Consider the following 57,671-nt stretch of genomic DNA (forward strand, 5'->3'; position numbering starts at 1 on the left):
CTGGAACACTTTTTACTAAGTCCCCAATTTACAAAATCGCGATCTATGCCAGCCTTAAAAGTATCTTTGGCATTAGAAAGCATCTTGGTGCCATCATCCGGTCCGAGCTCTATGATTTCATCCTGATAAAGATCGCGGAGATAGACTTTTGGACTACTAGAGGGTTTTACTACCTCAGCCACATTATCAACTGGCACGATCTTATGTGTGCCGTTGAGAACTCCGCGAAATCCTGCGTGATTCCTATACTGACCGAACTTTGTAACCTCACTTGATGTCCAACCTTCCGCTTCCAGCTTTTCCATCAGTTGATGCGTTTGACCTTCGGAATAAGAAGACATGTCTTCCTCCTTTTGGCACATGTGCCATCGTAAATATTTTGCTGCCAACTTGGCCGATATGGTTTCGCCACAGCCAAAAATTGCCTTAGATAAGCCTTTTTTGGCTGTGGTGAATGAAAAGTTGTCAAGTTACTACGATTTTACGTTGTACGCCTAAATCGTCATTTTGTCAATATTTTTGTAAAAATCTCCCCTAGCCCCTCTTTACAAAAGAGGGGTACAAACTCTCCCTTTTTTAAAAGGGAGATGTCCGTAGGACAGAGGGATTTTTACAGATTTTTGCTAAGAAATGTTTGCAATTCTTCCACGGCGACACTTGTCTGTTCCATCGTGTCGCGATCGCGCACCGTTACTATACCCTTTTCCAGTGTGTCAAAATCGATCGTCACACAGTACGGTGTACCGATCTCATCTTGACGACGATAACGCTTGCCCACATTGCCATTGTCATCAAATTCACACATATATTGCATCTTGAGCATATCATGGATCTCACGTGCTTTTGCCACCAATTCCGGTTTGTTTTTGAGAAGCGGAAATACTGCCACCTTGATCGGCGCGAGAACCTTTGGCAATTTGAGTACTGTGCGCGTCTTACCCTCGCCCAGATCTTCCACAGTAAATGCCTTGTCCAGAAACATCAGGAATAGTCGCCCCAATCCCACAGACGTCTCCATGATATGCGGGATGAATTTTTCTTTGGTCTTTTCATCCACATAATCCAATGTCTTGCCGGAAAATTTGCTATGTTGTGAGAGATCCCAATCACCACGCGCATGAATGCCTTCCACCTCTTTGAATCCACCAAGAGATCGGAAATTATATTCAATGTCATATGCTTGGGAAGCATAGTGCGCAAGCTTCTCATGTTTGTACCAACGAATATCATCCACACCGATCCCGAGATCGAGATACCACTGCCATCGCACAGCTTTCCACATATCATATTTTTCTTCCATCATGGATGGATGGAGGAAATATTGCATTTCCATTTGTTCAAATTCTCGTGTACGGAAAACGAATTGCCGCGCCACGATCTCATTGCGAAACGCCTTACCCACCTGCGCGATACCAAACGGCAATTTGACACGCGTAGAATCCACCGTGTTTTTATATTCAAGGTAAATACCCCCGCATGTCTCCGGACGCAAATACACGACGTTTTCCTCACTGAGCACATCCGTCGGTGAGCCGAGATTGGATTTGACCATGAGTGAAAATCGCTTGGCCTGTGTGACATCCGTCGAACCGCAATTGATACACTTCAGCTTTCCCTTTTCTCGTAATTTGTCCAATTCCGCATTGATAAACTCAATTGGCATCTTGTCCGCCACAATATCAAACGCTTCCAAGACATGATCGGCACGCATACGTGCTTTGCATTTACGACAATCGATCTGCGGATCATCAAAGCTGTCCACATGTCCCGACGCAACCCATGTCGTCGGATGCATAAAGATCGCACTGTCCAGTCCCACCACATCATCACGGTATTGCACCATATGTCGCCACCATGAATCGCGAATGTTATTTTTGAGCAGTGTCCCATAATGTCCATAATCATAGATCGCACCCAATCCGCCATAGATCTCCGACGATGGAAATACAAACCCACGCCTCTTGGTCAATGACACCAACTCGTCCATGATCGTCTTTTTATTATCTGCCATAATATTTTAGTTAAAAGTTATAAAGTTTGTACTCTAAATAAAAAACTCGTCCTAATCACTCCAAAGACTTTGCTTTGAAATCATCAGGACGAGTATCTGACCACCGTCGCTCTCACGAGCTTTGGCGAGTTAAACCCGCGGTTCCACCTGCTTTTTCGGACGTTTTATGTCCAAACACCTCTTAAATTTTCACCCCTCGTGAGTGCGCCACCACCCATCAGCCACATAGCATGAAAATACCATGGACAGAATTCCTTGTCAAGACAACAGAATCATTCTTGCTTTAATATAAAAAGGGCAAGTAATAAAAAATATTGACTTGCCCTGTCGGCACTAGAAACAAATATCAGATCTCATGTGTGAAGGAAAACTTTGCTGGATCATATCATACAATTGATCAAGTCGCACGTTTTCGGAAAGATCATATGCATGTTTCTTGCCCGATGGATCATAGGCATCGACGTGATTTTCTCCATTGTAATGATACACCCATGTCTCAACCGCCATACTCATGCGCACCCCGGTAATGGGCGCAAACATATCATCGATAGGATTTGGTTGCGGCACAATGAGGGCGTAGATGCGCTCTGCACCAATTTCAATGCGTTCAAACTTAAAGAACCCTTTATCATCAGTTTTTGACACCTCTTTGCGAACAGCCTGTCTCCCTGCCACAATACCCTCAATGATCTCACTCATGCTCATTTCCTTCTCCTTTTTGATTGATTAACGGTGTATTTATCTCTCACCTTTCCTATAAAGAACACGTTGATCCTTGCATCAACGTGGTATTGTGTCATATTATTCAAATAAAGTCATTGTAACTCAACATTTCCTATTATTTTACTTTCTTTTTGTCTATTTTTTGTTTATAATAAAGGTGTTTATTATTTATTATTTTTTGTCGATTTTGTCGACATTTTAAAGATATGCTGGAAAATGACCTATTGACGTTTGGATTTGACCAAAAAGAGTCACAAATCTATCTGGCACTCCTCGAGCTTGGAGAAGCGGGTGTACTGCGCATCGCACAAAAATCAAAAGTAAAACGCACAACAGTATATCACGTCTTAGAAAATCTCAAGAAAAGAGGTTTGATCGGCACAGTTGCTGTAAAAAAGAAAAAGCTCTACTTTGCCCAAACGCCAAAAAGATTGGCAAGTGAATTGGATGAGAAAAAGGGCGCGTTGGAAAAAATCATGCCCGAACTTTTGTCAATATCCAATCTCATTGAAAAAAAACCAAAAATCCAATATTTCGACGGCATCGGTGGGATTAAAACAATTCTTGAAGACGAACTTTCCGCCGGTGCGACAAAAATGATGGGATGGTGCACAGAAAACTATTGTCATACGATTGGCGAAGAATATTTTGAAACATATTTCACGCCAAAAAGAATCGCACAAAAAATCTACTTTAATATGATCGCCCCGGAAAGCGACCATTACAAGAAACTGCAAAAGAAAAATACTAAGATGTTTTGGACGATTAAAATGATGCACGCGGAGAATATCGCGCTCGAAACTGATATCATTATTTATGGAAAATCAAAGACATCGCTTATTTCATACAATGAAAAGATCGGGCTGATCATCGACAGTCAAAGCATGCACAATACACTAAAAACAATTTTTGAATCGCAATGGCACTTGATGCCATAGATGGATCGCCTGCATTGCCAAAAGAAATATCCTGGGTGACGAACAACTACAGCACTTCTTAAAACAAAAAATGACACAGCGGGTGGGAAGTGTCAATTTTTGTTTTTATTTTTGTTTTTGTTTTTGCCTCTAAATGATGATTATTTAACAAAAAATGAGCAATGGTCGTCAAACGACACACTACTCACCCGTTGATACCATTATAGCACACTTTTATACAAAAAGCAAGTCCTCTATTTATGACTTTTTTAACAAAAATCCGTACACTATATGCGGTATTCCCTTATTCTCGCATCCCCACCACACTCAACATCGCACTGAACGAGTCACCGCCGTGCCGACGCGCGGAATACAGATTTTCATCGGAAAATGTGCATGCCGTGCATCCCTTGATCTTATGCATGTTTACACCGGCATTTTGTGCCTGATCCAGGATCATTTGTTGTAAATTCACACGCACTTTGCCGACAGTGCTCCCTGGTACGATGTATTTGTCTTGACTATAAAAGCCAAATTGTTCGATCAATTCCTTGAAATCAAAATCAAACTGATTTTGTGAAATGCCCGGACCGATCGCAAGTGCGATATCCTCATGTTTTGCACCTTGGTCTACCATTGTGCCGATCGTTGCGGGAATGATCTCCGCGATGATCCCGCGCCATCCCGCATGTGCGATACCCACCACTTGCGCAACAGGATCATAGAGAGCCACGGGGAAACAATCCGCAGTCGTAACTGACAAATAGATGTTCTTTTTATTGGTCACAAGCGCATCTGTATTCTCATAAAACTTTTTTGTTGTGTCCTCCACAACCGCAACGTTGGCGCTATGTGTAACAAACGCACTGACGAAATTTTCATACGGAATGCATAATTTTTCACAGAACGTGATTCGATTTTTGATCACATCTTCAGGCATTTCATCTTCGCGCAATTTCATATTACCATCCTGTGCTATGGACATCGCCGCGACGATATTTTGTTGTGCATTATCAAAAAAACTATACATAAAAATATTTTTTACTATTTACATTTTATTTATTGACGCAAATCTTCCATCAATCGCATAAAGAATCGCAAATTATGCAGTGCCGCCATTTGTGCACCAAGTGGCTCCTTCACACGAAAGAGGTGTTGGATATATGCGCGCGTATAATTGGTGCACGCATAACAATCGCACGTCGGATCAATCGGCGTAAAATCCTCTCTGTGCTGCACATTGCTAATGTTGATCGCCTTATAAAAGTCTTGTCCACTTTTCACTTTTGCTGTTTTGCGCACAAAAAGTCGTCCGTGCCGTCCCTCACGCGTCGGGATCACACAATCAAACAGATCCCATCCGGCATTGTGGCACCGCACGATATCTTCCGGTGTGCCGATGCCCAGCGCAAACCGTGGTGCATGTTCCGGAATGAACGATGCGGTCTTTGTCACCATCTCCTCCATAAAATTTCCTTCCATGTCCACATGTCGTCCGCCAAAGCTATATCCATCGCATCCCACAGCAACGAGCCCCTCAGCACATTCCTGTCGCAGATCAAAATACGGTCCGCCCTGCACCACGCCAAAGAGAAGCGGTCGCGTCACATCCGTCAGACCGCGCGCAACGATCTGCCGCTCAAATTCCTCTTTGCATCGCCGTGCCCATCGGACCGTACGCCCTACTGCAGAAGCAAAAACTTCTCGCGACGAATCATTGGGCCGCGGATCATCGAGAAGCACCATCATATCCACACCGAGATCAAATTGGATCTGGATTGCTTTCTCCGGTGTGAGCAAATGCTGTGAGCCATCCAATACACTTTTAAACACGGCACCCTCTTCCGTGATCTTTCCCATCTGTGCATTTTTGTGGATCAGTGAGTATACCTGATAGCCACCACTATCAGAGAGCAATGGTCCATCCCACTGCATAAATGCGTGCACACCACCTGCTTTTTGCATCAACTCCATTCCTGGCTGCAAATAGAGATGATATGTATTGACCACCATCGGAAGCACCCCGACACTTTTTAGCTGCTCCACAGTCAAACCACGCACACTTGCACGTGTGGCATCCGGCATAAAAAAAGGTGTTGCAAGATCACCTTTGCGTGTGTGAAGAACGCCCGTGCGGGACAGTTCATTTTTTCGTACGATATCAAAAACCATGCGCACTGTTATTAAAAAATATTATTGATTGATCGTTCATATCAAAAGACCAAAAGATTTGGGAAAAATGTCATGAGGATACCGATAATGATCATCAAAACTCCTCCAATAATCGTAGAGAGATGCGAGTATTTCGCACCCACCAAATGAAATCGTTGATACCCGGCAATCGCCAAACCAAAAACCAGAAAATCATCCACCATATAAAACAGGGAATAAATAAAGATATACCATTGCCGTCCCAAAAATCCCAGTGAATTGATCTCCATGATCTTTGTAAATGATTGTGCAATACCCACAGAACACGCGAATTCGATGATATTTACAGAAAATGCAATGCCAAGCACAGAAATAATCGTGATGATCGTCATTGGTTTACTCACTGTTTCTCGGATCTTTTGTGTGGTCTTTTGTTGGTGTTCTAAACTTGTCACATCACATGTCAATTTACCCTTATTTTTGTATGCTTTATGGAGAAAATACATTCCCGCACCGATCGCCAAAAGTCCCACAGCCGGCGTCACCCACTGGTCAAGACTGATAAAATCCCATGTCTGATACCACACATTCAAGATCATAAAATACATCACTGCTTCCGCGAGGATGAATATACCTGCCAAAGAGATCATCTTTTTCTTATCACCAACTTGAGAGAGAATAATAAGAAATGTGAGAAGCACCCACATCGCGCATGGGTTGAAACCGTCGATAAATCCCAGTACAGATGCCATGAGAAACAATGATGTCTCTTTGACATTTACCTCGCCAAAGTATGGCAATGTCATAATGTTTTCCTGCGTTTGTGAAGAATCGGCCGATGCATCCACAGAGCACGAAGAACTGCTATCCACCTGACAGACTGACGCTTCGCCATTGTCAGCATTTTCCGTCTTATCCAAATAGTAGGCAATGTCGTACTGCGTGTGATCGTTTTTATGCTCAAATATTTTTTTACTTGTTGTTTTTTCACTAAAACCCACCAATACATCTCCACCGATAAGTGTGATTGGTGTTACTTTTGACAGTTGATGTTTCTCCACGAGGGCTTCCCACATTTTTTTGTTTTGCGACTCACCAATATCCAGAAACGTCACAGAAAAAAGTTCTTTGATCGTCGGGTCAGAAGTCAAAAAATCCTCTTGCTTTTTGCATGCACTACACCCATCCCGCACGAAAACAATCATCATTGCCTTGTTTTGTGTTGCAACACTGCTATATATATTGATATCTGAATCAATCGTCGTTTGTCGTATAGAAGTGTCCTGCGCGAAAACAAAAAATGCTGGCAAAAAAAACACCAAACAAAATACCAATAGTCTTTTGTACATAAAGTATATTCGTTTTTTATTTAAAATTATATTCACGAAAAATTCGCAAACAGTTGGATCTTTTTATATACAACATCATAGACGCTTTTGCGCGCCTTGTCCATATACTTGTACGGCGCAACCGTACTGTCTTCTTTCAATCCCTTTTCCAGACCTTCGCGAAATGCCACTCTGATCTCTGTATTCACATGCACGATCGAAATGCCCGCATGAACACCTGCGCGAATATCCGCATCACTAATACCTGATCCACCATGTAAAACCAAATGACACGTGGTCTGTGCCGCGATATCCTGCACGCGTTTGACATCAATATGCGGATTACCGGATGTGACAATGCCATGAATGTTACCCACCGACGGCGCAAAAATATCCACATCCGTCATCTCCACAAATCGATCTGCCACATCAGGAGGTGTCATATCTGCACCAGCTCCATCCGGAATCGCATCAAGAATTGTCGATGATGTGCCAATATAACCCAGTTCCGCTTCCACTAAAATCGTACGCCCTTCTTTTTTCTGAATTTGTCGTGCATACTCTACGCACTTTTTTGTCAATGCGACATTTTCATCAAAGAGAAGCTGAGAGCCATCGATCATGACGCTATCGAAACCGATATCAATTGCTTTTTTTACCCCTTCAAAATCATGCGTGTGATCCGCATTGATGAATATCGGGTAACCGAATTCATGGCGCAGACTTTGCACCAACGACGCCGCTTGCCGTACACCGATAAAATTTCGCTCACCTTCCGACACGCCGATGACAACCGGCTGATCCAACGCACGCGCAGCGTCAAAAATCGCCCACAATGTCTCTATGTTGGAGATATTAAAATGTCCAATAGCATTTTTTGATTGGCGCGCATTATCGAGATATTCTTTGAGATTATGCATGTTTTTTTCACCATGACCGCACATGTATAGTGTGACGACAATGGTTATCTTACTATTTAATTTTTTTCAGCGATATTATTGATCAACTTTTCACTAAATTTTTCTTTAATTTCGCCATAATTTTGTTTGTTTTTTTCTCATCTTTTGTACGAACAGCGATAGATTTTTTGAAATACTGGCGGAATTTCCACTGCCGAATGAATCGCCACCAGAGATATAACATGAACGTCGCAAAAAGGATAATGCCCACAAAGATCAACCAGAGATCCGTACTGATCGAAAATCGTACCAATGCATTGATATAAATGAGGATTGCATATTGCACCAAAAGCATCACCACACCAAGATACCATGCGTAAATCTTATACATCCGCTGTGACTGATAGTGCGCAAAGATCTGAAAAATAAATAAGCTAAGCACGGCAATGCTTGTCAAGACAATGGCATAGGAATTCATCTTTGTGAATGTTTCAATATCAGAGTTGAATGCGACGATCGGAAACCATCCCCACGCTTTCTCCACATGCCACTGTTGCACAAAGATAAATGCAAAGAGAAATGTAAAAAATAGGCGAAAGATCAAAAGATACAATGACACGAAAAATGCATGATAAAACAGAATATCCCACGAAAAAAACATCGAACACGTGCGGTCGGCAAATTGTGTATTGATATTTGTTGTATGCATCGTAGGCATATGTAACAATATTACCTCCTACAACACACATTATACATTATATTCCGCTGATCTCCAATTGCAGATCACGCGTAATACGCGGACCTCCTACACCAGTAATATCCACAGTAAAAACATAATCCATCGTTTCAATGCCTCCCGATGTGCGTTCGTGTGTAAAATACATACTTACATCATTACTCGCGTCAAACGGCGAATCTGTAGCCGCCTCTACCGGCACTGAACCCGGGAACGGCGGAAATGCAAATTGCGGATTGATCGTGAGTGTCGGATTTTCAAACAAGTCCGTATCCGCCTGCGTGAATACACCGGCATTTGACGTACCATTATATGTCATAAATGCGCGCGAGTTTACAAGATTTGGATCCGATGTGATCGCTTTGACAACACGATAGCGCTCATCAGATCCACTTGTCGCTCCCGCAACATCAATTGTCGGATTATTTAGCTGATCTTCGAGAAGTGTCGGGATATAATAACCGACAGTGAGTTGATTGACCCGCGGTGCGTACGCTTGATCACCTGTGCGTAAATATGTCCGCACACGCACACAGCTGTGATCGCTGAATGCATCGGGAAGCATTATGCGCTGTGTGTTGGTCGTATATGTCACATATGGCAATGACGTATCTGTGGCTGTTGCCAGAGTAGTGACTGTGGGAGATGCATATGCACTATATGTTGCACTGTTACAATTTGGTGTCGGATCTGCATAAGCCACTTCTACATCGAGCTGATCGACGCTGTTTTCTGCACTGCGCGAATTGATGACCTCTTCCCAAATCACATCACGCCAGTACGTATGCTCACCGTACATCATTGCACTTGTATCAAAAGTATATTCTGCATATGCTTCAAAATCTGTGCCGGTGCGACCGGATGGATAATACAGTCCTTGCTCGCTCACGATATCAGGATCTTCTACAATTGGCTGAACGCTGGAACGCTTACGCACCTGTGGCCATGTGAGCCAGCTTGTTTCATCGGTGATCGTCGCGCTCAGATGATGTTCGTAATATGCATACACCGGCTGTGTACACTGCATGCGATATCCTTCGGCAAAAAGTGCACCATCTGACGTATCCGTGCCACCGATGATAATTCTGTTTGGGTATGGGTCAACGCGTGTACCACCTGTTTGCGGTGGAATGTAATTCATCGTTCCCGTACCATCAGTTGTCACTTCTACACCGGACGCATTGTACACACGACACGTCACTGACGGATCTTTGGCGACAATACTCATATATTGTGCGGGGTTTGGTAGTACATATTCTTCACTGAATTCTTTTTGCGAGATGAAAACAACCATCTCCGTCCCATCGCCATCATTATAACTTGTTGCACCGATTGGCGCATCGGAGACAATATGATATGCATATGCCGTTCCTTGCGCACCACTACCGGATTCTGTATACACAAAATTTCCCGCTGCATTCAATGTAATATTGGATGTCGTGCCGCTGCTACGATACAACGTCACATTTGCTGTACTACTCGATGCAAGACTCAATGTACCGCTTGCCACACCATACAATTCATATCGCCCGGAATCCTGCTCCAAGGCAAGCGCAGTCGGATACATGATAAATGAATTATCCGCAGACGCTTGATGAAATCCCAAGATTGGTTGATCAGAAATAATGCGAAATGCCCGCCCATTGATAATATCTTGCGTGACGGTAATCACAGAATCCGCACCCACCGATACGGTTTGTAATGTCGTCCATCCGGTTGTACTGCTTTGCTGGATCTGCACGCTCGCACCAGAAAACGGCGCGTAGAAACTAAACACATCCGTGCCCGCATCCACACGATAAACAAATTCCGTACCAGCATACGATATTGGAATTGCAGAATCTGTGGCATTGCCGGTAAATCCTATCGAAAGCGGTCCTGTCACGTCATATGAGTCATATTGATCCACGCCAATAGCATACGGCAATGTCACCATTTCTCCTTCGTCCAAGCGTCGCGTTGTCACACCATCACTGACATCATTACCATCACGAAATGAGATCACCACCATTTGTTGCACAGCACTAAGTGAATCTACGATATAATAATTTGGCTTTACGGCTTCTGTGTGGAAAATCGCATTATAATCGCCTGTCGATTCAAGCGGATCGCCCAAATATGTGACACGCACGCACTCAAGCTCCGGACTCATCAACACATCATCTGATTCAAAATCCACATGATATTGGACGTATTGATTATCCGTTTGATTACTGATCGATGAGATCGGATATGTAAGCGTGCTATTTGTTTCTTCTGCATAATACGTACCTGCGGTACCATCCGGACCGACAAATGTCTCTCCGCTACATGCACTATCATTACAACTTCGCACCGTGAACTTGAGACGATTCGCACCACGACGATATTGATCATAAACCTCTGTCGGACTCATGATATCACTCCAAAAAGCCACATCGTCAAGACGACCCCGATACCATCCGTGTGAACCGGCGGAATCATAAATACGACCGATACTATTGAAATACTGCGTTTTGATCCCTGTTTCCGATATACCGGTCCCTTCCAATACACCATCCACATATACCTCCACAGCGCCACTTACATGATTGCGCGTTAAAGCCACATGATGCCATGTGCCATCATTGATCACTGTCGTGCTCTGTGTGCCTGTCGTGTTTCCCGCTTGAATCGCGATACGACCTGTCGAAGTAATGTATCCCCAAAAAACATCGTTACCCGTACTCGCTTGCTCGGAACCCGTTATGCCTGGCGCAGTCCATGGCACATCTGCACCGGTTTGCGTTGTATTCATCCAAAAACTCACGCTTCCCGTGCCACCGATCACCGTGCTGAGATCCTGTCCAAAATCCACAAAATCATCCACGCCGTCAAAGCCAAGGGACGTATTAAATCTCCCAGATTGACTCCATAGCGCCCCATTATATGTCCCATCATTCGTTACGCCAGACGTATTGTCGATCGTGCCGCTGCTTTCATTGAGATGCACGAGAAATAGATTTGTACTCATATCCACATCTCCATCGCCATAATCCACTTCTTCCCCGAGATTGTTTGGCAATTCCTTAAATGTCGGGTAATTGGAAATCCATGTAAGATCGATCCATGAAGCAAGTAACCCCGCATCAAAAACTTCTGATTGGTATTCTCCTATACCCGCCGTAAGGCCTGCGCTTGTCAGCTCCGTCCACTCATCAGTGCCGTCCCACTGCGTTTCGTCATATGTACCTTCGTTAAATTCCGATTCGTTACATGTCTGCAGAGTCAAAACTGGCTGAGAATAAATATAAAATGTTGTTGTCGTACTGGCGGCAACCGTTGGCACCTTTGCCCAGATTGTACCCGTAGAGCTGGCCCCATTATATTCTTCCAGTGCATATGGGATACCATCACTCCCATCTCCTGCGCCACCAGCAACACGAATATCGCCACCATCAGATTGTGCAATAGCAAAAAGCGCAGATGCATCCGTTGCGACATTAACGCGCACTTGATAATCAGTGAGTGTAGCGGTAGACGTATTTGTGATCGTCACAGGAATACGTCGTGACCATTGTTGTGTAATGCCCTCCACATCCCAACTACCGGATTCCACTACACCAACGCTCTGCGACACACCGTATTGAAATTGTCTGTTTTGTTTTTCATTGAGAATATTGTGCTCATCATTTTGTGTCGCGTATTCATAATATGCCGCAATCGGATGATCAGCGACCACGCATGCACCAGCAGCAATATTTGCGCCATCAGTTGTCGACCCAAAATACACCTTGCCTGGATAATTACCCGTTGGCGTAACTGTGGATGTCGCACTTGGCACACCTACACCACACTGCGTTCCATTGTTGTAGAGATTTACTGTTGTTGAGATACCAGCACGCGTCGAAACAGCAAAATATTGCATCGCCTGTGGCACATAATAACGATATCCCATCTCGTTAACTGGGAGAAATGTCTGCATTTCCGCACCATCCGTGTCATTGTTGCCGTTTACACCGATCGGATAATTTGATACCGCGCGCATGGCGTTTTCAGAGCCCTCCGACCCTGCAACGGCAAGATATACATTTTGTCCACGATTCAAATTATATGTGGCTGAAGTATTATTGCTATAATAAACGTTGATTGTCGTACCATTTGTGATTGCTGCAAGCTCCATATTACCGGATGGGACACCATACCATTCCGTCGCCGCAGGGATCAGTGGCATACTTGCCTCACTTGCGGTTGAGTGATGTGTTCCCATGATTGGACATCCGTTTGTTACTTCCACCATCACTGCACTGTCATTTGCAATACCGGTTGCCGCATTGTTCGTTGTGGTGAGATTATAAAAACTCCCCTGCGTCACCGTAAACGATCCGCCTGTGACGATATTATTATTTTCATTGCGCACCTCCACGGTTGCATTGCACCACGGCGAAATAAATGAAAATGCATTGGTGTAGAGATCCATACGATAGACAAAACTCGTCCCCGCAAAAGACACCGGCACCAACGTATCCGTACCATTGGCATTGAATTCTCCATTGATCGGATCTGTTGCACTGATCGCCGTGGTTTGTGAAAATGTCGGTGCAGTCCCGCTACTTGGATAATGCACGCGCGCATATTGCGCAAGCGTACCATCATATGTACCGACAGATACTTGATTGTTACTCGTATAACTTGCGGCATCCGTCACAGTTCCTTCTGCTGTATTAGCTGTTACATAATAGATCCTTTCTTGAGAACTGTACGTGAATGCATCTTGACGCGATGATACACTTGTTGCTGTTGCATTCCCATAATACATACATACTTCCTCTGTTACTCCCGCATCAATATTGTCCATTTTAAGCCAAATGCGCGTTGATGCCGTGTTCATGTCATCAGCAAGATAATATGGCAAAACATTGCCGTCTGCATCCACAAAGCGAATATCATCTCCGTCAGACTGCATTTTACCCGCTGAAACAAGCGTTGCCGTATCCATGTCAAGATATACTTGATATTCTTCCTCGTCCTCTGCACCAGAAGTAGTATGATCAATATCAAAACACTTGCGATATACCCATGATTCCCCATTCCACCAATCATGCTGTGCCGTATCCGGTGAAATTGTACCAAAATGTCCCAATGTCAAATAATCATCCGCCACATCAAAAGCCTCAAGATCACTCTCGCCGGTTTCAAAATTGCCACTTGTATATGTACCACTATCAAACTCCGCCTTGGAATCAATATCTCCTTCTGACCGCGTTTCATATTTTAAAAGTTGAATTCCTGTTTGAACGATGTTCCCGCTCTCCATAAAATTCTGAACGCGAATTTCTGCCTCAATAAATTGTGGTCCATAGTACTGTGATGTGATGATCACAAGAACAAGAAAACTTACGGCAAAAACCGCAGCAATACCACGATACGCATGCATCTGCCCGATCTGTGTGATCATTTTTTGATGATCAATCTTTTTTGACCTCTCTTTTTTTTGTATTACATGGACGTAATTACTCTTCAACATTTTTTGCACACGCCATTGTGCCGTCTTTTTTGCAATAAATCGACGAGTATTTCGCTTAACCTCTCGCAAAAAACCAAAAAAGCCCCCGAACGTACGTTCGGCAGATCCTATTTTATATATGGTTGATTTTTTATCGCGGGGCATCGCTTTTTTTGTTTTTATATGTATTTTTTAAATAGGGGCCTATTTTTTAATCGACAGTCACATGATCGGACTGATCAGGGTCATCTCCTCTGTCTACATAGATTGCGTCTGTTATCACATCACCATCCTCCTCTTCCGTTTCAAGGCATTCCTTTTTATCGATTTCTCCACCTTTTTTGATCACCGTATTATTATGTGAAAGATCGATCATCACAAGATATTCTTTTGACGCCTTCCCTGTGATAACCTCCACGGAAAGGATTGATTCGCCATGCTCTCCGGTCATAAGCGCCTTATTCATTTCATAGCGATCCAGACAGTCCAATGGAGCATCGTCACAATCCTTGCAAGTATCCGGCAATACTTTGTTGAGAATTTTTTTTAATTCTTTATCAGAAGGCACTAAAGAAAGATCTCCCGTGACATCCACATGTTGACTTTCTGCAGCTACTTTTTCCTTCTCCGGTTCTGGTGAAATAAGTATTTCTCTTTTTTGTTGACCATATGTCGTATATGCCGCTATGACCATGATTGCAATGGAAACAAGCGATAACATCCGATAAAATCGCGCTTCCTGTCGTTCTTTTTTATGGGCTTTATCATGCTTTGGGTTATATGGCATACATTTTTTGGTCATTTATATAAGCAAAAACGGGTGAAAAGTTTCCTTGCGTCCTACGACGCAATGGTCTTTTCACCCGTATGTGGCTTTAAGAAGATCTTTGAGCCTAATGGCCAAAGAAGTGTGTAGTGTGAATATTAATTTGGTGAAGCAGCAACAGTCAAACGAAATGTTCCTGTTTGTGCATCTACCATATTTGATCCACAATCGACAACAAGCGCCATCTGGCGTTGTTCACCTGCAGGGATCGTAAATTCACCAGAAGAAGCGTTTGCTACTGACATTGCGCCAGCAACAACTTCCATTTGAATTACATCATTTGGAGCGGCATCATACCAGTTCGTCAATGAACCGTAATTTGCCGGGTTTGGCAACTCTGCAATCGGTGTTGTACTGTCAGCATTTGACGTAAACAACCAAATATCAGCATCACCTGCTGTAAATGTATCAGCAACTGCAGGATTACCATTGATGTCGGCTTCAACTGTCAATGTAACATCCCAATCCTCTGCTACTGTTGTGTTATCAAGTTGGATCACATCCGTATAATATGTACGGTCACCTGCAAAACAGGTAAATGAGATCTCTTCATGTGACAATAACGTGTCACCTGTACCAGGTGTACCATCGCCATTATCATCGTTGGTGATCGTGTTGCCGAGATTTACCGTAAGGTAATCACTGGCAGCATCATCAGCACCGGCCAATTTCGCAATCGGAGGGGTATCGACAACCACATCCCACTGCGTGAAGTTCTGTACCACGAGGGCACCGAGAACCGGAGCTCCAACAAATAGCATGAGTGCAAGGGCGATATACATCCCTCGTTTTTTGCTCATGCCTTTTTGTATTTGTTTTTGCATACGCTTTTTGAGCATATTATTAATTACGCGAAGAAACAAAAAAACGGATATGCTTTTTTCTTCGTCGAAAATCACCCCATATCACCCCCAAAATAGGTATGTATGAATCGATTTTCTCTGAAGAAAAAGCCACCCGCTCTTTGATCTTCTTACATCCATTATACATGAAAAAATACATTACGTCAAATATTAAAAATGAACAATAACCATCGACAAAATTATTTGCATATGTTACGATGTATAAAGGAAAAATAGCACTATTTGCTATTTATTTTTACACAATATTATTCATACAGTTTTATTAATTCACACCTTATGCACATCACATATCACGGACTTTCTTGTTTTAAGATCATTGCAAAAACTGCAGGACGTGGCAGTGAAGACGTCACCATTGTCTTCGCGCCCTATAACAAAAGCTTCGGACTCCGTCCGCCACAGGGTAATGCGGACATTATACTCATTCCCCACGACAGTCCTATGTTCAATAATGCCGATGCTCTCCGTGGCGCACCTCTTGTAATCGATCGACCCGGCGAATTTGCAGTCAAAGGCATAAACATCATCGGTAAGGATGCTCCCGCGGATCCGCGCAACGGCGAACTGCGAGGAAACACCGTTGTGTTCATGCTCGACATTGAGGACTGCACAATTGCATATCTCGGCGCACTTGGTGCAGATCTTTCTCCAACCGTTCTCAATATGATCGCAGGAGCCGACATTCTCTTTCTTCCTATCGGGGACAAGGAAGGTATCGATGGAAAAACAGCAGAAGTGCTCGCACGCAAGATCGAAGCAAAGATCATTATCCCTATGCAATACCACATCAAAGGTGTTTCGGCACCATCACTGCGCAACGAGGAAGATTTTTGCTCACAGATCGGCAATTGCCCACGCAAAAAAGAAGACAAACTCATTATAAAAAAAGCTGATTTGGAAAACAAGGCGATGGAAATCATCCTATTGCAAGCCATATAAATACATCGTATGTTTGATAAAATAGAAAAAAAAATACATGACATTCAAAATGAACCGGAACACATACGCTTGCGTTATCTGTGGGGTGCGGTACTCATCTCGATGATGCTTATTGTTTTTATCTGGGTCATGAGCCTCAAGACAACCTTCCTACAAGTGCGCAATGACAAAGACATGCAAAAATCGCTTGAAACACTGCAAGAACAACTCGATACGATCAAAGCTCCCACAGATCAACAGTCCGTTTCCATCGATGATCTCTTACAAAAACCTGCATCACAACAACCGGAAATGTAAGAATACGCATCACAACGCCATTGAAATTTGGTGTTTGATATCCCTCTTCATACACGATCATCCCCATTGAAGATGGACACCAAACACAAAAACATACAGAAAACACGCACATTTTACTGTTTTTTGTATTTTTCGTGTTTATTATTAATAAAACACCCCATCCTAAACATCTAATTTATAAACTGTTATGACACAAGAAATTCAGAAACAACCACAACATCAGGTCACCCCCCAACCGATCGTCGAAGAAATGCAAAAATCCTATCTCGAGTACGCCATGAGCGTGATCATCGCACGCGCGCTTCCCGATGTGCGTGACGGTCTCAAACCTGTACATCGCCGCATCCTTTATTCCATGTGGAAAACAGGTCTCAAGCCAAGTGCGAAGTTCCGCAAGAGCGCAACAGTGGTAGGTGAAGTGCTCGGTAAATATCACCCACATGGTGACAGTGCGGTTTATGACACGATGGTGCGTATGGCACAGGATTTTTCTCTCCGTTACCCGCTCATTTGGGGTCAAGGAAACTTTGGATCAATGGATGGGGACAGCGCAGCGGCATATCGTTATACAGAAGCGAAACTTATGCCCATCGCTGAGGAAATGCTTTTTGATATTGAAAAAAATACCGTTGATTTTCGTCCAAACTTCGATGGCGTACACAAAGAACCGACAGTTCTCCCCGCCAAACTTCCACAACTTCTCTTAAACGGCACAATGGGTATCGCCGTTGGCATGGCAACAAACATCCCACCACACAATCTCCGCGAGCTCACCGGCGCAATTGTCCACCTCATCGACCAGCCAAAAGCAGACGTTGATGATCTATTGCAGTTTGTCACAGGTCCGGATTTCCCTACCGGAGGTATGATCTATAATCAAAAAGACATCCGCGAAGCCTATGCAACCGGCCATGGCAAAATCACAATGCGTGCAAAAGCGGATATCATTGAAAGCAAGAATGGCCAATTCTCCATTATTGTCACAGAAATCACCTACCTCACAAACAAGTCCACACTGATTGAAAAAATTGCTTCTCTGGTAAAAGATAAAAAACTCATCGGCATCAAGGCGCTTCGTGATGAATCATCAAATAAAGATGGCGTGCGTATTGTCATGGACCTCAAAAAAGATGCCTATCCGCAAAAAGTGCTCAATCGCCTCTACACACTGACGGATCTCCAAAAGAACTTTAACGTCAATATGCTTGCGCTTGTCGATGGTATCGAACCGCGCATTTTGAACCTCAAGGAGATCTTGGAATATTATATCTTACATCGTCGCGAAGTGATCATCAGACGCACACAATATGATCTCGACAAAGCGCGCGAACGTGCACATATTCTCGAAGGTTTGTCCAAGGCTCTAGATCATATTGATGCCGTCATTGAAACGATCAGAAAATCACAAACACGTGAAACGGCACACGAAAACCTCCGCAAACGATTTAAATTCTCTGATGTGCAAGCAACGGCAATCCTGGAAATGCGCCTGCAGACACTTGCCGGATTGGAACGCAAAAAAATCGAGGATGAACTCAAAGAAAAGATCCGCCTTATCAAGCAATTGGAAGCGATCATCAAAAGCGATAAGCTGCAAAAAAATCTCGTCAAAGATGAACTCATTGCACTTACAGAAAAATTTGGTGATGCTCGCAAAACCAAAGTGTTCAAATCCGCCGTCGGCGAATTCAAACAAGAAGACCTCGTGCCAAATGAAGAAGCAATCATTACGATTACCACAGACGGCTATGTCAAACGCATGAATCCTTCCGTCTATCGCGTCCAAAAACGTGGTGGCAAAGGCGTGATCGGCGCAACGACGAAAGAAGATACGAGTGTGATCCACATGCTTTCTGTCATGACACATGACAATCTCTTCTTCTTTACCAATACAGGCAAAGTTTTCCAAACAAAAGCATATGAAATTCCCGAATCCGCTCGCACCGCCAAAGGCAATGCGATCGTCAATTTCCTCCAACTGTCACAAAGTGAAGAGGTGACAGAAATCATTCCATTCAACAGTGACGATCAGTACAAATTTCTCTTCATGGCGACAAGCAACGGTGTGGTCAAAAAAGTAAAAATTACAGATTTTGACAATGTGCGTCGATCAGGACTTATTGCGATCAACCTTGAAGCTGGTGATAAGCTTCACTGGGTCAAGCCAACCACCGGCACAGACAACGTCATCCTTTCCACAGCACACGGCCAAGCAGTACACTTCCGCGAAAACAACGTGCGTGCGATGGGACGTAACGCTTCCGGCGTACGTGGCATCAAACTCAAAAAGGATGACTACGTGGTCGGCATGGATGTCATGTTTGCCAAGCAAAAAGGTGACGAACTCTTCATCATCACAGCAAACGGCTTTGGCAAAAAAACCAAGATCTCTCAGTACAAACTCCAGCGTCGTGGCGGATCCGGCATCAAAACTGCCAAGATCACACCAAAGACCGGACTTATCGTCAGTGCACGCGTTGTGAGCGCAGATGACAATGACAGCGATGTGATCATCACAAGTGCAAACGGTCAGATCATCCGCACACCGCTCAAACACATCTCTACACTCTCACGCGCGACACAAGGCGTGCGCATCATGAAACCAAAGCCAGGCGACACGATCAGCGCCGCAACGATCTTGTAAGAAGAGTAGACAAGAAATCAAAAACAGCTTTTCATAAAGCTGTTTTTGATTTATATATGCCTATTTTTATATAAACAATTTTTTCATTTCATCTATAGATGGTTGCAATTCTTCATGTGATAAATTACGCTTGGTTTTGGGATCTCTGTGGAACAAATGATATTCCGGTAACCGCTCTTTATCTCCCTTCACGCGAGGCATTATATGAAAATGAAAATGCTCAACCGTTTGTCCGGCATATTTACCCTCATTGAATCCATAATTACATCCCTCCGGCTGCAAATAGTCATTGTACTTTTGCGAAACCAATTGGACGGCAGAAATTATGTCGATCAGTTCATCTTTTGTCAGTGCGCGAATATTTGTCACATGTCGCTTTGGAACAACGACACACTGACCTTTGTTTGCGGGGCGAATATTATAGATCACAAAAATATTTTTATTTTCATATAACAGCTGCTCTTCTATTGTTTTTGGATCACAAAACGGACACTGCATATTTTTTAAATTAAATCGTTAATATTATTTACATTTTTTTGAAAACTGTCCCGCAATACCATTTCACTATGCCCTAAGCATTTAGGAAGAGCATCAGAGAGTCTCAATATCATAAAAAGTTTGAAAATATATATCACCTCGTTAATTATAAAATATGGCGTGAGACTTGAACAAGTATCACGCCTTACGATCAGAGGAGCTGCTTTATATTCTTATTGAAATATTCCGTGTTAAAGAATATAAATGTTTCCGGAGCGATAAGATCGATATGACGCCGCAACAAATCCATTTTCTCAGGATCCACAACGGGTTCCAGTGTATTTTTCAAAAACACACGCAGGTCTCCATCGCTTTCAAAATTCAAGAACGTCAGACCAAATCCTTCATGCATTTCAATATCCATCTTGCCTCCTCATTTGATTGATGATCCAAATTCTGATCTTTGGATATTCATTATTTTAAGAACAAAAACGAACCGGCTCTCACAGATTTATGTCACTCTACCACCAAATTTTGTTAATGACAAGCCTGCCTTGACTTTTCGTTTTAATCATATATACTGCCATGAAGTTCTTTTACAGGATTGTTGTATACAAACATATACGATATTCTTAATTATCTTTGATAATTATTTTAACCAATCATCAGGGAGGACCCTATGAAAATGCACTTGCTTATAACAAACAGTGATGGATCAATTTTCTGGGATTTGCAGGAGGATCTCGATCTTATCAATATACCAGGAGCATGGGCTATATTACGAAAAAACCCAAGAGACGGTGAAAAAAAAGGCTATGGTGAAGATCGTGGAAAGGTTATTATTGATTGGCTGTATAAAAATCACGGACCAAAACAAATGTGCGTGGAGAGTGTGCCACGTGCCGTTGTTGAGTCATGTTTAAAATATGCTGACAATCAGGAATTAAGCAAATTGTTTGGGAGAACCCTTCTACAATTACTTCAAGAAAAGTTTGGAAAAGAATATTGATCTTTTAAAAAATTGAAATTATTATCAGATATCAAAGTCCAGCATAAATTTATGCTGGACTTCTTTTATTTTTTATTAAATAAAAACAAAAAACAATTCGTAAAGAATTGTTTTTTGTGTTTCTCACAACCCATAGTCTAGTGACTATAGGAGACCCATCAAACTGAAAAGTGTCATCGTCATTGCAGGCACAAGTGCAAGTAATACAGCAAATTCTGTATCATTTGATTTGCGGTGCAAACGGAAACTTTTGATTTCCTCTACAGGTGCTTCCGGAGTTGTCTCAGGAGCAGGAGCGGCTACTACATCTTCTTCGCTTCCGCCACATGAACAACCACATGTTGCACATTTTTTGATCTCAGCCATATTTTTGTTTTATATATTATTTATTTTTTATGATGCAATATATTGCATGTCACCTTTTATGCCGAGGATCGGTCTTTCTCAATCGACCAACAAAAAGAAAAACCGGGTGACATTTGGTCTTGATGACCACCCGGCTTTAACTCATCATGTATCCATTATAGCAGAAAAAAACATGATTGTCAATTCTGATTTTTCATTAATTTTTATTATATCCTCAAATTTTTTCACCTGATCATAAAACACGTTGATTGACAAAGCGTTCAAAGACCTGTACGCTGATAATTCAGAATCATTCTCGCATTTCCCTATCAAAAAAATATGTCACGCGACATTCATGCAACAATAGAAGACAGTGGCAAACGATTGGATAAATTTCTCGTAGAAAAAGATCCGTCTTTGACGCGCGGAGAAATCATTCGCATGATCCGGTCCGGCGCAGTGGAGATCAATGGCAAAAAAGCAAAACCCAGTTACACGATCCATGGTGATGAATATATTTTCATCGGTGCATATCGCGATAAATCCAAAGATATCGTGCCAAATCGCAATCTCGTGATCGATGTCGTGGAAGGTACGGAAAATTTTATCGTGATCAACAAGCAACGCGGTTTGCAAGTGCACCCCAGTCACAGAGAGCGCTATGAAACACTGGTCAATGCCCTCTTGGCACGATTCCCGGAAATTGTCGGCGTAGGGGAGGATGAAGAACGACCGGGTATCGTACATCGCTTGGACAAAGACACGACAGGACTCATCATTGTTGCGCGTAATCAAAAATCTTTTGCAGACTTAAAGGAACTTTTCAGCCAGAGAAAATTACAAAAGACATATTATGCCCTTGTCTTTGGTCTTTTTGCAGAAAAAAAAGGCGTGATCGATGCACCGATCGCGCGTGCAACATCGTACACCAAACAAAAGATCGCCTTCGGGAAATACAAAGGTGACGCACGCGATGCCGTGACAGAATATGAAGTGGTCAAAGAATATACATTGGCAAATGGCATGGAATTATCATTGGTCAAAGTATTGCCAAAAACCGGACGCACACATCAAATCCGCGTACACATGGCGCACAGCGGACATCCGCTTCTCGGAGATGAGAGATACTACACCAAGAATGAAAAGAGGATACAAATTACCATTCCCGAGATCTACGAACCACATACGTTTTACCTCCACGCAAAAGAAATCTCCTTTGACTTATATGACAAATCATACCACTATACTGTAGAATATCCGGATCGCTTTAGTGCATTGTTGCAATATTTGCAATCTTTTGAAGTATAAATTGAGCTAATTTAATATGAATTCTTGCAGGTGTCATTCCCGTGAAAACGGGAATCCACTGAATGCGCTAAAATATGATAACATTCCCATTGCCTAATTTCATTACAAATATATTTATATGACACAACAAATAAAGAAAAACGAAAAGAAGAAGTATCGCGTGAAACGTTCTCGTGCAGGCTTGGGGCTTTTTGCCGTTGAAAAAATCACAAAAGGTGAGTTTATCATCGAATACACCGGCGAAAAAATTTCACACGAAGAAGCAGACCGTCGCGGTGGACGATACCTTTTTATACTTACAGAAGAAATCGTTTTGGACGGAAAAGGACGAGAACACACCGCCCGCTATATCAATCATGCCTGCACACCAAACGCGGAAGCGGTAATTGAGGATGATGAACACGTAATGATCTATGCGACCAGAGACATTTTGCCACACGAAGAAATTACATATGATTACGGAACTCAATATGTGGAAGAATTGATCAAAGAAGAAGGATGCCGATGTGCTGGGTGTTGTATATAGAAAAAACATGGATCTATAAAATTATTTTGTATAACAAAAATTAAAAACGACCCATCCTATGATAAGTAATGGGTCGTTTTTTTATTGGTAGTTAAATTAGAAATTTAATTTGACAAAAAAATAGTCATCCTTTGTTTATTGGCATCTTCTCAGGTCATCAATGATACGCAACAATACTGGATTTTTTAACTTACTCTCCGCTCCCGATAAAAATACGGACAGATCTCTATTGTGTTGTTTTCCGTAAATGAACGATTGTATGCCTCTTTCTGAAAAATCCAACTCCTTTACGAACTGCGCCTCTGCAGTTTTTTGCTCTTCATACTCCTCCCAGTAAGTGATACAAAATTTCAACCACGGCGAATCTCCAAATATTTTGTAAATGGCTGCTCTTTCCCGTTTTTGCTTTTCTTCTTTTGACATTTCCCCCGGCCTCGTATCACCTGCATAAACTTCCACAACATCATGAACCAAGATCATTATAAAAACTTTAAGTAGCTCGAGATTAAGTGAATGCTTGGATATAATCAAAAGCGCCAACATACACATCCCATAAACATGGTCCGCTACCGATTCACACTTGTCCACTGGGACATCTCGTCCTTTTTGTGGCCAACCTTGACGCAGTATCTGCTTGAGATGATTGACTTGCAAATAGATAAATAATATTGGATCAATTTGATCTTCCATTCCTAAAACCAAATGGACTGGGTTAGTGTTTTTATCGTTTATCTTCATAATTTTCTCCTATGTTGAAGATATTTGTTAAACAACTATTGAATAATGAGGCTATCACATTATTTAGAAATAATCAAATTTTGTATCTGCCTGCATTCCTCAATCTCCCCAAATAATTTCTTCTGTTTCACTATTCGATCTTCTCAAAACAAAAAACAGCATTGACAGCTGTTTTTTGATCTCTTTGAGCGAGTGAGCGGAATCGAACCGCCGTTTCTACCTTGGCAAGGTGGTGTAATAACCATTATACGACACTCGCCTGCCAAAATTTTTTATTCTTATAAAAAACTTAGGCAGGCGCGCCCACATTAATTTTTTATTCTTATAAAAAACTTATGCGGACTCACTTGTGTTTTTTGATTTTTAACTTATAATTTTTGATTTTATACCGTGGGACTAGCAGGGTTCGAACCTGCGACCAAGCGGTTATGAGCCGCGCGCTCTACCGCTGAGCTATAGTCCCCCACCAATCATGCTAGTCACTCCAATATTCTATATGGTTTTTTTCATCTCGTCAATCCATCCAATCAATTCAAAAAACAACCGTACATTTGTGATCCTTACATGAATAGTGCCATGAGGTATTGTATTTTTAGCTCTTGTATTCTTACTATTATTTTTTACATGACTGACTTTCATAAAATTTTTTAGAGGTATTTTAGTTATTTTATGCCAATAATCCATAGATTTTTCTGCGTCAACATTCTTATGCGCAATGATTTGTATCTTCATGTTCTCTTTTGTAATATGAAGAAATTTTTCAAAAAAACGGATCATTATAGTAATCATTGCAGGATCTGAATTGGCAAAATCAATGCTTTTCCATTTACTGCCATAGGCACCTTTTTTATAGCCCTCTGACCAATACATTGCGACACCTGCAATAAATAAAGGGTCTTTAGTGTATTTATGGTATTGCAAAGCTGCAAAATCTCGTATCTTCTGGTGTTCCTCTTGAGATTTTTGAGTTTGTTGTCGATTCCTTTTTATGAGAGCTTTAACACTAGTATCATGTACACGCTTATGTATTTTTTCTTGCGCGAGTTGAGATAATGAAACATCTTTTAACCATGTGCTCAAAGTACTTTTTGGAATAGTCATTTTCTGAGATATTTGATTATAACTATATCCATTTCTGCGCAATTTTATAGCATCATCTTTGTCTTTTCTCATAAAATAAATAGAACCTATAATACTATCAATGTACCATAGGTTCATATTTATAACAATGATGGTGCCGAGGGAGAGAATCGGACTCTCGACACAAGGATTTTCCTTATACTGTCTTATGTTTCCATAAGGATTGGACTATATCATTCCCGCTGAGCGGGATTGGGCGCTATTTGCAGGATTATTGTTGGGACTCACCTGCTAGTCTCTACTCCTTCCTTAACACTTTATACCCATTAAGGCTTGGATCGGGATTGTCATAATTCTATAAGAACCGTAGATTTCCCCGAATTCACCCAATTTTTCTCACTCTATATTGCTATAGAGGGGACCGAAAATTCAGTCCTTTGCTCTACCACTGAGCTACCTCGGCTCACTCAAATATTCATTGTTGTGCACGCTGAGGGATTCGAACCCCCGACCCTCTCGGTGTAAACGAGATGCTCTAACCAGCTGAGCTAAGCGTGCTTTTTATTGAATAGATCCACCAACTTATTTCATATGAATGTTGTTTTTTCTTTTATATAATGAATTTTTGACAAAAAACTTCTGTCATTCTGAACTTGTTTCAGAATCTCAAAACTATGGCTTATGTAGATGCTGAAACAAGTTCAGCATGACATAGATATTAAATGAGATCAACAAATATCATTGTACAATATTTTTTTATTTCTTCCAACCTCTTCTCGTGCCCAGAGCGGGACTTGAACCCGCACACTCCAAAGGAGTCTAGGCCCTCAACCTAGTGCGTATACCAATTCCGCCATCTGGGCATGCATATCACTTTTTTGCAAAAATGATATGTTCCAACTTTAATTTGTCACTTCTTCCGCTACTTCCGCCTTTTCTGCTTCAACTACTTCTTCCACAACCTCTTCTTTTGCTACTGGATTTTCAACTTCTTTTTTCACAATGTCTTTTGCATCTGTATATTTAAAACGCAATGCCTTTGCCACTTTGTCTCGTACATAATACAATTTTGCCTTGCGTACTTTTGCACGCTTTATCAACTCGATCTTATCGATAAATGGAGAAAACATCGGCACCACGATCTCAACACCCACACCATTGGACACTTTGCGCACAGTAACAGTTGGAGAACTGCTTTGGCGTCCTTTGATCGCGATGATCATGCCCTCAAAGATCTGGACACGCTCTTTTTCACCCTCTTTGATCCTGCGATACACCTTGACGACATCTCCCGCGTAAAAATCAATCGTATCTTTGCGTTGCGTTTTATTGAACGCGATTACTTCACTTCGCATAAAAATATATAGTTAAAAATAAGATGGAAAATCGGTTGATTTTTTGTTTCAGAACACAAAAAATGCCTGCCATTACAGCCATAGCGCACCCCTTGTAAAACCTTTCACCATCATAGAGGAAAAAGCATTTTTCGTCAATAGTTCCCTGAATAAAGTAAAAACCGCCGGATCGTGATCCTAGCGGTTTAGTTCCTGGAGTGCTTGCAAGACGATTTCTCTTGCAGAGCATTTCGTCAAAAAATCAATGTGTAGCCACCATTCTCCTTGTGGAGAAAAGATGTTTTGTGAAAGAGAGATAAAAATACTCTCATCTGAAAATTTTCTTTTTTCGTGAAGAAGCGTACGCTCCATCACCTCTTCCACATTCGCATTACCCTGCGTGTACACGCGGTAGATCCTTGCGCCAATCCTTGCAAGGATATATTCCGCATTGCGTTCCGTCGTACGAATGCACACGCCCTGTGCATTAAATTCGATGATCATATGATCCTCCTGTCCAAAATTAAAGAACGTAAATTCATAACAGGATATTATAGATCATAATTCTGATTTTGTCAAGAGCTGGCTTCATGTTTCACGAAACCAGCTCTTATGCCTTTTATCAAACAAAAAGACTGGTCAGAACCGTAGTGATTACGCCTCCAACAAATAATCCGATTGTTCCGGAGATTGCAGGACAGGGATCATTGTGATGTCTACTCCATGTGAAAAACCTCCACCCACACGCAAGCGCAACGATCACCACGACACCTATCCGTATTACATCTCGATCTGCGATCCATTCCATTCTTTCCTCCTCTGTTTTCTTGACGTATGATTTCTCCTTTATATTGCCCACGGTACCATCAAAAAACAAAATAATCAAGGCTTCATCAATCATTGATGATTTCCTCCATCTTTACATTGATCACGCCCGCGCCAAGCGATGCGATCTTTTCAAATGCCACTTTATCCAAGTCGATGATACGGCCGGCAACAAAAGGCCCACGATCATTGATACGCACGATCACAGACTTTCCATTCTCTTGATTGGTCACGCGCGCATACGAGCCGATCGGCATCCATGGATTTGCCGCACTGAGCGTCCCTGTGTGAGCATACCATGAGCATGCTCCCGTATGCTTCTTACCCACCACAACCTTTGTACCCTGCACCACTATCTCGGTCACAGGCTCTTTGGTCACGGTTTCGCTTTTGACATCGCGCGCCACTTCTTCCCCATTATGATATGCCACTTCATAGATAATTTCTTTTGCACCATTTTCTCCTTTTTGCTTTGTAAAACGCTTGAGAAAATTCACCGTGTCATCTTCATTTTCTTCCGTTTTAAATGGGATCTTTTTTGTCACGGTTTCTTCTTTGATGATCACGCGGATGATCGTCGCCTCCATGTCACCATAGACCACCACATCTTTTGCCGGTTTGACGATATCATCCTTTGCGATCGTCACACCGCCACGAATTATCGCTTGTAACAAATTATCACGAAATGTGTGGATCTCCTTCTTGTTATCATCAACTTCCACCGTGACTACATGATCACGATCGATCGTGATCACATCATCATCAAACACCGCCATGTCCCGCGCAGGAAAAACACGATCACGCTCTCCGATCGACGGATCATAATATGCCAGCACATCCGCAACAGTCTTGGCGGGCACATCACGCAAATCGGTCTTGCGACCATCATCATTGATCACAATATGATGCATGTCGGACGATTGCACAAATTGATGCGCCGGACGCAGAAAAAGTGCCCCTGCAATCACGCCGACAATACCGCACAAAACAACCCCAAAAGCCACTTTTTGAATCAATTTTCTCCGCACCCGTTTATGCATACTCCCACTATTATATATGAATACAACAAAAAAATATATCCACATGCTTTAAAATTTGCAGAAAACATGGTACATTTGCACTGTATGTTAGTAGGTGTTTTGCAACACCAAAAGCTCACTTAATACGCGTATTTGAACACATTATCTACCCACAAATTTGCACAATGACCGGTTATGGCAAATGTCGCTTCGTTCATCTTTATTTATTTTATAGAGAAAAAATAAGGCGTTTTCCTCACTATGCTACGAAAGCTGTTTATATTTAATTAATACGTGAAGTATTATGAACGAGATGCAGATAAATAATACACTAAAAACTTTGGTAAAGTTGATTGTCAAGAATAAACAAAATATTATTGATAGCAACCAACAAGACACCTCTGCTTGTTCAAATATTGATGAATCAATGCTTGATAGATTAAGAATTGATGAAAATAAAATTTCAGGGATGATCGAATCTATTAATCAGACAGCAAAACTGGCAAATCCAAAAGGGAGAACTCTGTATACCTACCAACATGAAAACGGTTTAAAGATAGAGAATAAAACAGTTCCGTTTGGTAAAATTCTGATCATTTATGAGTCAAGGCCTGATGTCACAATTGAAGCCACTGCTACCGCTTTTAAAGCCGGAAATAAAGTTTTATTGAAAGGAGGCAAAGAATCCAGGAATACTAATATTTTTTTGGTAAAACTCTGGCAAGAAGCCCTATTTCTAAATGGATTGGATAAAAATCATATAATCTACCTAGACATCAACAGAAAAAAAATGCAAGATGTGATTAGGGACAACAGCTATCAAATTGATTTGATTATCCCAAGAGGAGGGGAGGGGCTTATTAACTTTGTTACCCAAAATACCAATATTCCTGTAATAATAAGTGGCAGGGGAAATAATTTTTTGTATGTAGACAAAGAATCCGATTTTGATATGGCTATCAAAATTATACTAAATGGGAAACAACGAGTGAGTGTATGCAATGCCTTGGATAAAGTTCTCATTAATCAAGATGTGCCTGATATAAAATCAAAAATATTGAGCTTGGTCAACAGCCTAAAAACTAACAATATTGAAATATTAGGATCTAAAAATATATGTGAATTGAATAATCAAATACAAGAAATTGAGGATGAATCAATGTTCGGTGAAGAATTTTTGTCTTTCAAAATATTGCTAATCTTAGTAAATAATATCGATGAAGCCATGGGCATGACAAACAAATACTCTGGTGGGCATTCAGCAAGTATAATCACTACAAACAATAAAACTGCAGAAAAATTTCAAAATGAAGTCGATTGTGCGGCTGTTTATCACAATGCTTCAACGAGATTTACCGATGGTGGTCAATTCGGATTTGGTGCTGAAATAGCAATAAGCACACAAAAATTACATTTTAGAGGTCCCATTGGAATAAATCAATTGGTCACGAACAAATGGTTTATTTATGGTAAGGGACAAATACGAAATTAATCTTTTATCTAACAGATGTTAACTTATGAAAAAGAAATTAATCCTGAAAATTGGGACATCAACCCTTACAGCTGGCACAAATAGAATTTCATACGCAAAAATTGAAGATGTCGCAAGGCAAATAATTGCGCTAAAAAATGATTATGATTTTGTTTTGGTTTCTTCCGGAGCCATTGCAACCGCAAAACAATTTGTTGAAATTAACGGATACAATAAACAAGTAGACTCAAAACAGGCAATGTCCGCGATAGGACAGCCCAAATTAATGAAAATCTATGATGAAATTTTCAGTAGCTTTGGACTAAATATTGCACAATGCCTTATGACTTATAGAGATTTTGAAGATAAAACAGCCAAAATAAACACCAAAAATACGATCAATAAACTTTTAGAGCACAACTATATCCCTATCATAAATGAAAATGATACAGTGGCGATTGAAGAAATTGTTTTGGGAGATAATGATAAATTATCAGCTCTTGTCGCAACAATTACGGATGCTGATTTATTGATCATCGCATCAGATATTGATGGATTATATGACCAAAATCCGCACCTTAACAAAGAAGCAAAGTTCATCAAAGAGGTAAGGGATTTAAAACATGTTGCCTCTTTTGCTAAAGAAAAAAAATCTGATCTCGGGACAGGAGGAATGACATCTAAAATTCAAGCTGCAGAAATTTGTAAAGAAAATAAAATCGAGATGTGGATTGTTAATGGAGGGAAAAACAATTTTTTGATTGATGCTCTTCATGATAAAATACCTTTTACAAAATTTAGGTTTTAAAATATGAAACACGGTTTTATAGGATTTGGAAACTTAGCAAAAGCAGTTCATCAAGGTTTAAAAAGCAATAAGGAACATTCTTTTGCCTATACATCCAAAAGTAATTCATTCGCGGAAATTCAATCATTTGAAAATCTATCGCAATTAACTTCTTTTGCGGATGTAATTTGGTTATGTGTCAAGCCTCAAAATCTTACAGAGGTATTGACGCAACTTAAAAACATTGACCTTAAAAATAAGATTATTATATCTCCTGTCGCAGGAAAGAGCATTGGTGTTATTGAAAATTATTTGGGTAAAAATGTAACCATAGTAAGAATTATGCCAAATCTTGCTATTGCATACAAAAAATCAGTAATAGCATATTGTGCAAATGCGAAACATCACAGGCTTTTAAAATCACTAAAAAAAGATTTATTGACATTGGGTAAAGTAGTGGAATTACAGGAAGGACATTATGATTTATTTACTGCAATTTTTGGAAGTGGTCCAGCATTTTTATTAGCAATACTACAAACACTTAAAAATAAAATAAGCGAATTGGGAATATCAGATCAAGAAGCCAATGATCTACTAATAGAATTGATAATTGGCACTACGACTTATTTTCAAAAAAATTGTACTAAAAAAAGTATTGATGACTTAATAAAAAACGTTACAAGCAAAGGAGGTACGACAGAGGCTGGATTGAACTATATCAAGAAAAATAATCTAAATAAGTTGTTTGAAAATGTTATCATTGAGGCCCAAAAAAAATCTAAAGAGATGAATACGTAAGGAATTTTTGACCTAGCAGGAGCAGGTTTGTAACCTGCTCCTCTTTTTTTAAAAAAAGAAAAGCTCTCCTGTAGATGCCAATGGAGAATTTAGATAAAAAAATACCCATAAAATATGTATACGTGCTTTAAAATTTGCAGAAAACATGCTACATTTGCACTGTGTGTTAATAGGTGTTTTGCAACACCAAAAGTTCGCGTAACATACAAATTTTGGCTTTTATACGATTGAAGTTCACTTAATAACCAGTTATGAAAAATAATTTTGGCCACAATTTTTTATTTTTTTAATTCAATACATTTATGTTAAAGATAGCTCTGTTCGGTTGTGGAGGTTTTGCTAAAAATCACATTAAGGAGCTGTCAAAGCGAGACGATGTAATTGTGCAATATTTTATAGACCCATCAGCTGAAAATAGAAATTCCTTGGGAAATATTTATAATACTGAAAAAGACATCGTTCCATCAGGATTTGATAGTTTGGATGAATTTCTTTCTTCCAACCCAGAATTTGACGCGGCTATTATCGTTTCTCCGCCAAAAACACATTTTGAAATAGCCTCAGCTATAATAAAAATGGGGAAATCAGTTTATGTTGAGAAGCCATTTACAGTCGATACAGAAGAAGCAAAAAAGCTTTGTCGGCAGGCAAAAGAAAAAAATGTTGAAATTGAGATTGGCGCTAATAGATGCGTGTTTCCAGCTTACAGAGCAGCGGCCAAAGCATTACGAGAAGGAAGAATTGGAGATTATAAGGCAGTATCTATGTATTATAGACATAACTGGGAAGGAAACACACAAAATAATTGGAGGCAAAACTCTTCTGAGCCAGCTGCCGGACTTCTCGCCGACCATAGCCCCCATTACAGTCATTTTCTATTTACTGACTTAGGATTTAGGCCTAACGAAATTAGACACATGGGAACTAGATTTAATGAGCATGGAGTCGATGTTGACATTTGTTATGGAATGATGGATGAAGCTGGAAGAGCTGCTTATGTTGTTATGGATGGATCACCTTCCGATGATCACAGAGAAGAAGTGATTAAAATTTATGGAAGTGAAGGAATTATTAAAATAAGATTTGAAGGCAAATCCAGTAGCGCCTATATCGAAAAGGATGGCAAGGAGGAAAAAATTGAGATTGATAGCGCTCTTGAAGAAATAAAATCATTGGGAATAAAGGATTTTAAAAGCCATCCTGCCTTGATACATAATTTCGTTGCCTTATTAAATGGCGAGGTGCAAAAAAATGCAAATCCAGGCAGAGAAGGAATTATGCCAATTTATTTAACAGAATTAGTTGAGAAATCAAGAGGAAAAACGAAAGAAGATTCATTATCAAAAGAAGAATTACAAGAACTTTCCGAACAAGTTAATGATAATGGCGAATTGGATATCGAAAAAATGAAAGAGTTTTTTAATAGAGGCAAAGAGATGAAAGTCGATAGCAGTATTATTGGAAATGAGTCGCAAGAAAATACAACACGAAATGAAATAAATAGAAGATTTTTAAGATAAATAGGTTATAAAAAATTGTGGCCAAAATTACATCCGATAACACCAAGTATCTGGCTCCTCTAAAAAACAATTATGAATTTTGAAATCAAAAATACGGCAGAAGTTCCAAAGGATGTTGAGACTGAAAAAAAGAAACTGTTCGCTCAGACAACGGTCTACATCAATGCTGGCGGAAGAGGAACGCGGTTAGAATCAATTTTTCCAAAAGGTCCATCAGGTGTGACCAAAGCCCTCATTGATTTTAATGGCAAGCCAATGGTCAAAAATCACACAGACCTTTTGTCTGAATTGGGTTTTAAAAATATTATTGTCGGCGCCGGTGATCATTTGGATATCAAAGAATACTATGCCGGACAAGAAAATGAAAGACTACGGGTTGCAAACACAGAAACGCAAGAAGACACTGGCGGTGATTTGATCAAGGCTATACGCGAAACGGAAAATAATGGAAAAAATGTCCTCGTCGAAAATGTTGATACCGTGTTGTATGTAAAAAATTTAGTGGATCTGTTGGCGCAACACGAAAAATCAGATGCCACTGCGACAATTGTATTAACCACAAAAAAAGGTGTCCCAAATGAAGAAGCTTTTTTTGTTGATAAAAATGGCAGGGTGATTTTTAGCAGAGAAGCAAGACAAGAGCATGCTTTGGTGGAACCAGAACAATGGACGGGCTTTAAGGCAAGCAGTACCGGCACCGTCATTTTTAAAACAGATTTTTTGCGATCATACGATTGGCAACCGGGACAAGAGCCGTTATCAGCGTACAGAGATCTGATCCCTGAATTGATCAAGCGAGGAGAATTGTTTGCTTATAATAATGAAAATAATCTTTTTACAGACACCGGCACACCAGAAAAATATCATCAAATCAAAAGACATGAAAAAAAATTATTCGGGGCATTGGAAAAAAAGTACCTAGATCAAGATAAAAAATAAAGTTATGGCAAACAAAATCAAAAAATGGGAAGAGCTTTCACGTGAAATTGTTTTTCAAAAGTATAGTCGAAAAATTGAAAAGGTTGTTTTTCGCATGCCTGATGGGAAAGAAAACGAATTTTATATCAAAAAAGAAGGACCCTCTGTAGGAATATTGGCATTAACCAAAAACAACGAGGCTATTTTAGTAAAACAATTTCGCCCAGGGCCAAATGAGATTTTAAATGAATTGCCTGGCGGTTATGTGGACAAAGACGAAACCCCGGAACAAGCTGCCGAAAGAGAATTGCTTGAAGAAACAGGCTACAGAGGCAAGGCCACATTAGTTACGGAAGCTTTTGATTGTGCATATTCAACCATGCGACGTTATTGCGTTGTCGTGACTGAATGCGAAAAAGTTACTGAACAAAAATTAGATCAGACTGAATTTATGGAAGTGATATTATCTTCATTGGAAGATTTTAAGATTATGTTGCGAACTGGAAAAAATACAGATATTGAAATTGGATTTTTAGGACTCGACTATTTGAAATTATTATAAAAATCACACTTTGTAAAAGACTTCATCAGGAGCAGGTTTGTAACCTGCTCCTTCATTTTTTATAAAAAAAGAAAAACTCTCCTGCACGTGTCAATGGAGAATTTAAATAAAAAAAGCGTCAAGGAATATTGTTTCCTTGACGCTTGATGCAGGACCGACCTTTGAATCACCGTTCAAACTCCTCAATGGCTCTTTTGACAGTGTACTGAGCGCTGAGATTATTGATTATCACAATTTTATCCAAATATGCACTTGCAAATTGAAACATGTGATGTATATCAGGAATGACCGTGTCCATCGTAACTTCTTTCTCGTCAACCCCCAGTTGTCTTGCTGTAGATTTTATCACATAATCCACCACCGTTGTATTACTCATTGACATCCTCCTTTTTGATAAAATACATTTCATTTAACAGAAATTCAGAGATCGTACATGATTTCAACACTATCATCCTGTAAAAAGAACTTCCAGATAGTATACATCGTTTCAGCAAGAGGTCAACAACACATTTCAGCGAATTCTTCTATTTCGGGCGATATTGCAATGCTTCGGCGATGTGTTTGACTGTGATATTTTCCTCTCCTTCCAAGTCCGCGATCGTGCGGGCGAGTTTGATCATGCGGTAGTATGCACGAGCGCTGAGGTCCAGTCTTTCTGCCGCGTCACGCAAAAGTTTTTTAGACGGTGCGTCTAGCACACAGTGCTTTTTAAGCATGCGTTGATCCATTTCTGCATTGATAGCACCTGTTGTCGCAAATCGCTTGTGTTGCATCAATCGTGCACGCTCCACGCGTTTTCTGATATGCGTGCTTTCTTCACTGTAGTCTTCCCCGTCCAACTTATTGACCGCGATACGTGGCACGTCCACATGCATATCGATGCGATCCAGGATCGGCCCGGAGATCTTTTGTGTATAACGGATCACTTGTGACGGCGTGCATGTACATTCTTTTTGTGGATCAGTCGCAAATCCGCACGGGCACGGATTCATCGCCGCCACGAGGATAAAATTTGCCGGAAACGTAACGGATGATTTGGCACGTGCGATCGTCACGATGCCATCTTCCAATGGCTGACGCAAATTTTCCAGTACGGCACGCGGAAATTCAGCAAACTCATCGAGAAAAAGCACCCCGCGATGCGCCAGCGTGATCTCTCCCGGCTTGGGATTTGTGCCACCACCGATGAGCGATACTGCTGACGAACTGTGATGCGGCGAACGAAACTGCCTCAATGTGATCAATTGTTGATTGCCGGAAAGCAATCCTGCTATAGAATAAATCTTTGTAATATCGAGAATTTCTTTTTTTGACAAGCGTGGCAGGATCGTGACAAATGTCTTGGCAAGCAACGTCTTGCCGGAGCCAGGTGGTCCGTGAAAGATCACATTATGTCCACCGGCGGCGGCAATTTCCAATGCGCGTTTTGCATGTTCGTGTCCTTTGATATATTTGAAATCATATGAACCGATCACTGTCTCATCATCACTGACGTCGACATCAACTCTCTGTGCCGGAGCAATGATTTCCCGTCCACTCAAATGCATCACCAACTGACGCAGATCATGCACAGGGATCACATCGATCCCGTCCACAGCTGTTGCTTCTTGTACGTTTTTTTCCGGCACATAAATCTCCGCAAAGCCTTGATCTTTGGCAAAAATCGTGATCGGCAACACACCATTGATCGCACGCACACTACCGTCCAATGCCAATTCACCGATAAACATTTTATTGTCTGTATTGCACACAAGCTGTCCTGTCGCAGACAAAAACCCGATCGCAATCGGCACATCATAGATTGGACTGGATTTTTGCAGATCGGCCGGTGCCAGATTGACCGTAATGCGACCACACTGGTGGGGTGGCTTGAAACCGCTATTTTTTACCGCACTGGATACGCGATCACGAGACTCTTTGACTGCTGTGTCTGGCAGTCCCACGAGAGTAAAGTTATGCAATCCACTGCTAAGCACGTCCACTTCGATCTCCACGATCGCTCCCGCAAGTCCGATCGTTGCTGCAGAAATAATTTTTGATGGCATGAGCAAAATGTAAACAAATTACACAAACATAGTTTTCTATCATATTGCGGAGCCCGGCAAAAGTCAATTTATGACTTTCGCATCGTCTGCCAAAGCAAGAAACCTGCGCCAACAGTTATAAGCGCATCCGCAAAGTTAAAAGAAGAAATATTCAAAAACGGCATATAATCGATCACACAACCATATCGTATGCGATCGATCACATTGCCGATTGCCCCCGCAAAAATAAGGACGAATGCTATTTGTATGATAAATCGTGCCTTCATCATTGTGCGCCAGTACATGCTCAAAGCAACAATGATGACTAGCCACAAAATAATAAAAAAGATTTGGGGGAGTTGCACACTAAAAGCTACTCCTCGATTGCACAAATACGCCACACGTCCGACAACAAACACTTTGATCACTTGATCCACAATGACCAAAAAAAACAAAACACCGATCCCGCAGAAAAAACTGCGAAATCGATGCCATTGCATTTCTCGTATCTTATGCGCGAACATTTGTGCGTGCTGCAGGATAAGCTTTCAATCGATCGAGATTGATCTCTTCTCCTGTTTCTTCATCGGTGCCGTACGTGCCTTTTTCCATTTTTTCCAACGCATCAATCACATCCTTCAATTGTGTTTCCAGAGATTGTTCCACTGCGAGATTATCTACATACTGCTCTACTTCTGTGGCATTTTCTTCATCATGCTCGCCCAAATTCTCAGAAAAAGTCGTCTCGTAGTCTCCTTTCTCATTTTGCTTTTTTCCCAGCCGTGCCAATTCACCATCCAATTGCGCTTTTTCTGCAATCAGCATTTCTTTCAATTCTTGCATCGTTTTATCATCAATTGCCATATTTCTTTAGTTTAAAGTTTAAAGTTTATAAAGTTTCAGCCAACAGCTGATTTGACTTTGACGGAAAAAGTATATCATTCCTTTCCGTTTTTAACCCCATAACACATGTAGTGTATCAAATCAAAGAAAAACTGTCTAGAAATAGATATTTTTTATGTGTGTAACATTATGCACTTTTCCATCTTTGATGATCACAGAGATCGCATCCATACGCCAATTTTTTTGCCACAGATCAAAAGATTTGACATAACATTCTGCCACACGTTGCATTTTGCGTAATTTGCTTTGCGTGATTTGCTCTTCGGGCAAAACGAAATCTTGTACATGATCCACGACACGCGTTTTTACCTCCACAAAAACGATCTCGCCATCTTTTGCCTGCGCCACAATGTCGATCTCGCCCAATCTTTTCCCTTTGAAGTTATACCAATTTTTATGCAAAATTTTGTATCCCTGTTTTTTGAGATATTTTACAGCAAGATCCTCACCCAGTGTACCCACAGATTTTTTTTCCTTTCTCCACAAAAACATCACCATTTACCTTTTAGAAAATCACCATCTCACAGTAATTCTTGCCATTCATCAGGATCTTCTCTGCGACATATATAATATTCTCGTTGCAAATATGCCAGGTCTTCTTTTGCCCCATTCAATATTTTGTCGCTCACATTCTTTTCGTCTTTTTGTGCCAAATCGATCATGATGGCCAATGTAGTAAAATAATTGTCCAATCTCACACACACATCCACATCCCGCTTTCTCCTTCTGGCAATCTCTTCGCTATCAGAGAATTCAACAGCACAATCGCGGACAAACATTTCCGCAAAGAATGACGGCACGCCTATTGCATCGCGACTGATTACACTACAATCACATATCTTATAGGGAAGAACCTGCTTTTTCATATTATTATTTATTACTATTTAATGATCTTATAAGAATCTTTTGCAATGATGATGTGATCCAATAATTCTATGCCCAAAATTTTTCCCGCCTCCACCAGCTGTTTTGTAATAGCAATATCGCTTTCTGACGGCGTTGGATCACCGGACGGATGATTGTGCGCAACAATGACTGCCGCGGCAGAATACTCGATCGCCGGCTTAAAAACCTCCCGCGGATGCACAACATTTGCTGTTAAACTACCGACAGAAATAGTTTCATCATGGATCACTTTGAAATGGCTATTGAGATAAATGCCCCGAAAGTGTTCTTTGGGCAAACGTCCGATCTCCTTCAGATATTCAAATGCTTCTTTCGCTGTGCGAATTTGCGCCAATCCATTTTCATTTTTTTGAAAAAAGCGCCTGCCCAATTCAAACGTAGCAACGATCTGACACGCTTTTGCCAATGGAATGTCTAGACCACCGTTGATCTTTTTTGGATTTTTGTTGTTGGCAAGTGTCTTTTCTCCATATTCTTTTAAGATTCTTTCCGACATTACAAAAACCTCTTCCTTTTTTGTCCCTGTCCCCAAAACAACAGCCAACAACTCCACACATGAAAGCGCCTCGACGCCATCGCTTAATAATTTTTCACGTGGCTTATCCTCCGGCAACATGTCTCTGATCTTGAGAACATATTTTTTTTCCTGAGAATCTTCCATGATCATATCCTGATCTTTTAGTGTGTATTTTTTCATCAAAAAATTTTATTTTAAAATAGGCGCATTCATTTTAACAATCAAACTATCCCCAGTCAATTATTCGTTCATATTGCGTTAATGTTTCTCGCCACATTATTTTTCAAACAAAAAAATACGTGAATTATTTCATTATCAATGGTCATCAGCGACGTGATGTACATCCTCCGCGTTGACCCACAAACCAGAAAACATGGCGGCCATTGTTTCGTGTATTTCACGCGAATGAATAAGCACTGCTGAAATATTTTTCATAGATGATATGAACGCAACTTTATCATCAAATATGATAATCACCGATTGAAATTTGCCATGCATGATCTTTGGGAGGTAGCGCGGATTCCTGTCGTGAACGTCCTCAAGTGTCAATGCCTGTGCATCTGGCGTATGTTCCCAAAGTGATCGTGCTTTGATGCGGTTTTCTTTTCGCGTTTTAATATAATAACGGGCATAATTACTATCAAATTCACTGAAAAAATTTTTCTTTGGTGCAATAATGCTCCATTCTCGACTGCGACAATACAGCGCTTCTTCTACAACCAGCTTAATACCTTCACTGCCTTCAAAATGGGATACTGTGAAATCCTCTTCCTTTTGTTTGCTACGATCCATCAAAAGCGGAATGATCGTGTCAACTTCTTTTTTCTTTTCTTGTAACAATTTGATCTCTCGATCAAGAAATTTTTTGATATTCTCAGGAGATGTCATAGTGAACAACAATTTTGCACCTGTACCGCTCTCACGTTTTGACACCAATCCTTTTTGAGTCAAGGTATCGAGCGCATGATAGATCGTCGTTCGATTGATCCGTGTTGTTTTTTCCAACTCTTTCACACTGATTGTTTCATAAGAGAGTCCAACAAGATAAATATCAATTTCTGTATCAGTAAGACCCATTTCATGAAGAATATTTTTAATTTGAGACATATTATTAAAAATTTCACTTATGCATCAATTATAGCCATATTTACATTAGTGTCAACATATCATTGTATGTCATTATCCTTTATTACTCTAGTATTTTTATATTGTCATTTTTTTGTTATAAACACTTATTGACGATTTATCCCCATCTTCTATGATGATATTGTCATTTGGTACATTAACAATTTGTATAAAAACCAACGTGTCATCAATCAAAAAAGGAGATTCTGCTATGAAAATACTCATTACTGCCGGCAATACTCTCGTACCTATTGATCGCGTGCGTGCAATAACCAACATCTTCAAAGGAAGAACGGGTGCTGCAATTGCAAATTTCTGTTCTCGTTCGGGAGCAAATGTCACACTGGTCACATCAAATCCGGACATTGTTCCTGTTGTCCCTACTGTGACGATCATTCCATACAAAACATACGCCGATCTCGCTGAGATCATGCAACAACAGATCATGCATGGGTCATACGATGCTATCATCCACTCGGCTGCGGTAAGTGATTATTCTGTAAGTGGCATATGCATAAAAGACGCAAATGGACAGCTGGTAAAAATCGATGCTACACAAAAAGTATCATCAAAACATGCTGAGCTCTATATGGAACTTTCACCCACGGAAAAACTCATTGATAAAATCAGATCTGACTGGGAATTTTCCAGGATGCTCATTAAATTCAAACTGGAAGTGGGACGATCCTATGATGAATTAATTGCTATCGCTTTGGCAAGTGTTCGATCGTCCAATGCTGATCTCATTGTTGCAAATTGTTTGGAATGGTGTGATCGATCAGCAATGATCATTTATGCGGATGGCGCATATATAGAAGTCGATCGCCATAAGCTACCGGAAGAATTGTGGAGGAGGATAAAGAGATGAAAAAAATTCTACTAGGTGTGACGGGTAGCGTTGCCGCAAAATTAACGCCAAAACTCGTGAATCTTCTTGAAACATCGCGTTATGAGGTGAGAGTTGTTGCTACTGAATGGTCCCTTTACTTTTGGGATCCAAAAACTGTAACTGTCCCTGTTTTTCGTGAAGCAGATGAATGGTCGGGTTTCAGTTATATAAAAGACCAACCCATTTTACACATTGATTTGTGCAATTGGGCTGATGTATTTTTGATTGCACCACTAACTGCTAACACGCTCGCTAAAATGGCGTGTGGCATATGTGACAATCTCATCACATCCGTGATAAGAGCATGGCCACTGGAAAAATCATTGGCGGTAGCGCCGTCCATGAACACACACATGTGGTTAAAACCCTTAACAAATCGCCACGTCGCAAATCTGGTGAATGACTACCATGCAGAAATCATCTATCCGATTGAGAAACAGTTGGCGTGTGGTGAATATGGCATAGGTGCTATGGCCGAATTATCAACGATTATGGCAACATTGGAGCAAATAATCGTCAAAACTCATGGAGGCTTATCATGAAAATAACTATTTTTGGCGGACCAATCCATCAGAGTATTGATCCTGTAATGATGCTTGTTCCTACAGGAAAAGGTCATCTGGCACAGGAAATTGCAAGAGAGATGAGACAACACGTTGATGAGGTAGAATTGATTGGCAATTTTGATGGTAAGTTCACGCATGATTTTCATGCGATCGAACAAGCAATTGAAAGTCTTGACTCACACATAGTGATCTTCATGCCGCATCTGCCAAACTTTTTTGCGCACCAACATCTTGATCATAGTACAAGCCCTGGTCAGAAAATCCGGGTGAATGATGACGGTGTGGCAACGCTTGATCTTCATAGAGCGCCAAAGCTTCTGCCTCTGGTAAAGAAGCTTCATCCGGAAGTGCTTCTCGTACCGTTCAAGATCGCGGATCCTGATATGTCGATGGTTGATATTCTTCGCTGGATGCTCAACGCACACGCCGCATTGGCTGTGTATTCTCGACTTGGTAATTCGCAACACTTTTGGATCCTTGATGTCTTGGGCAATGAGATTGCTTGCACGAGAGCCAATTTGCCACAAGTATTAGCAACAGAAATCCTGCATTTCACACGCGCAATTCGACGGCGATCAAAGCACGTGAGTGATAGCATTCCCTCTGTACCCCATGTGAAAGATTTCCTAGATTTTTCTCATGCCATGCAACCGGCATTCTCGCAGATCATCCAAAAAAATGTAGGTAGTGGACGCTGGCCGGGTAACTTTTCTTTTCGATGCACATACGGATTTCTGTCTGCACGTTTCGATCAAGGCTTTGTCATCACAAAGAGAAATGTGGCAAAATCCGGACTGACACAAAAAGATTTCGTCTATGTCGATGGGACACTTCATAATGAAGCACTTCATTATGCAGGATCGGCAGACGCAAAACCAAGCGTTGACGCACCTGTGCATCGTGTAATTTATGCGGAGTTGCCATGGGTACAGGCCATTGTACATGGACACCTCTTCTGTGAGGGATCGTACGTATATCCTGAGAAATTAACACGATGGCCATGCGGAGCAGAAAACGAAGCATATGAGGTAATCGCAAAAGCGCCCAAGGAAATGCATGATCTTTGGGTGGCAAATATTGATGGTCACGGATTCATTGCTCTCATTGGATCTGATCAAATCACGACCGGTCTCAAAAAATTACGCCTGTCGCAATATGCGATAAACCACTAATCAAATATCCCGTTACTTTTAAAAAAGTAACGGGGCTTTTTATCCCGATAACGACTTATGCACATCATATACATACCCTCATCAACAAAACAAAAAACGCTTTTTACAGCGTTTGTTGTTAAACATTTTCCGGCGAATTTTCTTTGTTTCTCATCGAGAAATGTTTAGAAAGATTCACCGGGCACCAAGTGGCCCGAATAGTAAATAAAACTTGGGCATGGTGCCCGGTATAGTTCGCATGCACGAACATGTAACCTAATGAAGTGGTCTCGCACCGGGTGAAGTATGCGATATACTTACGGAGTCTACATGTATTTTCTGTACATGCAATGTGCAACAACATTCCCTATATTCTGTTGTTGATACTTCCACCATCCTACGGATAACCCCTATTTTGTTTAAAAGAACAGATCCATTTAATTTTTTTATTTGTTTTCATGGACATTACCTCCAAATTTTTGAAGATAACTATTTTTATTTTTGTTTAAAATTATGCGAAGCGTGGGAAATTTGAACTGCTCCGCGTGCATCGATTATTTAATCAATGCAGTAGGACAGGGGAAGGATTTCCAACCACAAATAGGGGGAAATTGTGATTGGAAATTCTTCCTCCGTCAATATGCGATTTTTAAAGAAAGCGTTTTCTGTGGATATCTCTTGCCTCACACTTACAAAGTAATTATAGCACATTTTTTACCCTCGGTCAAAGCTTGGTGCCCAATTTCCTTGTAAATAAAATGCTTTTTGACATTGCAAAAACTTTTTATACAGCAATAGTTTACACATACTCTTTTAAAAAAGAAAATCTTTTTATTTTTAATGTAATTTATACACACGTTATACACATAATCACATGTTATCCACAATGAATTTCCTGATCAACCTCTCTTCTGCTGTTGCAAAAAACGCACACAAGCAAAATGGCCTCTTTACCATGTCAAGAGTTCATCATTTATCGTAAATTTTTAATATGTAAATTCTCCTGATTTTGAAGGTGCTATCGTATCATTTTTAATATCATCCAACATTGCACGCAATGTATCTTTTGATGTACCAACGATGAGCCTCTGACCATTGATCGTATAGTCAACAGAGTATGATTCGCTTTGATCAAGATTTGTATATCTGATTGGATGCGTATTGTATGTACTATCATTGAAAATAGCACTCTGTGGCACAACGATCAGGTTATCAAAAAATAATGCCAGACTTTTTGGCAGCTCAGATTCTTTTGTCTTAAGACTTTCCTGTAAAAGATTAACGTTCTTCGTATCAATTGCAAGTCCAAAACGCACACCATAGGAAGGATCCTTGTATGCGTAGATCTCAAAGTTTTCTTCAAGGGATGATATGATCTCTTGTGGTAAATTGATGCCAGAGGAGATCGCAAACACATGAAATGATACTGGGTTATTATGCGCATCCGTCACAATAAATTTTACAGGTTCTTGAATATCCGAATTTTGCATATTACCTTTGATCGTTTTAAGCCCGCTTGCAATGTCATTTTTTGCTGTTGCACTTTCCACATCAAAAGAAAAATAATTTGGCAGGTCTAAAGCATAGGCGTGAGATTCTTCCGGAGATACAACTTTATCGTCCACAACAGTTTCCTCCACGGGGAGATCGATCTCAACCGGCGCACGACGATTCATCAATAAATATCCACCAAACAACATCGCGCCAATCAAAAACAAAACAACAAAAACGATCATGACACTATGCAGGGAATTTTTTTTCTGAGGCGGTGTGGATGGTTTTTTCAATGGCAAAGGAACCCCTTCTTGCACCATATCACTTGGCACCTGGTTAATTCTTTCCTGTTGTTCCTTTTTTGGTGTGTTTGCAAAAGGATCTGTTGATGATTGTTCTTGTGCATCCAAAAATGGATTTGCTGCGAGATTTTGTTGCAATTGCTCATTTTTTCCAAAAGTTCCTTTACTTTCCATTTTTCCCTCATTTTTTTCTTGTGATGTTTTTGGCATAGTGGTAGCATCTTTTTTCATCGTATGCACTTCAAAAACATAAGCGGGATCTATTGTTGTATTATCGGATTTTTTTGTTTTATTTTCCATATATCATCTTTTTTAAACAAAAGACATTACATAAAATGTAATGTCTTCATTATACACCATATTGCACAACTCAGGAAATACTCACGGTCAATTGCTTGATGGTTTATCTTTGATCAGGTTTCGGGATCAAGACTTTCATCGAAAGATTTACACGACCTTGTGCATCGATCTCTTTCACTTTTACCGCTACCTTATCGCCAATTTTTACCACATCTTCTACTTTGTTTACTCGCTGATGTGCGAGCTCGCTGATGTGTACCAAGCCATCTTTACCAGGCAACACTTCTACAAAAGCGCCAAAATCCATAATGCGCACAACGGTTCCTTCAAATATCTCTCCAGCCACAATCTCTCTCGTGAGATCATGAATGATCGAACGTGCCATTTCTCCGCCTTTTGCATCTACCGCTGTGATAAATACACTTCCATCATCCTCGATATCGATATCAACACCTGTTCTTGCAATGATGTCATTGATCACTTTACCACCTGGTCCGATGACATCGCGAATTTTGTCCGGGTTGATCTGCATAGTGATAATACGTGGAGCAAATGGGGAAAGGTCAGCATTTGGCACTGGAATTGTTGCCAACATTTTACCCAAAATATGCATCCGTCCTTCACGTGCTTGCATAAGCGTTGCACGAAACATCTCCGTGTTGATACCTGCCATCTTCACATCCATCTGTACAGCAGTAATTCCCTTTTCCGTTCCTGCAACCTTGAGATCCATATCGCCGTAATGATCTTCTGCACCTTGAATATCCGAAAGCACCTTGTATTCTCCTGTTGTAAAATCCGTCATCATGCCCATCGCAATACCACTTACTGGCCGCACAATCGGTACGCCGGTATTCATTAATGACAATGTTGATCCACATGTTGCCGCCATTGATGACGAACCGTTTGACTCTAAAATTTCTGAGACAAGCAAAATTGTATATGGAAAAACTTCTTTTGTCGGAATAACCGGCATCAGTGCTTTTTCTGCAAGCGCCCCATGTCCAATCTCCCGTCGTCCCGGTCCGCGCATAAAGCGTACTTCCCCCACAGAAAATGGTGGGAAATTGTAGTGATGGATATAGCGTTTTTTCTCATCAACTTCCATAGTATCAATGATTTGCTGATCACCAGGCGCACCAAGTGTTGTTACAGTCAATGCCTGTGTCTCACCGCGCGTAAAAAGTCCGGAACCATGCGTGCGTGGCAGAAGCCCCACCTCACACGTGATCGGTCGAATTTCCGCTGTTGCGCGACCATCCGGTCGGCGATCATTCTTGATGATGTTGCGATGCACAATTTCATCACACACCTCATCAAACACAAGAGAAAACACATCATTAAAACCTATGAGGTCTTCTTCGGCAAGACTTTGCAATAACTCTTCTTTTGTCGATTCCTTCACTTTTGCCGTTTGTTCTGCAATTTCTGCCTTTGTGCCATAAAGCGCAGCCTCAATATTATGCTTGACCAACACCTCTTTGATACGATTCTCACATACTTGAGTACCCATGAGATATGTTGCTTCTCTCTTTTGCTTACCAGCTTCTGCCGCAATACCTTGGATGAATTGTGCAATCTGTGTAACAACAACATGTCCCGCCTCAAAAGCCCGCACAACATCCTCTTCTGGTATTTCATATGCTCCCGCTTCGATCATATTGATCTTTTCTTCTGTGCCGGAGAGTGTAAGATTCATTGTGCTTGCCACTTCTTGCTCCGTTGTCGGATTGATTACTATTTGTCCATCCACCATACCAACTTCCACAGCAGCCACAGGACCATTCCATGGAATATCCGAGATTGATAGTGCCGCTGATGCCGCAATGATCGAAATAATATCCGGATCATTTTGTCCATCAATTGACTGCACAGTGATCACCACCTGCACTTCATTGCGCATGCGCATGTCAAAAAGCGGTCGAATTGTACGATCGACTGCACGTCCAGCCAAGACTGCCTCATCACTTGGACGTCCTTCACGCTTGATAAAACGTGAGCCCTTGATCTTCCCCGCTGCATAATAACGCTCTTCATAATCCACCATGAGGGGGAAATACCCCATCACATTGCTCTTGTCCTTACTCATCACGGCAGTCGCCAATACCTGCGTATCACCATACCGCACTGTCACAGCACCACTTGCTTGTTTTGCCAACTTCCCTGTTTCAATGGTAAGTGTGCGCCCAGCCACATCCAGCGACCACATTTTCTGTTCACCCATATATATGAACGGAAGAAACTACTTGCATGAACTATAAATATACATACACACACTGCATATACATTCAATGCAATACATATAAGTATCTTCATAGACCTCAAATAATCCTCCCGTATTTTACAATTTAACTGCATCCAGTGTGTCACATTTTCCCCCAAAAGTCAAAGAAATATTTGACCTATTGCATAGTTAGTCCTTTTGTAGTATAGTGAACGATGTAATTGATTTATTTTCTCGTGTATGGTGGTGATCTGATTACGACCATATCGCAGAAGCAAAACACTATGGCTCTGACAAAACGTCAAAAAGCGAACGCCACAAAAGATGTAAAAAGGCATGATACGGATACAGGCTCTCCAGAATATCAAGTTGCCCTTTTTACCACACAGATTTCCAAATTAACAGCACATCTCAAGAAGAACAAGCAAGATTTTCACTCACGCAGAGGACTTCTAAAGATGGTAGCAAAACGCAAAAAACTCCTTGATTATCTCGCACGGACGGATGAAAAAACCTATAAAAAAGTCGTAAAAAAACTTGAACTGAGAGAGCGTAAATAATACGCTCTTTCCTTTTTATAATCTGTGCTAAAATAGCAATATATTATTTATACTACTTTTATGAAACACAAAGATCAGCGCATAGGGCTTCTTATTGACATACAAAATCTCTACTACAGCGCTCGCGTACTTTATGGACGCAAGGTAAACTTCAAAAACCTTCTCTCTTCTGCTGTGGAGGGTCGCAAACTCATTCGTGCAATCGGTTATGGCATCTCCACAGAAGAGGCTCAGGAGGAAAAATTCTTTGACGCATTGGAAAATCTCGGATTTGAGGTCAAAACGAAAGATCTACAAATTTTTGCCGGCGGGCAAAAAAAGGGAGACTGGGACGTCGGCATCGCGATTGATGCGATCAAATTATCCAAAAGTGTTGACGTTATCATTCTTGCTTCCGGCGATGGCGACTATGTCCCTCTTGTGGAATACATCCAAAATACTACCGGTTGCCGCGTAGAAGGCGTTGCCTTTGGCGAATCCACAAGCACACGACTGATTGAAACGCTTAATGATTTTCTCAATCTTTCTTCCGACAAAAAACGTTTTTTGATCTAAAAAATACCGCTCTCTTGCATTTTTACGTTTTTTGTTCTATACTGGTCAAACAATGGTAATTATTAAACAAGTGAATACTTGCCCACATATTTGTGGATAAGCGGAGAAAATGTCTTAATTTTCCCCGATACGCTTTCTTAATAATTTCCCTTTGTGGAAATTTTTTGCATCTCTCGTAAATTATTAACAATCCACTATGAGATGCGTGGATTATGGATCAACACCAATGTATGTGTTTGACCCACAAATGAACCTTTATGGCAAAGACTGATGAACTGTTAGACAAGATCGTAGAAGAAGTCAAGGCAAGTAGCAAAGCAAAAGCAGAAGCTGCTGCCCAAGTAAAAATTGAGAAATCAAACCCCCAACCAGAGCCAATTGTGGATGATATGGCTACTCTTTTGGACACCGACACAATAAAAGTGCCTCACGTGGGCGATGTAGTCGAGGCAACTGTTATTGATATTTCTGCAAGCGTGGTGTTATTGGACATTGGCCCGATTGGTACAGGCATGGTAATTGGTCGCGAAGCAAAGAGCGGTCTTTCTGCTGATGAAAAATTGCGCCCAGGAAGCACGGTACAAGCAACAGTTGTTGACTTGGACAATGATGAGGGCTATATCGAATTATCGATCCGTGAAGCTTCTTACGAACGTGCATGGGATGATCTTCGAGAAAAAATGGAAAACAAAGAAACGATCATGGTCAAGATGCTCGATGCAAACAAAGGTGGTCTCATGGTAGAGGTCAATGGTGTCGTGGGATTCCTTCCTGTATCACAATTGTCAAGCAAAAACTATCCACGCGTAGAAGATGGCGATAAAAATAAAATTCTTGATTTGCTCAAACGATTGGTAAGCCAAGAACTGCCTGTGCGCATCATCGATATCAATCAAGAAGAGGAAAAATTGATCGTTTCAGAAAAAGCCGCCCTCAGCGATCGTGAGCGCAAAGCAATCTCCGGATTACACGTAGGTGACACGATCACTGGTGAAGTGAGTGGTGTTGTCGATTTTGGTGCATTTGTCAAATTTGTTCCGGCTGGCGCTGATCTTGCAGACGAAGATGCTCGACTAGAAGGATTGATCCATATCAGCGAGCTTGCATGGCAATTGATCGACAATCCGCGTGAAGTGATCAAGGTGGGTGATCGAACAGAAGCAAAGATCATCGGCATTGATGATACACGCATTTCACTTTCAATCAAAGCACTCAAAGAAGACCCCTGGACTAAAATCACTGAAAAATACACTGTGGGACAGATCTACAAAGGAAAGGTTGACAAGATCAATCATTTCGGTGCATTTGTTTATCTCGATAACGATATTCACGGTCTTGCACATGTAAGCGAGTTTCAAGAAATGTACCCGGGCAAAAAACTCGATGAGAAGATTGCCCTAAAAGAGGAATTCATGTGGAAAATCCTATCAATTGAACCGAAAGAGCATCGCATGGGACTTGTACTCATCGATGAAAAAAAGATGAAGGAGCTGGAGTCAAAAGCTGATGCGCCAAAAGAAGAGGTTGCACCAAAAAAATAGTCTCAATGCGCCCGGAAATGTTTCCGGGCGCTTTTGTTTCATAGATAATACATTTAATTATACGAATATATGATTATCACGATCACAGGAGATCCCGGCTCCGGCAAAAGCACGATTGGCAAAAAATTAGAACGGGATCTCGGTTACAAAAGATATTATATGGGCCAAATTCGTCGCGACGCGGCAAAAAAGAAAGGGATGACATTGGAAGAATATAATGCATATGGCGAAGAGCATCCCGAGACAGACCACGACGTGGACGCCTACCAGAAAAAGCTTGGCGATACAGAAGATAATTTTATCATCGAGGGTCGCACAAGTTGGTTTTTGATCCCACAATCCGTCAAAATTTATATCAAAGTAGATCCATTGGAGGGGGCTCGACGCATTTTTTCCGATCTATCGATCAATCACGGTCGCAACGAAGGATCTAACCTCAAAAGCGTAGAGGATGTTTTGGCAAGTAATAATAAAAGAACACGAAGCGATGACGCCCGTTACAAAAAATACTATAACAAGGACTGCTTTGATCTCAAAAATTATGATTTTGTCCTCGATACAACACACTTGACGCCGGATGAAGCCTATGAAAAAATCCGTCAATATATTATCTCCCGCACATAAATTTTTCTTTATGAAGAATCTCGTCAAACACGTGCAAAACATGAATGCGCTGCATCATATGTGGGTAGATTTTGACACGATCATTTTGGGTGTATCTGGCGGTCCAGACAGTATGTGTTTATTGGATGTCATGATAAAAATTGCAAAAAAAGAACAATTGACACTAATCGTTGCACATATAAACTATGGCCTACGTGACAATGACTCACAACGAGATCAGCAATTGGTAGAATCTGTTGCGCATGAACACGGACTGCCATGTGAAACTCTGATCGTTGATCATATGACGCAAAGCAATGAGGAATTATGGCGAAATATCAGATACAACTATTTTGAAAAATTACGTATTAAATATAGCGCGCAATGCATTATGGTAGCGCATAATAAAAATGATCAGGCAGAGACATTTCTTCTCCATCTATTGCGCGGTAGTGGCTTGGGAGGGTTGGTGGGCATGAGATTTGTCTCACCAAACTATGTGATACGACCACTTCTCTCTGTATCGCGCGACATAATCATTACATATTGCAAAAAAAACAATGTGATGTACAACATAGATCATACAAACAGTAATCCCACATTTGCACGAAATCGCATTCGTACACGACTGATTCCCTATTTGCAAAAGAACTATAATCCCCAAATCGTTTCCGTGTTGGCACGTACAGCAGAAATGATCGCTGAAGATATAAAAGCATTGGATACACTCGTTACTGTTTTTTGGAAGACAAACCAAGAAAAAAACACGATTAGATTTGAAACCAAAGACTTCACCCATATTAACACAGCCTTACAAAGACATTGTTTGATGTTAATGATCAGATCATTATGTGGTACTACAAAAAATATCGAAAAAGGTTTGATCGATGAATTGCGTAAATTGATTTTGAGCACAAAAAACAAAAATCAGACCTTTTCTGGAAAAGACTTGAAAATGCATCGAAAAGGTGATACAGTGATATTTACTTGTTGTAAGTCGTGATTTTATATTCGAGACAAACACAGGATATCATCATTTAAACTAAATTCAATGGAAAAAATATTCAAAAATTCTTCTCTGATCATTATTATTTTACTCATAATACTCATGTTTTTTGCCCTTTCAACCGGCAAAAAAGAGTCCATCGAAAAGATTGCAATTACACAACTGTCTCAACAGATCAACGAAGATAAAGTTAAGACAATTACAGTAAAATCCGATGGCAATATACGCATCGAATTACGTGACGGCACAAAACAAGAGACAAACAAAGAGCCGGATGCGAGCCTCACGGAAACCTTGCGCAATTTTGGTGTTGATGAAACCAGACTCTCTTCCGTACCAATCACTGTGGAGGTACGGTCCGGTGCGTCTTTTTGGGCAACAATTCTCATTCCATCAGTGTTGCCAATTCTTATTATCGGCGGATTGATCTTCTTTATGATGCGACAGGCAATGCGTGGCAACAACCAAGCAATGATGTTTGGCACATCTCGTGCCCGCATGATCGATCCCAAAGATAAAAAAAATCGCACACAATTCAAAGATGTTGCCGGCAATAAAGAGGCAAAAGATGAATTGATCGAAATCGTTGATTTTTTAAAAGAACCCAAAAAATTTCGTGCTCTTGGCGCAAAAATTCCCAAAGGCGTTCTCCTTCTCGGTCGTCCCGGCACAGGAAAAACACTCCTCGCCCGCGCTGTAGCAGGTGAAGCAGGTGTTCCTTTCTTTTCAATCAGTGGATCGGAATTTGTAGAAATGTTTGTTGGTGTTGGCGCATCACGCGTACGTGACTTATTCAAACAAGCAAAAAAACAATCCCCTTCCATCGTTTTCATTGATGAAATTGATGCTGTAGGGAGACAGCGTGGTACAGGTCTCGGTGGCGGACATGACGAACGCGAACAAACACTCAATCAGATCCTTGTAGAGATGGACGGTTTTGATAATCAGACCAATGTGATCGTCGTTGCCGCAACGAACCGACCGGATGTACTGGATCCAGCACTGCTCAGACCGGGACGTTTTGACCGTCGTGTAACAGTTGAACTCCCCGACATCATTGATCGTAAAGCGATCCTCGCTATTCATGCGAAGGACAAAAAAACAAACCCCGATGTAGACTTGGAGCGCATTGCGCAACGCACTCCAGGGTTTTCCGGTGCAGACTTGATGAATTTGATGAATGAGGGTGCCCTTCTTGCAGGACGTCGTAATAAGAAAAGTGTTGAGATGATCGACATCGTTGATTCAATTGAAAAAGTCCTCCTCGGTCCCGCACATAAAAATAACCGCATGGATGAGAAGGAAAAAGAAATCGTTGCCTATCATGAAGCCGGTCATGCTTTGGTCGGCGCAAGTCTAGAAAACACCGACCCTGTACACAAAGTATCAATTATTTCTCGCGGTAGCGCTGGTGGATATACACTTTCCGTACCGGACAGAGATAAGAGCTTGCATTCACGCGCATATTTCATGGACGAATTATCTGTTTTTCTCGGTGGCTATGTTGCGGAGGAATTAGTATTTAAAGATGTAACAACAGGACCATCTAACGATCTCAAGCGCGCAACAAAAATGGCACGCAGCATTGTCACGCAATTTGGCATGAGCGAATTGGGCGTGCGCACATTTGGAAAGAACGAGGATCTTATCTTCTTGGGGCGTGAGGTAACGGAAGAGCGAGATTACTCCGATAAAACTGCAGAAACAATTGACATTGTCGTAGCAAAAATTCTCGCAAAAGCAAAAGCGACAGCTGAAAAAATTCTCATCGACAAACGTGATATATTAGACATCATTGCAAAACGCCTCTTGGAGAGAGAGACGATCGAAAAAGAAGAATTTGAAGCAATTATTGCAGGGAAAAAACCATCAGAAGATCTACCTAAAGAACATATTCAAACGGTGTAGCTATTTGATGTGTGCATGAAGACACACATCAATAAAGGACGGCTAGCTCAGCTGGTTAGAGCGTCTGCTCGACATGCAGAAGGTCACAAGTTCGAATCTTGTGCCGTCCACAAATAAAACTCCGCATCATTGCGGAGTTTTTTGATTCACATTTATTGCAAATGCTCTACTTGTAAAAAGTTCTTGATAAAGATCAATATTTTTGATTCTTTGCTTTCATGAGATCGTCATAATTGTCATATTCCGGACCTGCACTACTAGAAGCATTTCCATATTCATCATCGTATTGATTTTGAAATGCATCATTATTCTTGTCCATAGAATCTTGTGCCTCAGACAATCCGTTATTTATCACATTTGTGATAAGCTCTACTGCAAATGACTGGATCAACTCAGAAAAAACATTGCTATCCCCATTGGCCAACGCGTCAAGAGGAAGTGTGACTTGTTGTTTTTGAATTTCTTCCACAACAGAGTTTGGTAACTCCACATCACCATTATCATCATATTGTGGCAATGTTCCCGGGCTTGTTGCCGTAAGCTTTGCTACATCTTGTTCTTGCTGATATTTTGCTACCATTGCCTTATCCATCTCTTGCTTTAACCCTATAGGCGTGTTGACAGGATTAGCCATAATCGCATCAAAACAGAGGTAATTACCATCTGCAAATAATTCACTGGTACTACTGCAATACTCATCATAATCAGCTTTCATTTCATTTTTTCCATTCCAATCATCCAAAACACTGTCACCAGCATCTTGCAAGGAAGATCCCAGATCACCTCCGTCGCTGGAAGACGTATAATCACTTGAACCTCCTTTGCCACCTGTTGTCGATGTAAGCCAATCCTCTCCGTATGCCACCGTTTTGTCCTGTGGTCCCTGCACTAAAAAATCATCAAAATTTTTAATATTGCGCGGAGAAGAGTCTCCTCCATACAGCGAACTTTCGATGCTCGATGTTGCTTGTTCAATTGCGGCCATCTTTGCCGCTGCAGCAATCGCCTTTTGAATCTCATCATAAATTTCTTCTAGCATTTCTTTCATGCCGGCCGCTCCAAAGTTGGATCCCCACATATCCGCACGCGCATATGAAAATGGCATCATGGTCATGAGAAGCATTAGACTTAATACACAAATCTTTTTGTACATATTTGTTTTATAGTTTTAAAAATGTGTCTTCGATACCATACTTCTGCAACTTTTCCGTAACTTTTGTCTGAAAATCCGACGATTTTTCTATAAGTCCCTGCGCTTGCGCAAGTGTAGCGATCATCGGCGTGATGTCTGTGGAAGATTTTTTATAACTACCGTCTTGATAAAGAGTTTCCATGTACCGCAAAAGATATATGCCCTGTGTATGAATCTCAAGCATTTCTTCCGGAACCTCTACTTCATTCATTTGTTTTTCTGCAGCAATGGCATTTTCTGCCATTGATTCAAAAAATGCATAACTCGTCAGCGATCCGGAAAAATTATTCATATTTTTCATCACCTCCGCTTGAAATGTTTCCGGTGATCGATCAAAAAATCCATTTGGAAAATTGGAAATGAAGACATACGACACCGCCGTGAAGTATTCAATCGCATCTTGCTTCATTTGTTCTTCCTTTTCTCGTTTGGAAAGATCGTCGTAATCCTGATTTTTAACTGTAAACTCACTGATGTCAATCGGTGGCACATCAGTAAAAACCACCTCTTCATTAACTGCATTTGCCATGACCTTTGAAAAATCCTCTGACGTTATTTCCTTATCCCCGGACTCCTGCGCATCAGCAAGATATGAAACGACATTTTCTGCAACCTTTTGCGTTACATTGTTTGTTTGAGATTGTGTTGCCACAATTTGTTTGGGTGCATCAGCTTGCACAATACGATCACCCGGCGCGGGCACAAGCGGATTATAACCACTCTCAATCTCCACTCCGTCAGAATATCCGTCATGATCCGTATCAGAGTTTGTTGGATCAGTACCATAAGAACTTTCTTCTCCATTACTCACCCCGTCGCGATCAAAATCATCAAACAGAGTCAGGTTTGTATCATCGGCAAAACTAAAAAACGAAAACGCTCCCAGCAATAGAACAACGAATACTACAAGAGTGAGCCCATTATAAGAATATTTACCTTTCACAATATTTCTTTTAATTTTATATCACAATTATACCACACTTTTTTTTCTTAGAAAACCAACTAAAATTCTTTCTTTTATAAATTTGTATTCATATCACAAGGATTTTTTCAAAATCATTCGTTTTTTTATAAAACCCGCGAAAAAGATTGATTTAATCTTATTTTTGTGCTATAATTTAGACGTAAGGGTGAGCAATTGATCTCCAACGATCAGATGCTCATTTTTTGTTTTATCGTTTCAATGAAAACACGCTATTTTATCATAAAAGATACTTTCAAAAAGCATTTGCACAAAATGACATATTTTAATCGACGTAAAATTGCATTTATTGGACTTCTCTTCATTCCGATTACATCCGCGAGTACTAGCTTGAATATGTATATTGATAATACAAAACATATCACACAAAAACCAACAGTCATCAACGATACAATTATCAACCTTGATGAGCACATCCACGTTTCTTTTGCAGAAACGATCATTGATCCGACTATTTACGAACGATCCGTCTCTGTAACACCATCGGAAAAACTCATATATCTGTGGAAAGATGACCATCGCTCTGTTGATATAATTCCACAATCATTATGGGATCCAGACACATCATATTCCCTTGCATTTTCATCTGATAATTATCGTTCCTCAAATGGTTTGTCATATATTTTTTCTTTTAAAACTGCACAATACCCACAAATTATCGCGGAAAAAATACCCTCCTCTGATCGCTATGTTCCACAAGGAGAAGAGATCATTTTAACTTTTGATCGTTCACTTCAAAATATTGATTTACAGGCTGTTGTGCGTCCCTTTATACAAACAGAACAGTTTATCGACAAAGAAAATAATGAACTTCATATACGCATCACGGGAGAACCTGATGGATCACTCAGTGAACACAATCTCACACTTTTTGCCAAATATTCCACGGATGATTCGATGCGTTTTTTTCCTATTGATTCTATACAATTCAATGCGATATTACCCACGCCAAATGTCTGGCCAAAAGCTTTTGCTGAGCGACTTGATATTGCCCGTCGGTCAACAATGCCCCTCATAAAAGAAAGCAAGTACATTGACGTTAATCTCGATGCCCAAGTTACAACATTGTTTGACCATGGTGCTTTTGTCACAAATTTTGTAAATTCCCCCGGCGCAAAAGACACACCCACACCAAAAGGCACATACAAGATCTATAATAAAGATCCTTACGCTTTATCGAGCATGTTCCAGGTTTACCTTCCTTTTTGGATGGCATTTACAGAAGATGGGGAATATGGTTTTCATGACCTCATCGTATGGCCGGAGGGTCATGCAGATATGCCACAGGGCGGCAAAGAAAGCATTGCGAGCATTGGCAATGCCGTTTCCCCCGGCTGCGTACGTCACGATGCCAAAAACTCCAAATATATCTACAATTGGGCAGAAATTGGAACGCCTGTAGTTATCCATTAAAAACATCAAAAAACACTTCTCGGCATGAGAAGTGTTTTTGATTTTATGCGATTGATGCAAATGTTTCTTTTAACACTTCCGCCGTATGTTGCAAGTTTTTTTGCTCCTCTTCATTTAATTCTATACATAAGCGTCCTTCTATGCCATTACAACCCACAACTGCCGGCATACTGAGACACACATCATCAATACCATACGCACCTTCTATTGCATGTGATACGGGAAGAACAGACTTTTTATCATGTACGATCGTTTGAACGAGGTGTGCACAACCAGCGCCAATTGCATAATATGTTGATTGTTTCCCCGCAATGATCGTATATGCCGCATTTTTTGCCTCTTCAAAAATTTTTGTTTTATCATCATCATTGAGACGATTGCAAGTCCCCAGTTTCATGTTGCCAATCGATGCCATACTCCAAACAGGAAACTCGCTGTCTCCATGCTCGCCAAGAATATATGCATGAATACTTTTTGGATCGATATCCATCTTTAAGCCGATAAGCTCGCGAAAACGTGCCGAATCAAGGAGTGTTCCTGTGCCCATGATTCGATCCTTTTTATCGGGAAAGAGTGATATCGCCAGCTTCGTAAGCACATCCACAGGATTTGTGACCATGACAAGGATTGTGTTGGGATTTTTTTCAAATACTTGTGGCACAATACCTTTGATAATTGCCGCGTTTTTTTGCACGAGATCAAGACGCGTCTCACCGGGCTTCTGTGCCGCGCCACATGTGATCACCACCACATCACTATCAGCACAATCATCATATGTGCCCACCTTCACATCCGTGCGCCCCACAAACGGCACAGAATGTTGCAGATCCATCACCTGCGCCTTCACAAGCTCTTCGTTGAGATCCATCAACGCAATTTCTTCCACAATATCCTGTAATACCAAACTATACGCCACAGTGGACCCCACCATCCCCGCCCCAATGATCGTCACTTTGTTTTTCATATGTTTTTTATATGTAAATTATTTTTTAATT

At 40.9% G+C, this 57,671-nt stretch carries 56 protein-coding genes and 5 tRNA genes (1 of these 61 running past the window's edge); 24 read left to right on the top strand and 37 right to left on the bottom strand.

Annotated elements, in window-relative coordinates; genetic code table 11:
• The 3 genes from WC819_03640 to WC819_03650 form a co-directional block, all read right to left on the bottom strand.
• A protein-coding gene (locus tag WC819_03640; GenBank protein MFA5986414.1) for a hypothetical protein crosses the window boundary here: on the bottom strand, positions 1-341 show its beginning. It extends 382 nt beyond the left edge of the window; 341 of the gene's 723 nt are visible here — the first part of the coding sequence; the start codon lies at positions 339-341; its stop codon lies off the left edge, out of view.
• Between the two features lie 269 nt (positions 342-610).
• Positions 611-2,011: a glycine--tRNA ligase gene (locus tag WC819_03645; protein ID MFA5986415.1), complete on the bottom strand. Its 1,401-nt coding sequence runs from the start codon at positions 2,009-2,011 to the stop codon at positions 611-613.
• A 333-nt stretch (positions 2,012-2,344) separates the two neighbouring features.
• Positions 2,345-2,710, bottom strand: coding sequence for a hypothetical protein (locus WC819_03650; GenBank protein ID MFA5986416.1), 366 nt, complete (start codon positions 2,708-2,710; stop codon positions 2,345-2,347).
• 230 nt (positions 2,711-2,940) lie between these two features.
• Between WC819_03650 and WC819_03655 the strand changes: the two genes are divergently transcribed.
• Entirely contained in the window at positions 2,941-3,672 is a 732-nt protein-coding gene (locus WC819_03655) for a helix-turn-helix domain-containing protein (protein MFA5986417.1), read from the top strand.
• 283 nt (positions 3,673-3,955) lie between these two features.
• Here WC819_03655 and WC819_03660 read toward each other — a convergent pair whose 3' ends face one another.
• The 8 genes from WC819_03660 to WC819_03695 all read right to left on the bottom strand — a co-directional run bounded on the left by WC819_03660 (position 3,956) and on the right by WC819_03695 (position 15,879).
• On the bottom strand, positions 3,956-4,681 hold the full coding sequence (locus tag WC819_03660) for a polyphenol oxidase family protein (GenBank protein MFA5986418.1): 726 nt from the start codon (positions 4,679-4,681) through the stop codon (positions 3,956-3,958).
• Between the two features lie 29 nt (positions 4,682-4,710).
• A complete protein-coding gene (gene tgt / locus WC819_03665) occupies positions 4,711-5,823 on the bottom strand; it encodes a tRNA guanosine(34) transglycosylase Tgt (GenBank protein MFA5986419.1) in 1,113 nt (370 codons plus the stop codon).
• A 41-nt stretch (positions 5,824-5,864) separates the two neighbouring features.
• Positions 5,865-7,112 (bottom strand): hypothetical protein, encoded by a 1,248-nt coding sequence (locus WC819_03670; GenBank protein MFA5986420.1) that lies wholly within the window; start codon positions 7,110-7,112, stop codon positions 5,865-5,867.
• A gap of 71 nt (positions 7,113-7,183) precedes the next feature.
• A complete protein-coding gene (locus tag WC819_03675; GenBank protein ID MFA5986421.1) occupies positions 7,184-8,050 on the bottom strand; it encodes a class II fructose-bisphosphate aldolase in 867 nt (288 codons plus the stop codon).
• 82 nt (positions 8,051-8,132) lie between these two features.
• A complete protein-coding gene (locus WC819_03680; protein ID MFA5986422.1) occupies positions 8,133-8,747 on the bottom strand; it encodes a hypothetical protein in 615 nt (204 codons plus the stop codon).
• Positions 8,748-8,784: 37 nt separating this feature from the next.
• Positions 8,785-14,394, bottom strand: a complete 5,610-nt coding sequence (locus WC819_03685; protein MFA5986423.1) for a DUF2341 domain-containing protein — start codon at positions 14,392-14,394, stop codon at positions 8,785-8,787.
• Between the two features lie 46 nt (positions 14,395-14,440).
• Positions 14,441-15,016, bottom strand: a complete 576-nt coding sequence (locus WC819_03690) for a hypothetical protein (GenBank protein MFA5986424.1) — start codon at positions 15,014-15,016, stop codon at positions 14,441-14,443.
• A 137-nt stretch (positions 15,017-15,153) separates the two neighbouring features.
• Positions 15,154-15,879, bottom strand: a complete 726-nt coding sequence (locus tag WC819_03695; GenBank protein ID MFA5986425.1) for a hypothetical protein — start codon at positions 15,877-15,879, stop codon at positions 15,154-15,156.
• A 315-nt stretch (positions 15,880-16,194) separates the two neighbouring features.
• Here WC819_03695 and WC819_03700 point away from each other — a divergent pair, with 315 nt between their 5' ends.
• The 3 genes from WC819_03700 to gyrA all read left to right on the top strand — a co-directional run bounded on the left by WC819_03700 (position 16,195) and on the right by gyrA (position 19,798).
• Positions 16,195-16,857: an MBL fold metallo-hydrolase gene (locus tag WC819_03700; protein MFA5986426.1), complete on the top strand. Its 663-nt coding sequence runs from the start codon at positions 16,195-16,197 to the stop codon at positions 16,855-16,857.
• 9 nt (positions 16,858-16,866) lie between these two features.
• Positions 16,867-17,154, top strand: coding sequence for a hypothetical protein (locus tag WC819_03705; GenBank protein MFA5986427.1), 288 nt, complete (start codon positions 16,867-16,869; stop codon positions 17,152-17,154).
• A gap of 187 nt (positions 17,155-17,341) precedes the next feature.
• The gene (gene gyrA, locus WC819_03710; protein ID MFA5986428.1) at positions 17,342-19,798 is read left to right on the top strand and encodes a DNA gyrase subunit A; all 2,457 of its coding nucleotides are present in this window, start codon (positions 17,342-17,344) and stop codon (positions 19,796-19,798) included.
• 66 nt (positions 19,799-19,864) lie between these two features.
• On the opposite strand, the gene WC819_03715 is transcribed toward gyrA, so the two are convergent.
• Together WC819_03715 and WC819_03720 are read right to left on the bottom strand one after the other, a co-directional pair.
• Complete coding sequence (locus tag WC819_03715; GenBank protein MFA5986429.1) at positions 19,865-20,296, bottom strand: HIT family protein; 432 nt, start codon at positions 20,294-20,296, stop codon at positions 19,865-19,867.
• Positions 20,297-20,486: 190 nt separating this feature from the next.
• Complete coding sequence (locus WC819_03720) at positions 20,487-20,699, bottom strand: hypothetical protein (GenBank protein MFA5986430.1); 213 nt, start codon at positions 20,697-20,699, stop codon at positions 20,487-20,489.
• A gap of 255 nt (positions 20,700-20,954) precedes the next feature.
• On the opposite strand from WC819_03720, the gene WC819_03725 reads away from it, so the two are divergent.
• A complete protein-coding gene (locus tag WC819_03725) occupies positions 20,955-21,284 on the top strand; it encodes a hypothetical protein (protein MFA5986431.1) in 330 nt (109 codons plus the stop codon).
• 144 nt (positions 21,285-21,428) lie between these two features.
• Here the strand turns inward: WC819_03725 and WC819_03730 are convergent, their stop codons facing one another.
• Complete coding sequence (locus WC819_03730; protein MFA5986432.1) at positions 21,429-21,650, bottom strand: hypothetical protein; 222 nt, start codon at positions 21,648-21,650, stop codon at positions 21,429-21,431.
• 318 nt (positions 21,651-21,968) lie between these two features.
• On the opposite strand from WC819_03730, the gene WC819_03735 reads away from it, so the two are divergent.
• Complete coding sequence (locus WC819_03735; GenBank protein ID MFA5986433.1) at positions 21,969-22,937, top strand: RluA family pseudouridine synthase; 969 nt, start codon at positions 21,969-21,971, stop codon at positions 22,935-22,937.
• A gap of 118 nt (positions 22,938-23,055) precedes the next feature.
• Complete coding sequence (locus WC819_03740) at positions 23,056-23,463, top strand: SET domain-containing protein-lysine N-methyltransferase (protein ID MFA5986434.1); 408 nt, start codon at positions 23,056-23,058, stop codon at positions 23,461-23,463.
• A gap of 135 nt (positions 23,464-23,598) precedes the next feature.
• Here the strand turns inward: WC819_03740 and WC819_03745 are convergent, their stop codons facing one another.
• From WC819_03745 to WC819_03790, 10 genes are all read right to left on the bottom strand, one after another.
• Entirely contained in the window at positions 23,599-24,201 is a 603-nt protein-coding gene (locus WC819_03745; GenBank protein MFA5986435.1) for an HD domain-containing protein, read from the bottom strand.
• A gap of 187 nt (positions 24,202-24,388) precedes the next feature.
• Positions 24,389-24,460, bottom strand: a tRNA-Gly gene (locus tag WC819_03750).
• Between the two features lie 132 nt (positions 24,461-24,592).
• Positions 24,593-24,664, bottom strand: a tRNA-Ile gene (locus WC819_03755).
• Positions 24,665-24,693: 29 nt separating this feature from the next.
• Positions 24,694-25,374, bottom strand: coding sequence for a hypothetical protein (locus WC819_03760; GenBank protein MFA5986436.1), 681 nt, complete (start codon positions 25,372-25,374; stop codon positions 24,694-24,696).
• A gap of 391 nt (positions 25,375-25,765) precedes the next feature.
• A tRNA-Val gene (locus WC819_03765) sits at positions 25,766-25,839 on the bottom strand.
• Positions 25,840-26,060: 221 nt separating this feature from the next.
• A tRNA-Leu gene (locus WC819_03770) sits at positions 26,061-26,144 on the bottom strand.
• Positions 26,145-26,183: 39 nt separating this feature from the next.
• The gene (rplS, locus tag WC819_03775) at positions 26,184-26,636 is read right to left on the bottom strand and encodes a 50S ribosomal protein L19 (protein ID MFA5986437.1); all 453 of its coding nucleotides are present in this window, start codon (positions 26,634-26,636) and stop codon (positions 26,184-26,186) included.
• 177 nt (positions 26,637-26,813) lie between these two features.
• On the bottom strand, positions 26,814-27,119 hold the full coding sequence (locus tag WC819_03780; GenBank protein MFA5986438.1) for a hypothetical protein: 306 nt from the start codon (positions 27,117-27,119) through the stop codon (positions 26,814-26,816).
• Between the two features lie 118 nt (positions 27,120-27,237).
• Complete coding sequence (locus tag WC819_03785; protein MFA5986439.1) at positions 27,238-27,516, bottom strand: hypothetical protein; 279 nt, start codon at positions 27,514-27,516, stop codon at positions 27,238-27,240.
• Positions 27,509-28,480, bottom strand: coding sequence for a G5 domain-containing protein (locus tag WC819_03790; GenBank protein MFA5986440.1), 972 nt, complete (start codon positions 28,478-28,480; stop codon positions 27,509-27,511). The genes WC819_03785 and WC819_03790 overlap by 8 nt, the downstream gene beginning before the upstream one ends.
• Before the next feature lie 283 nt (positions 28,481-28,763).
• On the opposite strand from WC819_03790, the gene WC819_03795 reads away from it, so the two are divergent.
• From WC819_03795 to WC819_03820, 6 genes are all read left to right on the top strand, one after another.
• On the top strand, positions 28,764-29,951 hold the full coding sequence (locus WC819_03795) for a glutamate-5-semialdehyde dehydrogenase (GenBank protein MFA5986441.1): 1,188 nt from the start codon (positions 28,764-28,766) through the stop codon (positions 29,949-29,951).
• Positions 29,952-29,976: 25 nt separating this feature from the next.
• A complete protein-coding gene (gene proB / locus WC819_03800; protein ID MFA5986442.1) occupies positions 29,977-30,738 on the top strand; it encodes a glutamate 5-kinase in 762 nt (253 codons plus the stop codon).
• Positions 30,739-30,741: 3 nt separating this feature from the next.
• Positions 30,742-31,515, top strand: a complete 774-nt coding sequence (locus WC819_03805) for a pyrroline-5-carboxylate reductase dimerization domain-containing protein (protein MFA5986443.1) — start codon at positions 30,742-30,744, stop codon at positions 31,513-31,515.
• Between the two features lie 302 nt (positions 31,516-31,817).
• On the top strand, positions 31,818-33,035 hold the full coding sequence (locus WC819_03810) for a Gfo/Idh/MocA family oxidoreductase (protein MFA5986444.1): 1,218 nt from the start codon (positions 31,818-31,820) through the stop codon (positions 33,033-33,035).
• 72 nt (positions 33,036-33,107) lie between these two features.
• Entirely contained in the window at positions 33,108-33,974 is an 867-nt protein-coding gene (locus tag WC819_03815) for an NTP transferase domain-containing protein (GenBank protein ID MFA5986445.1), read from the top strand.
• A 4-nt stretch (positions 33,975-33,978) separates the two neighbouring features.
• On the top strand, positions 33,979-34,515 hold the full coding sequence (locus WC819_03820) for an NUDIX hydrolase (GenBank protein ID MFA5986446.1): 537 nt from the start codon (positions 33,979-33,981) through the stop codon (positions 34,513-34,515).
• Positions 34,516-34,681: 166 nt separating this feature from the next.
• Here the strand turns inward: WC819_03820 and WC819_03825 are convergent, their stop codons facing one another.
• From WC819_03825 to WC819_03860, 8 genes are all read right to left on the bottom strand, one after another.
• Positions 34,682-34,891: a hypothetical protein gene (locus tag WC819_03825; GenBank protein ID MFA5986447.1), complete on the bottom strand. Its 210-nt coding sequence runs from the start codon at positions 34,889-34,891 to the stop codon at positions 34,682-34,684.
• A gap of 148 nt (positions 34,892-35,039) precedes the next feature.
• The gene (locus tag WC819_03830; protein ID MFA5986448.1) at positions 35,040-36,560 is read right to left on the bottom strand and encodes a YifB family Mg chelatase-like AAA ATPase; all 1,521 of its coding nucleotides are present in this window, start codon (positions 36,558-36,560) and stop codon (positions 35,040-35,042) included.
• 68 nt (positions 36,561-36,628) lie between these two features.
• Positions 36,629-37,039, bottom strand: a complete 411-nt coding sequence (gene lspA, locus WC819_03835) for a signal peptidase II (protein ID MFA5986449.1) — start codon at positions 37,037-37,039, stop codon at positions 36,629-36,631.
• 10 nt (positions 37,040-37,049) lie between these two features.
• Positions 37,050-37,403: a hypothetical protein gene (locus WC819_03840; protein MFA5986450.1), complete on the bottom strand. Its 354-nt coding sequence runs from the start codon at positions 37,401-37,403 to the stop codon at positions 37,050-37,052.
• A 135-nt stretch (positions 37,404-37,538) separates the two neighbouring features.
• Positions 37,539-37,904 carry a YraN family protein gene (locus WC819_03845; protein MFA5986451.1) on the bottom strand — a complete coding sequence of 122 codons (366 nt, stop codon included), beginning with the start codon at positions 37,902-37,904 and terminating at the stop codon, positions 37,539-37,541.
• A gap of 59 nt (positions 37,905-37,963) precedes the next feature.
• The gene (locus WC819_03850) at positions 37,964-38,308 is read right to left on the bottom strand and encodes a hypothetical protein (protein ID MFA5986452.1); all 345 of its coding nucleotides are present in this window, start codon (positions 38,306-38,308) and stop codon (positions 37,964-37,966) included.
• Between the two features lie 14 nt (positions 38,309-38,322).
• Positions 38,323-39,045 carry a DNA repair protein RadC gene (radC, locus tag WC819_03855; GenBank protein ID MFA5986453.1) on the bottom strand — a complete coding sequence of 241 codons (723 nt, stop codon included), beginning with the start codon at positions 39,043-39,045 and terminating at the stop codon, positions 38,323-38,325.
• Between the two features lie 135 nt (positions 39,046-39,180).
• Entirely contained in the window at positions 39,181-39,972 is a 792-nt protein-coding gene (locus WC819_03860) for a helix-turn-helix domain-containing protein (GenBank protein MFA5986454.1), read from the bottom strand.
• A 229-nt stretch (positions 39,973-40,201) separates the two neighbouring features.
• Here WC819_03860 and WC819_03865 point away from each other — a divergent pair, with 229 nt between their 5' ends.
• From WC819_03865 to WC819_03875, 3 genes are read left to right on the top strand one after another with little or no spacing between them, the layout of a single operon-like run.
• A complete protein-coding gene (locus WC819_03865) occupies positions 40,202-40,858 on the top strand; it encodes a phosphopantothenoylcysteine decarboxylase (protein MFA5986455.1) in 657 nt (218 codons plus the stop codon).
• Positions 40,855-41,421, top strand: coding sequence for a flavoprotein (locus WC819_03870; protein MFA5986456.1), 567 nt, complete (start codon positions 40,855-40,857; stop codon positions 41,419-41,421). Before WC819_03865 ends, WC819_03870 begins: the two co-directional genes overlap by 4 nt.
• Positions 41,418-42,617: a class II aldolase/adducin family protein gene (locus tag WC819_03875; protein MFA5986457.1), complete on the top strand. Its 1,200-nt coding sequence runs from the start codon at positions 41,418-41,420 to the stop codon at positions 42,615-42,617. Before WC819_03870 ends, WC819_03875 begins: the two co-directional genes overlap by 4 nt.
• 965 nt (positions 42,618-43,582) lie before the next feature.
• On the opposite strand, the gene WC819_03880 is transcribed toward WC819_03875, so the two are convergent.
• Together WC819_03880 and pnp are read right to left on the bottom strand one after the other, a co-directional pair.
• Complete coding sequence (locus tag WC819_03880) at positions 43,583-44,692, bottom strand: hypothetical protein (protein MFA5986458.1); 1,110 nt, start codon at positions 44,690-44,692, stop codon at positions 43,583-43,585.
• Between the two features lie 103 nt (positions 44,693-44,795).
• Positions 44,796-46,916, bottom strand: a complete 2,121-nt coding sequence (pnp, locus tag WC819_03885) for a polyribonucleotide nucleotidyltransferase (protein ID MFA5986459.1) — start codon at positions 46,914-46,916, stop codon at positions 44,796-44,798.
• 284 nt (positions 46,917-47,200) lie between these two features.
• Here pnp and rpsO point away from each other — a divergent pair, with 284 nt between their 5' ends.
• From rpsO to WC819_03920, 7 genes are all read left to right on the top strand, one after another.
• On the top strand, positions 47,201-47,476 hold the full coding sequence (gene rpsO, locus WC819_03890; GenBank protein MFA5986460.1) for a 30S ribosomal protein S15: 276 nt from the start codon (positions 47,201-47,203) through the stop codon (positions 47,474-47,476).
• A 60-nt stretch (positions 47,477-47,536) separates the two neighbouring features.
• Entirely contained in the window at positions 47,537-48,031 is a 495-nt protein-coding gene (locus WC819_03895) for an NYN domain-containing protein (GenBank protein ID MFA5986461.1), read from the top strand.
• A 257-nt stretch (positions 48,032-48,288) separates the two neighbouring features.
• Complete coding sequence (locus WC819_03900; protein MFA5986462.1) at positions 48,289-49,572, top strand: S1 RNA-binding domain-containing protein; 1,284 nt, start codon at positions 48,289-48,291, stop codon at positions 49,570-49,572.
• A gap of 69 nt (positions 49,573-49,641) precedes the next feature.
• On the top strand, positions 49,642-50,196 hold the full coding sequence (locus WC819_03905; GenBank protein ID MFA5986463.1) for a cytidylate kinase family protein: 555 nt from the start codon (positions 49,642-49,644) through the stop codon (positions 50,194-50,196).
• 10 nt (positions 50,197-50,206) lie between these two features.
• A complete protein-coding gene (gene tilS / locus WC819_03910; GenBank protein ID MFA5986464.1) occupies positions 50,207-51,178 on the top strand; it encodes a tRNA lysidine(34) synthetase TilS in 972 nt (323 codons plus the stop codon).
• Positions 51,179-51,226: 48 nt separating this feature from the next.
• Positions 51,227-53,089 (top strand): ATP-dependent zinc metalloprotease FtsH, encoded by a 1,863-nt coding sequence (gene ftsH, locus WC819_03915; GenBank protein MFA5986465.1) that lies wholly within the window; start codon positions 51,227-51,229, stop codon positions 53,087-53,089.
• A gap of 36 nt (positions 53,090-53,125) precedes the next feature.
• Positions 53,126-53,199 (top strand) — tRNA-Val (locus WC819_03920).
• An 83-nt stretch (positions 53,200-53,282) separates the two neighbouring features.
• Here WC819_03920 and WC819_03925 read toward each other — a convergent pair.
• Positions 53,283-54,197: a hypothetical protein gene (locus tag WC819_03925; protein ID MFA5986466.1), complete on the bottom strand. Its 915-nt coding sequence runs from the start codon at positions 54,195-54,197 to the stop codon at positions 53,283-53,285.
• A gap of 52 nt (positions 54,198-54,249) precedes the next feature.
• The gene (locus tag WC819_03930; GenBank protein ID MFA5986467.1) at positions 54,250-55,224 is read right to left on the bottom strand and encodes a hypothetical protein; all 975 of its coding nucleotides are present in this window, start codon (positions 55,222-55,224) and stop codon (positions 54,250-54,252) included.
• A gap of 240 nt (positions 55,225-55,464) precedes the next feature.
• Here WC819_03930 and WC819_03935 point away from each other — a divergent pair, with 240 nt between their 5' ends.
• Positions 55,465-56,676, top strand: a complete 1,212-nt coding sequence (locus tag WC819_03935; protein ID MFA5986468.1) for a L,D-transpeptidase — start codon at positions 55,465-55,467, stop codon at positions 56,674-56,676.
• 43 nt (positions 56,677-56,719) lie between these two features.
• Here WC819_03935 and WC819_03940 read toward each other — a convergent pair whose 3' ends face one another.
• Entirely contained in the window at positions 56,720-57,640 is a 921-nt protein-coding gene (locus tag WC819_03940) for an L-lactate dehydrogenase (GenBank protein ID MFA5986469.1), read from the bottom strand.
• Positions 57,641-57,671: the final 31 nt, after the last annotated feature.

The organism is Parcubacteria group bacterium (assembly GCA_041660065.1).
Classification (GTDB): domain Bacteria; phylum Patescibacteriota; class Minisyncoccia; order Moranbacterales.

Coding starts and splice junctions, on each gene's coding strand:
- WC819_03875 (MFA5986457.1), top strand. CDS start 41,418: ATGAAAATAACTATTTTTGGCGGACCAATCCATCAGAGTATTGATCCT.
- tgt (MFA5986419.1), bottom strand. CDS start 5,823: ATGGTTTTTGATATCGTACGAAAAAATGAACTGTCCCGCACGGGCGTT.
- rpsO (MFA5986460.1), top strand. CDS start 47,201: ATGGCTCTGACAAAACGTCAAAAAGCGAACGCCACAAAAGATGTAAAA.
- WC819_03650 (MFA5986416.1), bottom strand. CDS start 2,710: ATGAGTGAGATCATTGAGGGTATTGTGGCAGGGAGACAGGCTGTTCGC.
- ftsH (MFA5986465.1), top strand. CDS start 51,227: ATGGAAAAAATATTCAAAAATTCTTCTCTGATCATTATTATTTTACTC.
- WC819_03730 (MFA5986432.1), bottom strand. CDS start 21,650: ATGGCTGAGATCAAAAAATGTGCAACATGTGGTTGTTCATGTGGCGGA.
- WC819_03790 (MFA5986440.1), bottom strand. CDS start 28,480: ATGCATAAACGGGTGCGGAGAAAATTGATTCAAAAAGTGGCTTTTGGG.
- WC819_03780 (MFA5986438.1), bottom strand. CDS start 27,119: ATGATCATCGAATTTAATGCACAGGGCGTGTGCATTCGTACGACGGAA.
- WC819_03810 (MFA5986444.1), top strand. CDS start 31,818: ATGTTAAAGATAGCTCTGTTCGGTTGTGGAGGTTTTGCTAAAAATCAC.
- WC819_03785 (MFA5986439.1), bottom strand. CDS start 27,516: ATGATTGATGAAGCCTTGATTATTTTGTTTTTTGATGGTACCGTGGGC.
- WC819_03760 (MFA5986436.1), bottom strand. CDS start 25,374: ATGAGAAAAGACAAAGATGATGCTATAAAATTGCGCAGAAATGGATAT.
- WC819_03860 (MFA5986454.1), bottom strand. CDS start 39,972: ATGTCTCAAATTAAAAATATTCTTCATGAAATGGGTCTTACTGATACA.
- WC819_03825 (MFA5986447.1), bottom strand. CDS start 34,891: ATGAGTAATACAACGGTGGTGGATTATGTGATAAAATCTACAGCAAGA.
- radC (MFA5986453.1), bottom strand. CDS start 39,045: ATGAAAAAATACACACTAAAAGATCAGGATATGATCATGGAAGATTCT.
- proB (MFA5986442.1), top strand. CDS start 29,977: ATGAAAAAGAAATTAATCCTGAAAATTGGGACATCAACCCTTACAGCT.
- WC819_03675 (MFA5986421.1), bottom strand. CDS start 8,050: ATGCATAATCTCAAAGAATATCTCGATAATGCGCGCCAATCAAAAAAT.
- WC819_03645 (MFA5986415.1), bottom strand. CDS start 2,011: ATGGCAGATAATAAAAAGACGATCATGGACGAGTTGGTGTCATTGACC.
- WC819_03935 (MFA5986468.1), top strand. CDS start 55,465: ATGAAAACACGCTATTTTATCATAAAAGATACTTTCAAAAAGCATTTG.
- WC819_03880 (MFA5986458.1), bottom strand. CDS start 44,692: ATGGAAAATAAAACAAAAAAATCCGATAATACAACAATAGATCCCGCT.
- WC819_03720 (MFA5986430.1), bottom strand. CDS start 20,699: ATGGATATTGAAATGCATGAAGGATTTGGTCTGACGTTCTTGAATTTT.
- WC819_03700 (MFA5986426.1), top strand. CDS start 16,195: ATGCACATCACATATCACGGACTTTCTTGTTTTAAGATCATTGCAAAA.
- tilS (MFA5986464.1), top strand. CDS start 50,207: ATGAAGAATCTCGTCAAACACGTGCAAAACATGAATGCGCTGCATCAT.
- WC819_03735 (MFA5986433.1), top strand. CDS start 21,969: ATGTCACGCGACATTCATGCAACAATAGAAGACAGTGGCAAACGATTG.
- WC819_03725 (MFA5986431.1), top strand. CDS start 20,955: ATGAAAATGCACTTGCTTATAACAAACAGTGATGGATCAATTTTCTGG.
- WC819_03805 (MFA5986443.1), top strand. CDS start 30,742: ATGAAACACGGTTTTATAGGATTTGGAAACTTAGCAAAAGCAGTTCAT.
- WC819_03705 (MFA5986427.1), top strand. CDS start 16,867: ATGTTTGATAAAATAGAAAAAAAAATACATGACATTCAAAATGAACCG.
- WC819_03695 (MFA5986425.1), bottom strand. CDS start 15,879: ATGCAAAAACAAATACAAAAAGGCATGAGCAAAAAACGAGGGATGTAT.
- WC819_03815 (MFA5986445.1), top strand. CDS start 33,108: ATGAATTTTGAAATCAAAAATACGGCAGAAGTTCCAAAGGATGTTGAG.
- WC819_03660 (MFA5986418.1), bottom strand. CDS start 4,681: ATGTATAGTTTTTTTGATAATGCACAACAAAATATCGTCGCGGCGATG.
- WC819_03940 (MFA5986469.1), bottom strand. CDS start 57,640: ATGAAAAACAAAGTGACGATCATTGGGGCGGGGATGGTGGGGTCCACT.
- WC819_03795 (MFA5986441.1), top strand. CDS start 28,764: ATGAACGAGATGCAGATAAATAATACACTAAAAACTTTGGTAAAGTTG.
- WC819_03715 (MFA5986429.1), bottom strand. CDS start 20,296: ATGCAGTGTCCGTTTTGTGATCCAAAAACAATAGAAGAGCAGCTGTTA.
- WC819_03685 (MFA5986423.1), bottom strand. CDS start 14,394: ATGCCCCGCGATAAAAAATCAACCATATATAAAATAGGATCTGCCGAA.
- WC819_03680 (MFA5986422.1), bottom strand. CDS start 8,747: ATGCCTACGATGCATACAACAAATATCAATACACAATTTGCCGACCGC.
- lspA (MFA5986449.1), bottom strand. CDS start 37,039: ATGCAATGGCATCGATTTCGCAGTTTTTTCTGCGGGATCGGTGTTTTG.
- WC819_03865 (MFA5986455.1), top strand. CDS start 40,202: ATGAAAATACTCATTACTGCCGGCAATACTCTCGTACCTATTGATCGC.
- WC819_03905 (MFA5986463.1), top strand. CDS start 49,642: ATGATTATCACGATCACAGGAGATCCCGGCTCCGGCAAAAGCACGATT.
- WC819_03840 (MFA5986450.1), bottom strand. CDS start 37,403: ATGGCAATTGATGATAAAACGATGCAAGAATTGAAAGAAATGCTGATT.
- WC819_03900 (MFA5986462.1), top strand. CDS start 48,289: ATGGCAAAGACTGATGAACTGTTAGACAAGATCGTAGAAGAAGTCAAG.
- WC819_03820 (MFA5986446.1), top strand. CDS start 33,979: ATGGCAAACAAAATCAAAAAATGGGAAGAGCTTTCACGTGAAATTGTT.
- WC819_03745 (MFA5986435.1), bottom strand. CDS start 24,201: ATGAAGATAAACGATAAAAACACTAACCCAGTCCATTTGGTTTTAGGA.
- WC819_03655 (MFA5986417.1), top strand. CDS start 2,941: ATGCTGGAAAATGACCTATTGACGTTTGGATTTGACCAAAAAGAGTCA.
- pnp (MFA5986459.1), bottom strand. CDS start 46,916: ATGGGTGAACAGAAAATGTGGTCGCTGGATGTGGCTGGGCGCACACTT.
- gyrA (MFA5986428.1), top strand. CDS start 17,342: ATGACACAAGAAATTCAGAAACAACCACAACATCAGGTCACCCCCCAA.
- WC819_03925 (MFA5986466.1), bottom strand. CDS start 54,197: ATGATGCCATTTTCATATGCGCGTGCGGATATGTGGGGATCCAACTTT.
- WC819_03895 (MFA5986461.1), top strand. CDS start 47,537: ATGAAACACAAAGATCAGCGCATAGGGCTTCTTATTGACATACAAAAT.
- WC819_03850 (MFA5986452.1), bottom strand. CDS start 38,308: ATGAAAAAGCAGGTTCTTCCCTATAAGATATGTGATTGTAGTGTAATC.
- WC819_03830 (MFA5986448.1), bottom strand. CDS start 36,560: ATGCCATCAAAAATTATTTCTGCAGCAACGATCGGACTTGCGGGAGCG.
- WC819_03870 (MFA5986456.1), top strand. CDS start 40,855: ATGAAAAAAATTCTACTAGGTGTGACGGGTAGCGTTGCCGCAAAATTA.
- WC819_03690 (MFA5986424.1), bottom strand. CDS start 15,016: ATGCCATATAACCCAAAGCATGATAAAGCCCATAAAAAAGAACGACAG.
- rplS (MFA5986437.1), bottom strand. CDS start 26,636: ATGCGAAGTGAAGTAATCGCGTTCAATAAAACGCAACGCAAAGATACG.
- WC819_03740 (MFA5986434.1), top strand. CDS start 23,056: ATGACACAACAAATAAAGAAAAACGAAAAGAAGAAGTATCGCGTGAAA.